This is a genomic window from Streptomyces sp. HD (assembly GCF_028369295.1).
In the GTDB taxonomy this organism is placed as follows: domain Bacteria; phylum Actinomycetota; class Actinomycetes; order Streptomycetales; family Streptomycetaceae; genus Streptomyces.
Genome location: NZ_JAQMYP010000023.1, coordinates 1 through 57,671, shown reverse-complemented (window position 1 = coordinate 57,671; position 57,671 = coordinate 1). Strand labels below are relative to the sequence as shown.

Annotated in this window: 51 protein-coding genes (1 of these 51 running past the window's edge); 10 read left to right on the top strand and 41 right to left on the bottom strand. The window is 70.2% G+C overall.

From position 1 onward, the window contains the following. Positions 1–208, bottom strand: partial view of an ABC transporter permease gene (locus tag POF73_RS22775; RefSeq protein WP_272118375.1) — the 5' end (the start) only. Its footprint begins 725 nt before the window's first position; the window shows 208 of its 933 coding nt (coding positions 1–208); its start codon is at positions 206–208; its stop codon lies beyond the left edge, outside the window. Further along, complete coding sequence (locus POF73_RS22770; protein WP_272118374.1) at positions 205–1,377, bottom strand: ABC transporter substrate-binding protein; 1,173 nt, start codon at positions 1,375–1,377, stop codon at positions 205–207. The genes POF73_RS22775 and POF73_RS22770 overlap by 4 nt, the downstream gene beginning before the upstream one ends. Positions 1,378–1,604: 227 nt before the next feature. On the opposite strand from POF73_RS22770, the gene POF73_RS22765 reads away from it, so the two are divergent. Together POF73_RS22765 and POF73_RS22760 are read left to right on the top strand one after the other, a co-directional pair. Further along, a complete protein-coding gene (locus tag POF73_RS22765) occupies positions 1,605–2,345 on the top strand; it encodes a GntR family transcriptional regulator (protein WP_272118372.1) in 741 nt (246 codons plus the stop codon). Between the two features lie 77 nt (positions 2,346–2,422). Then, positions 2,423–2,830: a hypothetical protein gene (locus POF73_RS22760; RefSeq protein WP_272118370.1), complete on the top strand. Its 408-nt coding sequence runs from the start codon at positions 2,423–2,425 to the stop codon at positions 2,828–2,830. Positions 2,831–2,850: 20 nt separating this feature from the next. On the opposite strand, the gene POF73_RS22755 is transcribed toward POF73_RS22760, so the two are convergent. The 7 genes from POF73_RS22755 to rpe all read right to left on the bottom strand — a co-directional run bounded on the left by POF73_RS22755 (position 2,851) and on the right by rpe (position 9,424). Next, positions 2,851–3,303: an Lrp/AsnC family transcriptional regulator gene (locus POF73_RS22755; RefSeq protein ID WP_030947984.1), complete on the bottom strand. Its 453-nt coding sequence runs from the start codon at positions 3,301–3,303 to the stop codon at positions 2,851–2,853. Positions 3,304–3,313: 10 nt separating this feature from the next. After that, on the bottom strand, positions 3,314–4,786 hold the full coding sequence (locus tag POF73_RS22750) for an amino acid permease (protein ID WP_272118366.1): 1,473 nt from the start codon (positions 4,784–4,786) through the stop codon (positions 3,314–3,316). Between the two features lie 232 nt (positions 4,787–5,018). Beyond that, the gene (locus POF73_RS22745; RefSeq protein WP_272118364.1) at positions 5,019–5,513 is read right to left on the bottom strand and encodes a GNAT family N-acetyltransferase; all 495 of its coding nucleotides are present in this window, start codon (positions 5,511–5,513) and stop codon (positions 5,019–5,021) included. 88 nt (positions 5,514–5,601) lie between these two features. Further along, positions 5,602–7,044 carry a GuaB1 family IMP dehydrogenase-related protein gene (locus tag POF73_RS22740; RefSeq protein ID WP_272118552.1) on the bottom strand — a complete coding sequence of 481 codons (1,443 nt, stop codon included), beginning with the start codon at positions 7,042–7,044 and terminating at the stop codon, positions 5,602–5,604. 128 nt (positions 7,045–7,172) lie between these two features. Next, the gene (locus POF73_RS22735) at positions 7,173–7,490 is read right to left on the bottom strand and encodes a barstar family protein (RefSeq protein WP_272118362.1); all 318 of its coding nucleotides are present in this window, start codon (positions 7,488–7,490) and stop codon (positions 7,173–7,175) included. A gap of 125 nt (positions 7,491–7,615) precedes the next feature. Continuing rightward, complete coding sequence (locus POF73_RS22730) at positions 7,616–8,659, bottom strand: sugar-binding transcriptional regulator (RefSeq protein ID WP_272118360.1); 1,044 nt, start codon at positions 8,657–8,659, stop codon at positions 7,616–7,618. A gap of 78 nt (positions 8,660–8,737) precedes the next feature. Beyond that, positions 8,738–9,424: a ribulose-phosphate 3-epimerase gene (rpe, locus tag POF73_RS22725; protein ID WP_272118358.1), complete on the bottom strand. Its 687-nt coding sequence runs from the start codon at positions 9,422–9,424 to the stop codon at positions 8,738–8,740. Positions 9,425–9,558: 134 nt separating this feature from the next. On the opposite strand from rpe, the gene POF73_RS22720 reads away from it, so the two are divergent. Then, complete coding sequence (locus tag POF73_RS22720) at positions 9,559–11,760, top strand: MMPL family transporter (RefSeq protein WP_272118356.1); 2,202 nt, start codon at positions 9,559–9,561, stop codon at positions 11,758–11,760. 7 nt (positions 11,761–11,767) lie between these two features. On the opposite strand, the gene POF73_RS22715 is transcribed toward POF73_RS22720, so the two are convergent. Together POF73_RS22715 and fmt are read right to left on the bottom strand one after the other, a co-directional pair. Then, positions 11,768–13,186, bottom strand: a complete 1,419-nt coding sequence (locus POF73_RS22715) for an RsmB/NOP family class I SAM-dependent RNA methyltransferase (protein WP_272118354.1) — start codon at positions 13,184–13,186, stop codon at positions 11,768–11,770. 75 nt (positions 13,187–13,261) lie between these two features. Beyond that, positions 13,262–14,194 (bottom strand): methionyl-tRNA formyltransferase, encoded by a 933-nt coding sequence (gene fmt / locus POF73_RS22710; RefSeq protein ID WP_272118352.1) that lies wholly within the window; start codon positions 14,192–14,194, stop codon positions 13,262–13,264. Between the two features lie 336 nt (positions 14,195–14,530). On the opposite strand from fmt, the gene POF73_RS22705 reads away from it, so the two are divergent. Then, complete coding sequence (locus POF73_RS22705) at positions 14,531–15,073, top strand: hypothetical protein (protein ID WP_272118350.1); 543 nt, start codon at positions 14,531–14,533, stop codon at positions 15,071–15,073. Positions 15,074–15,638: 565 nt separating this feature from the next. Here the strand turns inward: POF73_RS22705 and POF73_RS22700 are convergent. Further along, the gene (locus POF73_RS22700) at positions 15,639–17,846 is read right to left on the bottom strand and encodes a primosomal protein N' (RefSeq protein WP_272118348.1); all 2,208 of its coding nucleotides are present in this window, start codon (positions 17,844–17,846) and stop codon (positions 15,639–15,641) included. A gap of 286 nt (positions 17,847–18,132) precedes the next feature. Between POF73_RS22700 and POF73_RS22695 the strand changes: the two genes are divergently transcribed. Genes POF73_RS22695 through POF73_RS22680 form a run of 4 tightly spaced genes read left to right on the top strand, consistent with a single transcriptional unit; the run spans position 18,133 to position 23,234 of the window. Next, a complete protein-coding gene (locus POF73_RS22695) occupies positions 18,133–19,431 on the top strand; it encodes a helix-turn-helix domain-containing protein (protein ID WP_272118345.1) in 1,299 nt (432 codons plus the stop codon). Positions 19,432–19,471: 40 nt separating this feature from the next. Continuing rightward, positions 19,472–20,179 carry a toll/interleukin-1 receptor domain-containing protein gene (locus tag POF73_RS22690; protein WP_272118343.1) on the top strand — a complete coding sequence of 236 codons (708 nt, stop codon included), beginning with the start codon at positions 19,472–19,474 and terminating at the stop codon, positions 20,177–20,179. Continuing rightward, positions 20,179–22,143 (top strand): hypothetical protein, encoded by a 1,965-nt coding sequence (locus POF73_RS22685; protein ID WP_272118341.1) that lies wholly within the window; start codon positions 20,179–20,181, stop codon positions 22,141–22,143. The genes POF73_RS22690 and POF73_RS22685 overlap by 1 nt, the downstream gene beginning before the upstream one ends. After that, a complete protein-coding gene (locus POF73_RS22680) occupies positions 22,140–23,234 on the top strand; it encodes a hypothetical protein (protein ID WP_272118338.1) in 1,095 nt (364 codons plus the stop codon). Before POF73_RS22685 ends, POF73_RS22680 begins: the two co-directional genes overlap by 4 nt. 72 nt (positions 23,235–23,306) lie before the next feature. On the opposite strand, the gene metK is transcribed toward POF73_RS22680, so the two are convergent. From metK to pyrR, 13 genes are all read right to left on the bottom strand, one after another. Then, entirely contained in the window at positions 23,307–24,530 is a 1,224-nt protein-coding gene (gene metK, locus POF73_RS22675) for a methionine adenosyltransferase (protein WP_272118336.1), read from the bottom strand. 239 nt (positions 24,531–24,769) lie between these two features. Further along, positions 24,770–25,972 carry a bifunctional phosphopantothenoylcysteine decarboxylase/phosphopantothenate--cysteine ligase CoaBC gene (gene coaBC / locus POF73_RS22670; protein WP_272118334.1) on the bottom strand — a complete coding sequence of 401 codons (1,203 nt, stop codon included), beginning with the start codon at positions 25,970–25,972 and terminating at the stop codon, positions 24,770–24,772. Between the two features lie 138 nt (positions 25,973–26,110). Beyond that, a complete protein-coding gene (rpoZ, locus tag POF73_RS22665) occupies positions 26,111–26,383 on the bottom strand; it encodes a DNA-directed RNA polymerase subunit omega (protein ID WP_003988945.1) in 273 nt (90 codons plus the stop codon). A gap of 67 nt (positions 26,384–26,450) precedes the next feature. After that, positions 26,451–27,008, bottom strand: coding sequence for a guanylate kinase (gmk, locus tag POF73_RS22660; RefSeq protein WP_272118330.1), 558 nt, complete (start codon positions 27,006–27,008; stop codon positions 26,451–26,453). 59 nt (positions 27,009–27,067) lie between these two features. Further along, positions 27,068–27,391, bottom strand: a complete 324-nt coding sequence (locus POF73_RS22655; protein ID WP_003977346.1) for an integration host factor — start codon at positions 27,389–27,391, stop codon at positions 27,068–27,070. 288 nt (positions 27,392–27,679) lie between these two features. Further along, positions 27,680–28,525: an orotidine-5'-phosphate decarboxylase gene (gene pyrF / locus POF73_RS22650; RefSeq protein ID WP_272118299.1), complete on the bottom strand. Its 846-nt coding sequence runs from the start codon at positions 28,523–28,525 to the stop codon at positions 27,680–27,682. Then, on the bottom strand, positions 28,522–29,637 hold the full coding sequence (locus tag POF73_RS22645; protein ID WP_272118298.1) for a quinone-dependent dihydroorotate dehydrogenase: 1,116 nt from the start codon (positions 29,635–29,637) through the stop codon (positions 28,522–28,524). Before POF73_RS22645 ends, pyrF begins: the two co-directional genes overlap by 4 nt. A 77-nt stretch (positions 29,638–29,714) precedes the next feature. Beyond that, positions 29,715–33,023 (bottom strand): carbamoyl-phosphate synthase large subunit, encoded by a 3,309-nt coding sequence (carB, locus tag POF73_RS22640; RefSeq protein ID WP_272118296.1) that lies wholly within the window; start codon positions 33,021–33,023, stop codon positions 29,715–29,717. Beyond that, positions 33,016–34,158, bottom strand: coding sequence for a glutamine-hydrolyzing carbamoyl-phosphate synthase small subunit (gene carA / locus POF73_RS22635; RefSeq protein ID WP_272118293.1), 1,143 nt, complete (start codon positions 34,156–34,158; stop codon positions 33,016–33,018). The genes carB and carA overlap by 8 nt, the downstream gene beginning before the upstream one ends. Next, entirely contained in the window at positions 34,155–34,757 is a 603-nt protein-coding gene (locus tag POF73_RS22630; protein ID WP_272118291.1) for a PH-like domain-containing protein, read from the bottom strand. The genes carA and POF73_RS22630 overlap by 4 nt, the downstream gene beginning before the upstream one ends. Beyond that, positions 34,754–36,040: a dihydroorotase gene (locus tag POF73_RS22625; protein ID WP_272118289.1), complete on the bottom strand. Its 1,287-nt coding sequence runs from the start codon at positions 36,038–36,040 to the stop codon at positions 34,754–34,756. The genes POF73_RS22630 and POF73_RS22625 overlap by 4 nt, the downstream gene beginning before the upstream one ends. A 5-nt stretch (positions 36,041–36,045) precedes the next feature. After that, the gene (locus POF73_RS22620; protein WP_272118287.1) at positions 36,046–37,023 is read right to left on the bottom strand and encodes an aspartate carbamoyltransferase catalytic subunit; all 978 of its coding nucleotides are present in this window, start codon (positions 37,021–37,023) and stop codon (positions 36,046–36,048) included. Positions 37,024–37,134: 111 nt separating this feature from the next. Further along, positions 37,135–37,707 carry a bifunctional pyr operon transcriptional regulator/uracil phosphoribosyltransferase PyrR gene (gene pyrR, locus POF73_RS22615; RefSeq protein WP_272118285.1) on the bottom strand — a complete coding sequence of 191 codons (573 nt, stop codon included), beginning with the start codon at positions 37,705–37,707 and terminating at the stop codon, positions 37,135–37,137. 253 nt (positions 37,708–37,960) lie between these two features. Here pyrR and bldD point away from each other — a divergent pair, with 253 nt between their 5' ends. Then, positions 37,961–38,464, top strand: a complete 504-nt coding sequence (bldD, locus tag POF73_RS22610; protein WP_004002691.1) for a transcriptional regulator BldD — start codon at positions 37,961–37,963, stop codon at positions 38,462–38,464. Positions 38,465–38,649: 185 nt separating this feature from the next. Here the strand turns inward: bldD and nusB are convergent, their stop codons facing one another. The 13 genes from nusB to POF73_RS22545 form a co-directional block, all read right to left on the bottom strand. Further along, a complete protein-coding gene (nusB, locus tag POF73_RS22605; protein WP_272118280.1) occupies positions 38,650–39,084 on the bottom strand; it encodes a transcription antitermination factor NusB in 435 nt (144 codons plus the stop codon). Between the two features lie 2 nt (positions 39,085–39,086). Beyond that, complete coding sequence (efp, locus tag POF73_RS22600) at positions 39,087–39,653, bottom strand: elongation factor P (protein ID WP_272118278.1); 567 nt, start codon at positions 39,651–39,653, stop codon at positions 39,087–39,089. 59 nt (positions 39,654–39,712) lie between these two features. Then, positions 39,713–40,819 (bottom strand): aminopeptidase P family protein, encoded by a 1,107-nt coding sequence (locus POF73_RS22595; protein ID WP_272118276.1) that lies wholly within the window; start codon positions 40,817–40,819, stop codon positions 39,713–39,715. Between the two features lie 414 nt (positions 40,820–41,233). Then, positions 41,234–42,190 (bottom strand): AAA family ATPase, encoded by a 957-nt coding sequence (locus POF73_RS22590; RefSeq protein WP_272118274.1) that lies wholly within the window; start codon positions 42,188–42,190, stop codon positions 41,234–41,236. A gap of 200 nt (positions 42,191–42,390) precedes the next feature. Further along, complete coding sequence (aroB, locus tag POF73_RS22585) at positions 42,391–43,482, bottom strand: 3-dehydroquinate synthase (protein ID WP_272118272.1); 1,092 nt, start codon at positions 43,480–43,482, stop codon at positions 42,391–42,393. Next, positions 43,479–43,997, bottom strand: a complete 519-nt coding sequence (locus POF73_RS22580; protein ID WP_272118270.1) for a shikimate kinase — start codon at positions 43,995–43,997, stop codon at positions 43,479–43,481. Before POF73_RS22580 ends, aroB begins: the two co-directional genes overlap by 4 nt. Then, entirely contained in the window at positions 43,994–45,178 is a 1,185-nt protein-coding gene (gene aroC / locus POF73_RS22575) for a chorismate synthase (RefSeq protein ID WP_272118268.1), read from the bottom strand. The genes POF73_RS22580 and aroC overlap by 4 nt, the downstream gene beginning before the upstream one ends. A gap of 354 nt (positions 45,179–45,532) precedes the next feature. Then, the gene (locus POF73_RS22570; RefSeq protein ID WP_272118266.1) at positions 45,533–46,372 is read right to left on the bottom strand and encodes a shikimate dehydrogenase; all 840 of its coding nucleotides are present in this window, start codon (positions 46,370–46,372) and stop codon (positions 45,533–45,535) included. Then, positions 46,353–48,041, bottom strand: a complete 1,689-nt coding sequence (gene mltG, locus POF73_RS22565) for an endolytic transglycosylase MltG (RefSeq protein WP_272118263.1) — start codon at positions 48,039–48,041, stop codon at positions 46,353–46,355. The genes POF73_RS22570 and mltG overlap by 20 nt, the downstream gene beginning before the upstream one ends. A 124-nt stretch (positions 48,042–48,165) precedes the next feature. After that, positions 48,166–48,630: a Holliday junction resolvase RuvX gene (ruvX, locus tag POF73_RS22560; protein ID WP_272118550.1), complete on the bottom strand. Its 465-nt coding sequence runs from the start codon at positions 48,628–48,630 to the stop codon at positions 48,166–48,168. A gap of 35 nt (positions 48,631–48,665) precedes the next feature. After that, complete coding sequence (gene alaS / locus POF73_RS22555; protein ID WP_272118261.1) at positions 48,666–51,338, bottom strand: alanine--tRNA ligase; 2,673 nt, start codon at positions 51,336–51,338, stop codon at positions 48,666–48,668. Then, positions 51,338–51,682 carry a hypothetical protein gene (locus tag POF73_RS22550; protein ID WP_272118259.1) on the bottom strand — a complete coding sequence of 115 codons (345 nt, stop codon included), beginning with the start codon at positions 51,680–51,682 and terminating at the stop codon, positions 51,338–51,340. The genes alaS and POF73_RS22550 overlap by 1 nt, the downstream gene beginning before the upstream one ends. A gap of 16 nt (positions 51,683–51,698) precedes the next feature. Continuing rightward, positions 51,699–52,136, bottom strand: coding sequence for a DUF948 domain-containing protein (locus POF73_RS22545; protein ID WP_272118256.1), 438 nt, complete (start codon positions 52,134–52,136; stop codon positions 51,699–51,701). A 163-nt stretch (positions 52,137–52,299) separates the two neighbouring features. Between POF73_RS22545 and POF73_RS22540 the strand changes: the two genes are divergently transcribed. Then, positions 52,300–54,456, top strand: a complete 2,157-nt coding sequence (locus POF73_RS22540) for an ATP-binding protein (protein ID WP_272118254.1) — start codon at positions 52,300–52,302, stop codon at positions 54,454–54,456. A 29-nt stretch (positions 54,457–54,485) separates the two neighbouring features. Here the strand turns inward: POF73_RS22540 and rpsD are convergent, their stop codons facing one another. From rpsD to POF73_RS22525, 3 genes are all read right to left on the bottom strand, one after another. Then, on the bottom strand, positions 54,486–55,100 hold the full coding sequence (gene rpsD / locus POF73_RS22535; RefSeq protein ID WP_067025601.1) for a 30S ribosomal protein S4: 615 nt from the start codon (positions 55,098–55,100) through the stop codon (positions 54,486–54,488). A 308-nt stretch (positions 55,101–55,408) separates the two neighbouring features. Then, positions 55,409–56,764, bottom strand: coding sequence for a replication-associated recombination protein A (locus tag POF73_RS22530; RefSeq protein ID WP_272118247.1), 1,356 nt, complete (start codon positions 56,762–56,764; stop codon positions 55,409–55,411). A gap of 45 nt (positions 56,765–56,809) precedes the next feature. Then, positions 56,810–57,472 (bottom strand): vitamin K epoxide reductase family protein, encoded by a 663-nt coding sequence (locus tag POF73_RS22525; protein WP_272118244.1) that lies wholly within the window; start codon positions 57,470–57,472, stop codon positions 56,810–56,812. Positions 57,473–57,671 lie beyond the last annotated feature (199 nt).

Below are 57,671 nucleotides of genomic sequence, written 5' to 3'. Positions count from 1 at the left end.
TGACCGGGTCCTTGACGGTGAAGGCGCCGTCCAGCATGGCCAGGGCGGGTATCCCGAAGGCGAGCGCCACGAAGGCGAGCAGCGGGACGACGGCGAGCCCGCCCCCGACGCGGCGCCGCCGCCCGGAGGGGGCGGCGGGCGCGGCGGCGTCGGGACCCGGGTGCGCCGGAGCGGCGGGGGCGACGGTCGCGTCGGTCTCGGTCGTCATCCGGAGACAGCCTTGCCCCAGCCCGCACCGAGGACTTCCTTGGCCTTGCTCTGCTGGGCCTCGGTCGGGAAGGCCGCCGTGCCCGAGACCTCGGGCAGCTTGGCCGCGGCGGTCTTGTCAAGCGTGCCGGCCTTCTCCATCGCGGGCATGAGGGCCGGGCGGGCGTACCCCTTGAGCCAGAGGTTCTGGCCCTCGACGCTGTAGAGGTACTCCTGCCAGAGCCGGGCGGCCGCCGGGTGCGGGGCGTCCTTGTTGATGGCCTGTGAGTAGTACTGGGAGAACTTGCCGTCGGTCGGGACGGCGACCTTCCAGTCCAGCCCCTTGGACCGGAACTCGTCGGCGTATCCGGCGTTCAGGTAGTCCCAGTCGATGCTGATGGGCGTCTCGCCCTTCTCCACCGTGGCCGGGGTCGACTCGACCGGCGTGTAGTTGCCGTTCTTCTTCAGCTTGGCGAAGAAGTCGATTCCGGGCTGCAGGTCGTCGAACGAGCCGCCGTTGGCCAGGGCGGCCGCCCAGACCCCGGCGAAGGCCGAACCCGACTTGGTGGGGTTGCCGTTGAGGGCGACCTGGCCCTTGTACTGGGGCTTCAGCAGGTCCTTGAAGGTGGTCGGGCACTGCTTGACGCGCTTCGCGTCGCAGCCGATGGAGATGTAGCCGCCGTAGTCGTTGTACCACCGGGCCTGCGCGTCCTTCTGCGCCGCCGGAATGCCGTCGAACGACGCCACCTTGTAGGAGGCGAACAGGCCCTGCTGGGCCCCGCTCAGCGCGAACGACTGTCCCAGGTCCAGCACGTCGGGTGCCCGGTCCTGGCCCTTCAGCGTGGTGACCGCGCTGATCTCCTCCTGGCTGGCCCCGTCCGGATTGTCGACCTCGACCTTGATGCCGTACTTCTTCTGGAAGCCGTCGATGAGGGCGCCGTAGTTGGCCCAGTCACGCGGCAGGGCGATCGCGTTGAGCTTGCCCTCCTTCTTGGCCGCCTTCACCAGCGCGTCCATGCCGCCGAGGTCGGCGGCGGAGGTGGCCGTGGCAACGCTCTTGCCGTCGGCGGTGGTGGACGCGTTGTCGGGGGCGGCGCCACAGGCGCTCAGGGCGAGTGCGGCGACGACGGCGAGGGCGCCGCCGAGGGCGGGGGTTCTCGACAGGGCTGTGCTCGGCAAAAACGTGGACACGGTTGCTCCAGGGGACGCGCGAGGGTGCAGGAGGTTTCTTGCCCAGGAAAGACATCGAACTTGTCTGAACAAGTTGGCCCCAGTAGGCCCGCCGATGGTGACACGTTCGTGAACACTGGCGAAAGCCTCCACCCCGAATTTGTGCACACTCCTCACCGACACAGATCACCGAACGATCTCGATTAGGCTGGTCACGCTGTGCACAGCAACCGACTCAGAGGGGAAGCATGGCGGCGCGACACGAGGAGATCGCCGACGAACTGCGCCGGGCGATCGACCGCGAGGAGTACACGGTCGGCAGTCTGCTGCCCGCCGAGACGGACCTCGCGGGCCAGTACGGCGTCTCACGCGGCACGGTCCGGCAGGCCGTCGCCGCGCTGACCGCCGAGGGCCTCATCGGCTCACGCCAGGGCGCCCGTCGAGTGGTGCTGGCCAGCCGCCGCAGCCAGAGCTTCGCCGAGCTGCGCAGCTTCGCCCAGTGGGCGCGGGCGATGGGCCGGGAGGCGACCGGCCAGGTGGTGGAGCAGGAGTACCGCCCGGCGACGAAGGAGGACGCCGTACGCCTCCAACTGAGCGCCGGTACCCCGGTGTTGCACGTCCTGCGGGTGCGCGGCCTGGACGGCGAACCGGTGCTGCTGGAGCGCACGGTCTACGCCGACTGGATCTCCCCCGCCGTGGAGGCCATCGAGCCCGACTCCCCGTCCGTCACCCAACGCCTGTACGACGACACGGGGCTGGTCTTCGCCTACGGCGAGCATGTCATCGACGCGGTGGCGGCCGGCGCCCAGGACGCCGAACTGCTCGGCATCCGCCGCACGAGCCCCCTCCTGCGGGTACGACGCGTGACGACGACCCGTGAGGGCCGCCCCGTGGAGTGGTCGGACGACCGCTACCGCTCGGACGCGGTCAGCTTCAGCGTCCACAACTCGATCGACAACAACGCCCTGGCCCGCAAGACGGCCGACTGACGCCCTCCCCCGAACGGCTATACGCCTCCGCCTGCCGGAGGAGGCCACCGCGTGGGCAGGAGGGCGAGACTTCCCCCATGGACGCCACCGACATCCCCGCCCTGCCGTTCGTGGACGAACAGACGACGCTCGTCGAGGCGGACACCGACGCCGTCTGGCAAGAGCTGGCCGCCCTGATGGACGGCTCCCGCGGATTCAAGGTGGCGGTGTCGACCCCGGGCCACGAGCTGGCCTACGTCGGCCGCCACCCGTTCTCGACGTACGCCCTCATCTTCCACCTGGACGAGACGGACGCGGGGCACACCCGCTTGCGGGCCGAGACGAGGGCCGACTTCCCCGGCCGCGCGGGCGCCCTCTACCGACGGCTGGTCATAGGCACGGGTGCCCACGCACTGGTCATACGGCGCATGCTGACGAAGGTCCGCAGAAACGCCGCTCAGGGGCGCGGGGAACTGCGCGACAAGCCCCCACCGGCCCGCAGATAACTCGGCTCTCCCGCGGAGCGCTACGTAGGCGACCCGGAAGAAAACCGCCGCAACAAGGGCGACAGCACGAGCACGGACTTGGTCCGCTCCACGAACGGCTCCCCGGCGATCCGCTCAAGCACCCGCTCGAAATGCCGCATGTCAGAGGCGAAGACCTGCACCACCGCATCCGCCTCACCGGTCACGGTCGACGCGGCCACCACCTCCTGGTACCGCTCCAGCCCCCGCCGGATCGTCTCCGGCGAGGTGTTGTGCCGGCAGTAGATCTCGACGAACCCCTCGGTCTCCCAGCCAAGCGCCGACGGATCCACCCGTACGGTGAATCCGGTGATGGCCCCGGTGGCGCGCAGCCGGTCCACGCGCCGTTTCACGGCGGGCGCGGACAGGCCGACCAGTTGCCCGATGTCCGCGTAGGAGCGGCGGGCGTCCTCGGCGAGGGCGTGCACGATGCGTTCGTCGAGATCGTTCAGCACTGCTGGTGGTTCACTTCACTTCTGACACGGCAAGACGGGAACGGCGATAGCCGTACAGGAAGTAGAACACGAGACCGGCCGCCATCCAGCACCCGAAGACCACCCAGGTCACGGTGTCCAGGCTGAACATGTTGTACGCGCAGAAACCGAAGCCCAGAATCGGCAGCACCGGCCCGAAGGGCACCTTGAACGTCCGCTCCAGCTCGGGCCGCCGGTAGCGCAGCACGATCACCGCGATGTTGACCAGCGCGAAGGCGAACAGCGTGCCGATGCTGGTGGCGTCGACGAGCTTGCCCAGCGGGATGAGGGCGGCGAGGGCACCGCAGAAGAGGGACACGATGACCGTGTTGAGGCGGGGTGCGCCGGTCTTCGCGTGGACCTTGCCGAGCGCCTTGGGCACCAGGCCGTCACGGGACATCGCGAAGAGGATGCGGGTCTGGCCGTAGAGCACGGTGAGGACGACGCTCGCGATGGAGATGACGGCGCCGAGGGCGAGCAGGGTGCCCCAGAAGGTCTGGCCGCTGACGTCGTTCATGATCGCGGCGAGGGAGGCCTCGGAGCCCTCGAACTTGGTCCAGTTCCAGGCGCCGACGGCGACACCCGCGACGAGGACGTACAGCACGGTCACGATGATCAGCGAGAGCATGATCGCGCGCGGCAGGTCCTTCTTGGGGTCCTTGGCCTCCTCACCGGCGGTGGAGGCGGCGTCGAAGCCGATGTAGGAGAAGAAGAGGGTGGCACCCGCGGCGCTCACACCGGCCATGCCGAGCGGCATGAAGTCCTCGTAGTTGCCGGACTTGAAGCCCATGAAGCCGACGGCGCAGAACAGCACCAGCGCGACGATCTTGACGGCGACCATGATCGTGTTGGCCCGGGCGGACTCGCGGACGCCGCCGAGCAGGAACACCATCGCCAGCATGACGACGATCAGCGCCGGCAGGTTGATGATCCCGCCCTCGCCGGGCGCCGAGGACACCACGGACGGGATGGTGACACCTATGGTCCCGTCGAGCAGCTCGTTGAGGTACTCGCCCCAGCCGACGGCGACGGCGGCCACGGACACGCCGTACTCCAGCACCAGACACCAGCCGCAGACCCAGGCGACCAGCTCGCCCATCGTTGCGTACGCATACGAGTACGAGGAGCCCGCGACCGGGATGCTGCCCGCCAGCTCGGCGTAGGACAGGGCCGAGAAGAGCGCCGTGAGGCCGGCGATCACGAAGGCCAGGGTGACGGCCGGGCCGGCCTCGGGGACGGCGTCGCCGAGGACGACGAAGATGCCGGTGCCGAGGGTGGCACCGATGCTGATCATGGTGAGCTGCCACATGCCCAGGGAGCGTCGCAGGGACCCTCCCTCGCCCTGGCCACCCTCGGCGACCAGGTGTTCCACGGGCTTGCGACGCAACAGGCGCGCGCCGACGCCCGGGGACGCGGAGGCGGCGGTCTGGCTCTGGTTCTGCGGTGGTGCGCCTTGGTCGAGCACGCGTGGGCTCCTTTTCGCTGCCAATCAGGGCGGCGGGAACCGACGGCACCCCCACGAGCAGGGACCCACCGAGCGGGGTTCCCGCCACGCCACGTACGAGGCGACAGCCTATGAGGAGCGGCGTTGCTGGTGAAATGCAGCAACCTTGCGCATGCCCGCAAGATCATTGCGTTCCTGGGGGCTGGGTGGGTGTTCGTTGCGCGGCGGCTTTCGACCGTTGCGCAGGGCCCCTTCAGAGGGCCTTGACCAGGAACACGCAGGGATCGGCCTGCTCATGGCGTACGCCGTCGGCGTCCAGGTACGCCCAGCGGTCCAGGTAGGCCACCGTGGGCAGATATCCGAGCCGCGCGTACAGCGCCGCCGCACCCGGGTTGTCGTCGCCGACACCGAGGCCCATGACGCCGATCCCGCGCTCGCGGGCCAGCCGCTCGGCGGTGTGCACCAGCGCGGTACCGATGCCCTGGGAACGCAGCGACTCCGGCCACACGAAAAGGCCGTTGAACTCCGGGCACCCGGGCTGCGCCGCCCGCACCTCCGGCGCCTCGCACCCGGTCCAGCGGACCTCACCGTGGCCCACGGGCCGGCCGTCGAGCCACGGAATCAGGTACGTGCCGCGCCCCGCCTCCTGCCGGGCGAAGCGGGCGGCGTGATCGCCGTCAACGCTGTGCGACGGCATGAAGCGGTCCAGCACCTCGATGTCCTCGGCCCTGCAAGCGGTGATCTCCATGCTCCGACGGTAGAGGCCGGACCCGCGAAACGGCCCCCGATTTTCCCGGCGAACGGGAGAACGGGGGCCGTGGGCAAGGGAGTTGGCGTCAGCTCCAGCTGGCGTGCAGCGGCTTGCCCTCCGCGTAGCCGGCGGCGCTCTGGATGCCGACGACGGCCTTGTCGGCGAACTCCTCCAGGGAGCCGGCGCCCGCGTAGGTGCAGGACGACCGGACACCCGCGATGATCGAGTCGATCAGGTCCTCCACGCCGGGGCGGTCCGGGTCGAGGAACATACGGGAGGTGGAGATGCCCTCCTCGAAGAGCGCCTTGCGGGCGCGATCGTACGACGACTCGTCCGACGTACGGTTGGCCACGGCCCGCGCGGACGCCATGCCGAACGACTCCTTGTACAGCCGCCCGCTGGAATCCTGCTGCAGGTCACCCGGCGACTCGTAGGTGCCCGCGAACCACGAGCCGACCATCACGTTGGACGCACCGGCCGCGAGCGCCATCGCGACGTCGCGCGGGTGCCGGACACCGCCGTCGGCCCACACGTGCTTGCCGTACTTCTTCGCCTCGGCGGCGCACTCCAGCACCGCCGAGAACTGCGGCCGTCCGACACCGGTCATCATGCGGGTCGTGCACATGGCACCCGGCCCGACGCCGACCTTGATGATGTCGGCACCGGCCTCGATCAGATCCCGCACACCCTCGGCGGCGACGATGTTGCCCGCGGCGATCGGCACCTGCGGGTCGAGCGCCCGCACGGTCCGGATCGCGGCGATCATCGACTCCTGGTGGCCGTGCGCCGTGTCGATGACCAGCGTGTCCACGCCCGCGTCGAGCAGCTGCTTGGCCTTGCCCGCCACGTCGCCGTTGATGCCGACGGCGGCCGCTATGCGCAGCTTGCCGTTGGCGTCCACGGCCGGCGTGTACAGGGTGGCGCGCAGGGCGCCCTTGCGGGTGAGGATGCCGACGAGGCGGCCGTCCTTGTCGACGGCGGGGGCGTAGCGCCGGTTGTGGTGGTCGAGGGTGTTGAAGGCCTCGCGCGGGTCGAGGTCCGCGTCGATGATCAGCAGATCCCGGGACATGACCACTTCGAGCTGCGTGAAGCGGTCCACGCCGGACAGGTCGGAGTCGGTGACGACACCGATCGGCTTGTGGTCCTCGTCGACGACCACACCGGCGTTGTGCGCCCGCTTGGGCAGCAGGGCCAGCGCGTCGGCGACGGTCTGGTGCGGGGCCAGCACGATCGGGGTGTCGAGGACGTGGTGGCGGCTCTTCACCCAGCTGATGACGTCGGTCACGACCTCGATCGGGATGTCCTGCGGGATGACCACGAGGCCGCCGCGCCGGGCCATCGTCTCGGCCATACGGCGGCCCGCGATGGCGGTCATGTTGGCGACGACCAGCGGGATCGTGGTGCCCGTGCCGTCCGGGGAGCTGAGGTCCACGCCCTGCCGCGAGCCGACGGCGCTGCGGCTCGGGACCATGAAGACGTCGTCGTACGTCAGGTCGTACGGGGGCTGGATGTCGTTGAGGAAACGCACGTGCTGCACATCCCAGTCGATCAGAGGTGGCCCCCGGACAGGTCAGCCAGGGGGAAGAGCACGTACTTCATTGTCCCATGCTGACCGGAATGCGATGCACGGTCACATCGTCCAAGCAGGTCAGAGGCTCACTGGGAGGATCCTCCAAGAGCGAGCAGCACGGAGAGCGCCGACGTGCGGTCCACCGCCTCGGAGAACACCTCCTGGGCGGTCTCCCACTCGTCGGGCCGCGCCTTCGCGTACGGCCGCCAGTTCCGTACGACGACCCGCAGCCCCTGCTCGACGGCGTCTTCCGGCCACACCGTGCGGTCGGAGAGGGAGTCGGCCAGCGCGTCCCAGTTCCGCCCGAACCAGTCGGGCAGCCGCAGGTCGCGGGCGCAGCGGTCCATCAGGCCCGCCTTGTCCGTGACCCCGTCGAGGTCGAGCGTGACCACGAGCTCCGTCATAGCTGTTCCGCCCCGTCGTAGTGATCGTCGATGAAGAAGGTCGTTCAAGAAAGTCGTTGAAGACGGTCTCTGAAGAAGCTCTCCGAAGAAGGGGGTGGCCGCGGCCACCCCCTTCTGAAGCTCCGTCAGTTCCCGTCCGGATCGGACCTGTTGAGCGCCGGCTTCGGTGTCGCCCCCGCCGCCAACAGCACGTCGGCCGCCGAGGTGTCCGTCACCAGGCTGGTGACGAGCCCCGACCGCAGCACCGCGTCGATCGCGGCCGCCTTGCGCGCGCCGCCCGCGATCGCGACGACCTCCGGGATACGGCGCAGCTGGTCGGCCTTGACCGTGATGCACCGTTCCCCGAGGTCCCGTCCGACCCGGCGCCCCTCGGCGTCGAAGAGGTGCGCGGACATCTCGGCGGCGACGCCGAGCGAGGCGTAGTGGGCCCGCTCCTCGTCGCTGAGCATGTCGTGCACCGTCGAGATGCCGGGCTCCCAGGAGCCGATGGAGACGCAGGCGACGGTGACCTTGTCGAAGTACTCGAAGGCCCGGGCGATCCCCGTCTGGTGGCGCAGCGCCGCCGCGGTGGCCGCGTCCGGCAGCAGCATCGGCGCGTAGATGGGGTGCGCGTCGCCGCCGGAGACCTGCGCGGCCCGTCGTACGGCCTCCACCGAACCGCGCTCGGCGGTCCCGGCGTCGTACACACCCGTCAGCTGGACCACGGTGCACGGCGGCAGCCGGTCCAGGGCCGCCGCCATGTGGATGGTGGACCGGCCCCACGCCAGTCCCAGCACATCTCCCTCGTTCACCAGCTCGCCGAGCAGGTCGGCGGCCACTTCTCCCAGGTTCTCGGGGTCGGGCGTCTCCTCGGCCTCGGCCGGCGACTCGACCACGACGGCATGCCTGAGGCCGTACCGGGCGCGCAGGGCGTCCGAGCGATCGGCGTCCAGCTCGGCCGGGACACGGATCTCGATGCGCACGAGATCCCGTTCAAGAGCGGTCTCCAGGACCCGGGCCACCTTGAAGCGGCTGACGCCGAACTCCTCGGCGATCTGGATCTTGGATTTGCCCTCAAGGTAGAAGCGGCGGGCCATGGCCGCCGCCTGCACCAGCTCAGCGGGTCCCATCCGCATGGCTGACCGGCCCGCCGACATACCCGACACGGCGATCTCCTCACTGCTGTTCACATTCTGGATTCGCCGTTCATCCTTGCAGATTCGGCGCTCTTGATCCGCCCTGATGGGCGCCGTTCACGTTCCCTTGGCTCAGTGGTCGCATGCCCAGGCGGCGGTCTGCGTGACCGCCTCCGCCTGAGCACGCAGCGCGCGGACCGCTTCGGCCGGGTCCTCGGCCCCGTACACCGCCGAACCGGCGACGAAGACATCGGCGCCCGCCTCGGCGCACTGCTCGATGGTGGAAGCCGCGACGCCGCCGTCCACCTGGAGCCACAGCTGAAGGCCGTGCTTGCTGATCAACTCGCGGGTGCGGCGAATCTTCGGAAGCATGATGTCGAGAAACGCCTGACCACCGAAGCCCGGCTCGACCGTCATGATCAGCAGCATGTCGAGCTCGGGCAGCAGATCCTCGTACGGCTCGATGGGCGTCGCGGGCCTCAGCGCCATGGAGGCGCGGGCACCCTTGGCCCGGATCTCCCGGGCCAGCCGCACGGGTGCGGCGGCGGCCTCGACATGGAAGGTGACGGAGGAGGCCCCCGCTTCCACGTACTGGGGCGCCCACCGATCGGGGGCGTCGATCATCAGATGGCAGTCCAGCGGGGTGTCCGTCGCACGGGCCAGAGACTCTACGACCGGCACGCCGAGCGTGAGGTTCGGGACGAAATGGTTGTCCATGACGTCGACGTGGAGCCAGTCGGCTCCTTCGACCGCCTTCGCCTCGTCAGCGAGGCGGGAGAAGTCGGCGGACAGGATGCTGGGATTGATCTGCGCGGCCATGACCCAAGCCTGCCATGCCGGAGCACGAATGTTCGCGCCGGTACAGACCTAAGACGTTCATCGGATGTTGTGTTCGGGTCGCGCGTGCCATGCTTGGCCGCCGATCGGATCGTTGTGCGGCTGCGGGGGTGGCCATGACGGAGATCCAGGAGAAGAAGCATCAGACGCAGCCGGGACAGCGGGGCATCGCGCATCTGGTCTGCGGGCGACGCGCCAAGTGGGTGGTGCTCGTCCTGTGGCTGGCGGCGCTGTTCCTGACGGCGCCCTTCGCCCAGAAACTCACCGACGCCCAGGACAACGACGCGGCCTCCTGGCTGCCCGGCTCCGCCGAGTCCACCCAAGTCCTGGAGATCTCCGAGAACTTCAGGCCGGAACAGATACCGGCGGTCGTCGTCTACGCCCGTGACGGCGGCCTGACGGCACAGGACCGGGCGGCGATCACCGAGGACGTGGCCCGGCTGAAGCAGCTGACCGACCACGGCGTCCGGGGCGCCGAGACCCGGGGCCCGGTCCTCGACCGGCAGATCGACCCGCGCGCCGCCCAGGTCCAGGTGCCGATCACGATGGACGAGCAGGGCTGGGAGCGCATCGCACCCGCCGTCGACTCCATCAGGGACATCGTCGGCACGGGCGGCGCCGGGCTCGCCGTGCACATCACGGGCCCGGGCGGCACGTCCGCCGACTTCTCCGAGGCCTTCGAGGGCATCGACTCCACCCTTCTCGTCTCGGCGATGGCGGTCGTCATCGTCATGCTCCTGATCACCTACCGAAGCCCGACCCTGCTCCTGGTCCCGCTCGTGTCCGTGATCGCCGCCCTCTTCACCGCGCAGGCCATCATCTACTTCCTGGCGCAGCACGCGGGCCTCACCGTCAACGGCCAGAGCGCCGGCATCCTCACGGTCCTGGTCTTCGGCGCGGGCACGGACTACGCACTCCTTCTCGTGGCCCGCTACCGGGAGGAACTACGCCGTCACGAGGACCGCCACGAGGCGATGGCCCTCGCCCTGCACCGCGCCGGCCCGGCGGTGATCGCCTCCGGCCTGACCGTCGTCCTGAGCATGCTGGTGCTGCTGGCGGCGGAGATGAACTCGACGCGCGGCCTGGGCCCGGTCGCCGCGATCGGCGTGGCGGTCGCCCTGATCGCCATGATCACCCTCTTCCCCGCCCTTCTCGTCATCTTCGGCCGCTGGATCTTCTGGCCGGTGATCCCGCACCTGGGCACGGAGAACCCGGAGAGGCGAGGCATCTGGGCCCGCATGGGCCGCCGTATCTCCCACCGCCCCCGCATGGTCTGGGTGGTCACCGCCATCGCCCTGGCGGTCTGCTCCCTCGGTCTGATCCAGCTGCGCGCCGAGGGCCTGAGCAACGCCGACGCGTTCACCGACAAGCCGGACTCGATCACCGGCCAGGAGGTCTCCGCGCGCTACTTCCCGGCGGGCAGCGGCGACCCGCTGGTCATCGTCAGCAACCAGGCGCAGGCCGTGCAGGTGGGCCGCGCGGTGGCCGGGACCGAGGGCGTCGTCCCCGAATCCCTCGGCCTCCCACCGGGCACGAAGCCCTCCTACGACGGCAAGGTGCTCTTCGAGGCGACGATGACCGCTCCCGCCGACAGCGAGTCCGCGAAACAGACCGTCGACCGCGTACGGGACGCCGTGCACGCGGTGCCGGACGCCGACGCCCAGGTGGGCGGCGGTACGGCGGCCCTCCTGGACATGGACAGGGCGACCACGCACGACAACATACTGATCATCCCGTTGGTCCTGCTGGTCGTGCTCCTGATCCTCTGCGCGCTGCTCCGCGCCCTGATCGCCCCGCTCCTGCTGATCGGCACGGTGATCCTGTCGTTCACGGCCGCCCTCGGCATCAGCGCGCTGGCCTTCCGCCACCTCTTCGACTACGCGGGCGAGACGACCGACTTCCCGCTCTTCGTCTTCGTCTTCCTGGTGGCTCTGGGCATCGACTACAACATCTTCCTCACGACCCGCATCCGCGAGGAGGCAGCCCACCAGGGCACCCGCCCCGGCGTGGTCACCGGCCTGGCCGCCACGGGCGCGGTCATCACCTCCGCCGGCCTGGTCCTGGCCGGCACCTTCGCCGCCCTGGGCACCCTCCCCATGGTCGCCTTCGCCGAGATCGGCTTCACGGTCGCCCTGGGCGTACTCCTGGACACGTTCATCGTCCGCTCGGTACTGGTGACGTCGCTGTTCCTGGACGTGGGCCCGAAGGTGTGGTGGCCGCACCGGCTGGCGCGGGAGGACGGAGGCGGGGCGACGGCACGAGAGCTGCCCCCGGAGAGCGCCACACAACGGGGCGAGCAACCGGGCCTCGGCGGCTGACCGGGCCTCAGCGCACCTTCCGCATCAGCGCCAGGTACATCGCATCAGTCCCGTGCAAGTGGGGCCACAACTGCACATCAGGCCCCTCCCCGAGATCCGGCACCCCGGGCAGCAACGGCCGAGCATCGATCAGCTCGAACTCGGACCGCTGCTTGAGAACGTCGTCCACGACCGCCCGGGTCTCGGCAAGATGCGGCGAACAGGTGGCGTACCCCACGACACCCCCGACCCGTACCGAGTCGAGCGCATTGCGCAACAACTCCCGCTGCAGCGGCCCAAACCCTTCCAGGTCCTCCGGCCGCCGCCGCCAACGTGCCTCGGGCCGCCGTCGCAACGCCCCGAGCCCGGTGCACGGCACATCCACCAGCGCCCGGTCGAAACTCCCGGCCCGCCAAGGCGGCCGCGTCCCGTCAGCGGCGATCACCTGATACGGCCCGGGATTGCCGTGCAAAGCCTTGGCCACCAGCCCCGCCCGATGCGGCTGCTTCTCGGACGCGAGGAGCATGGCCCCCCGCTCGGCGGCGAGCGCACCGAGCAGCGCCGCCTTGCCTCCGGGCCCGGCACACCCGTCCAGCCACCTGGCGTCGGCCCCGTCGAGCGGAGCGTTGGCGAGAGCAAGGGCAACCAACTGGCTCCCCTCGTCCTGCACACCCGCACGCCCCTCCCGTACGGCCTCGATGGCTCCCGGCTCGCCTCCCTCGCTGAGCCGCACGGCATACGGTGACCAGCGCCCCGCCACCGCGGCGTCCTCCGCGAGCAGTTCCTCGGTGGTCGCCCGGCCCGGCCGCGCGACCAGCGTCACCTCGGGCCGTTCGTTGTCGGCCTCCAGCAGGGCCTCGATCCCGGCCCGACCGCCGCCCAGCGAGTCCCACAGCGCACCGACGACCCAGCGCGGATGCGAGTGCACGACGGCGAGATGGTCCTCGGGATCCTCGTCGTAGGGCGGAGCGACCCGCTGGATCCACCCGTCGAGATCGTCCTGGGCGACCTTCCGCAGCACGGCGTTGACGAACTTGGCCCGCCCGTCGCCGAGCACGACCCGGGCGAGCTCGACGGACGCGGACACGGCGGCATGCGAGGGAATCCGCGTCCCCAGCAGCTGATGCACACCAAGGCTCAGCACATCGAGCACCGGCGGGTCGACCTCCCGCAACGGCCGGTCCACACACGCGCCGATGACGGCGTCGTAGGTCCCCTGCCGCCGCAGCGTCCCGTACACCAGCTCGGTCGCGAGCGCGGCGTCCCGCCCGTCGAAGTCGCCCTTCTCCCGCGCCTTCCTCAACAGCGGCGGCAGCACGAGGTTGGCGTACGCGTCCCGCTCGTCCACGGCGCGCAGCGCCTCGAAGGCGAGGAGACGGACGGGGTCCTTCTTGGGCCGTCGGTAGGGCTTGCCGGGCCGACCGGGCCGACGGGTGGTGTCGCTCACGAAAAAGGTGCTCCGGATTGCTGGATGAGATGTACGACCAGCCTACGTCGCAGCTCCGGCCCGGCGTACGGCCGGTTACGCCCCGAGCCGCTCGTCGTCGCCGATCCGCACGCCCCGCGCCCAGTCCGCGGCCCGCATCGGCTTCTTGCCCTGCGCCTGTACCCACAGCAGCTCGACGGCGTACGACCCGGTTCCGACGTACACGTTGTTCTTCCCGACGGACAGCTCACCGGGCGCGAGATCGTCCCGCCCCGGCACCGGCTGCACCTGGATCAGCTTGAGCCGCTCACCGCGGAAGACGGTCCAGGCACCCGGCGCGGGGGTGCACCCGCGTACGACACGGTCGACGCGCAGTGAGGGCGCGCTCCAGTCGATGTGGGCATCCTCGACGTTGACCTTGGGCGCGAGGGTGATGCCGTCGGACGGCTGCGGTACGGCCTTGAGCGTGCCGTCCTCGATCCCGTCCATGGTCGCGGCGAGCAGCCCGGCGCCCGCGAAGGCGAGCCGGGTCAGCAGGTCGCCGCTGGTGTCGGTGGTCCGGACCGCCTCGGTGACGGTGCCGTAGACGGGCCCCGAGTCGAGCCCCTCCTCGATGAGGAAGGTGGAGGCCCCGGTGATCTCGTCCCCGGCCATGATGGAGTGCTGCACGGGAGCGGCCCCGCGCCAGGCGGGCAGCAGCGAGAAGTGCAGATTGACCCAGCCGTGGGCCGGGATGTCGAGGGCGACGCGCGGCAGCAGGGCACCATACGCGACAACGGGGCAGCAGTCGGGCGCGATCTCCCTGAGCCGCTCCAGGAACTCGGGGTCCCGGGGCTTGGCGGGCTTGAGCACCTCGATCCCGGCCTCCTCGGCCCGCTCGGCCACCGGACTCGCCACCAGCCTGCGCCCACGCCCGGCCGGCGCGTCGGGCCGCGTGACGACGGCGGCCACGTCGTGCCGCCCGGAGGCGATCAGGGCGTCCAGAGCGGGAACGGCGACCTCGGGGGTACCGGCGAAGACAAGCTTCATGGGTGGGCACGGGCCTCTCGGACGGGGTTGGCTGGGGCAACGCACAAGTCTATGTCCGCACTGCGCAGGGGCTCATCCAGCCTCTCGGCCAACTGGAAACGGCTGGGAACGGGGAGCGCGGGACGTGCGCGGGTGGTGCGCGGGCGGTCAGCGGGCCGAGGCCGAAGGCGTCGAGGCGCGCACCCCCACCCAGGGGCGTAGGCATATGCCCACACGCCCCCATTGCGTGACCCGCGGACCACTCCCGCGTTGGTCAAGAAAGAGTTGACCACAACGGGCCGCACGCGCCGTACCCGCGGCCCTCTCCTTTTCAACGCCGGTTCGAGAGGCTTGTTCATGGCCGACCACGCAACCCACGACGCCCAGGCTCGGGCCAGCCTGCACTTGCTGGTGCGGGACATCGAGCGGGTCCGCCGGCAGGTGGACGCACTGCGCACGCTCACCGCGCAACTGGGCAACGTCTACCGCCCGCGCCGCTCCGGTCCCTCCACGGGCTTCGTCGTCTACGGACGCGCCCCCGCCCCGACGGTCCGTCTCGCCCAGGAGCTGCGGGACAGTGTCGAGACCCTGGTCACGGCGGCCGTGGACTTCGACCGCTCACTCGGCTTCTCCTGGGACGCGGTGGGTTCCGCCCTCGGCGTCACCAAGCAGGCGGTCCACCGCCGCTACGGCGCGCGCCGCGCCGCCACCCAGGCGGCAGCCGAGGCCGAGCGCACGACCGATCCCACGGGAACCCGCACGGTCAACGTCACCACCGCCCTTCCCACGGTGCCGACGGTCCCCGCGGCGCGCTCCATGCCGACGCAGCCCACGGCAGGCAGCCCCGGCCTCCGCGACGAGGCCAGGCCCACGGCCTTCCCCGGCCCTCGCAACGGCTGACGCCGCCCCTCTCTCTGCCCTCCCGGAGCGCACCCGGGAGGGCAGAGCCATGCCGGGCGACAGAAACACGGGGCGGGGGCCGGGTTGGCGGAACCCGAGGAGACGGAAAGCGGGAGGAGGGGAGGCGGTGGACGAGAGAGGGCCGGGAGGTGGGGAGGCAGGAGAGGGAGGGGGCCGGAGGGCCGGGAGGCGGTAGGCGGTAGGCGGTAGGCGAGAGGGCGGCCGGGAGGCGGGGAGCCGGAGAGGCGAGAGGGAGCCGGAGAGTGGAGGCGGCAGGCCGAGAGGCGGTAGGCGAGAGGTGGTAGGCGAGAGGGGGGCCGGGAGGCGGCGAGCCGGAGAGGCAAGCGGGAACCGGAGAGTGGAGGCGGTAGACCGAGAGGCGGTAGGCCGGAAAGCAGGAGCCGGGACGCGCTCAACACCTGGCACCAACCCGGCGCCCGCCACCCAGCACCCCGCACTTAGCAACCGGCAACCGGCAACCGGCAACCGGCAACCGGCAACCGGCTACCGGCTACCGACCAGCGTCCGGCGACCAGCGACCAGCGACCAGCGACCAGCGACCAGCTCACCCAATATCAGGCGGATCGATCCGGATCCGAACCCGCACCACAGCCTCCCCACCCCCGCTTGCACCGCCGCCACCGCTTCCACCGCCGCCACCGCTCCCGCCCCCACGGGCCATCCGCGCAGCCTGCGCGACCTTCAACGCGGACGCCAGCGCAGCGCCCCGCCCCGGCGGCACCCGGATCAGCACCCGGTCCCACTGCTCCCCGGGCGGCGGCGCTCCCACCCGGCGCGGTCGCCCCACCGGCGTGACAGGCACCGGCACGGGCCCCAACAGCTCGGCCTCCGGCGGCAGTTCGGCCGTACGGAGGAACTCGGCGACCGCCTCCCCCGGCCCGGCCACGGAGGCCATCCGGGACACCGGTGGGAACCCCAGCTCGGCCCGCTCGGCAAGCTCCCGCACCGCGTGCCCGACGGGATCCCACCGCACCAGCGCCTGCACGGGCCGCAGCGTGGGCTCGGCGACGACCACCACCGTGCCGCCGGCGCCCTGTGGCCGTACCAGCGAGGCGGCCCCGATCCAGCGCCGTAGCGCGTCCTCCCCCGCCCGCAGATCGGGCCGCCCGAGCATGGCCCAGCCGTCCAGCAGCAGGGCGGCCGCATACCCGCCCTCGGCGACGGGCTCGGCCCCCGGCGTGCTGACGACCAGCGAGGGCGTCCCCGGCACGGTGTCCAGCACATGCTCACGTCCGGAGGTCCGCACCGGAACGGCGGGAAAGGCCCGCCCCAGCTCCTCTGCGGTCCGCCGCGCACCCACCACCTGAGCCCGCAGCCGAAACCCACCGCAGTCCGGACAGTGCCAGGCGCCCTCGTCACGCCCGCACCACCCGCACCGCAGATCGGCCCCGGAGCCCTGCGCCTCCAGGGGCCCGGAACAGTGCCGGCACCGAGCGGGCGCCCGGCAGTTGGCACAGGCCATCCGCGGCACGTATCCCCGCCGGGGCACCTGCACGAGCACCGGCCCGTGCCGCAGCCCTTCCCGCACCGCCTGCCAGGCAAGGCTGGGCAACCGGGCGGCCCGAGCGGCCTCGTCCCGCGCGAGATCGCCGTCCCCCACGGTCCGTACGAGCGGAGCCGCGCCCCGCACCTGTTCCCGCCCGGCGACGAGCGGCCGGGCCCAACCGCTCTCCACGAGCTGGGCGGCCTCGACGGTGCAGCTCCAACTCCCCAGCAGAAAGCCGCACTTGTCCTGGGCGGCCCGCAGCAACAGCACTTCGCGCGCGTGGGGCTGCGGGGCGTGCTGCTCGCTGTGGCTGTCGTCGCCGTCGTCCCAGAGGGCGACCAGGCCGAGGTCCCGTACGGGCGCGAACATGGCGGCCCGAGTCCCCACGACCGCCCGCACACTCCCCCGCCGCACCGCGAGCCACTCCCGATACCGCTTCTCGGGCCCGGCGTCGGCGGTCAGCACCGCATGCCGCCCCTTGCCCATCAGCGAGGTCAGGGCGGCGTCGACCCGCGCGACAGCCCGTCCGTCCGGCAGCACGACGAGCGCTCCCCGCCCGGAGGCCAGCGTCGCGACGACGGCCCGGGCCAGCTCCTCACTCCACTCGGGCCCGGGCAACGCATTCCACACGGCACGCGGCGCGCCCCCGGAGGCGAGCGCCTCCAGGAACCCGGCCCCCCGCTCGTACCGTCCCCAGGACCCCACCTCGGGCCGACCGGGCGCCGAAAGCGGCTCCGGCGAAGGCTTCTGCTCGGCCCGCGCGCTGCGCGGGGGCACGGCCAGCTGCAGCACATCGGCAAGCCCACCGGCGTACCGATCGGCGACGGCCCGAGCCAGCCCCAACAGCTCATCGCTCAACACCTGCTCGGGCGAGACAACTTGTGCAAGGGCCGCCAAGGGCCCGGAGTACTCGGACTCGGCAACCCGCTCGACGAGGAACCCGTCGATCAGCCCTCCGCCCTCACGCCGCCCCTCCCGCACCCGGTGCCGTCCGGCCCCGAACCGCACCCGCACCCGCACCCCGGGCTGCGCGTCCGCGTCCAGCTCCTCGGGCACGGCATAGTCGAAGTACCGATCAAGATGCAGCACACCCTTGTCGACCAGTACCCGCGCCACGGGCAGCTCCTTGGCCAGCGCGGCCCCCCGCCAGGTCCGCGGCTTGGCCCTCGGCACATCGGCCTTCCGCACGCTCTCCCGAATGAGCGCAAGCTGCTCGGGCGGCGCCCCCTCGGCCCCACCACCCGACTGCCCGTTCTCGCTGCTCACGCTTGCATTCTTACCAAACCCCACTGACAACCGGCGTCCGCCGGAGATCAGCTCGGCCGCCGGTCACATACGCCCGCACGAACCCACAAGCCCGCCCTGCCGGCCATTTCCGATCACCGATTCGGCCCGAAACGATCATCGAGGCTTGAATCCGCCCTCCACCGGTATCAGAACTGGAAACAGGAAACTCCGCCGACCGCCTTGCCGGAGCGTCGCGCTCGGCCGACGCTGAATCGCGACGCCGGACGCCCAGCACAGTGGCCGCGTCGGCATGAAGGGGGATCACATGCTGGAGCAGCCACCTGTGTTCGGTGCCGAACTGCGCCGCTTACGGATGTCGGCCGGGTTCACGCTGACGCAGTTCGCCTCCTCGGTGCACTACAGCAAGGGGCAGATCAGCAAGATCGAGACGGGGCAGCAGCGAGCGACACCCGAGTTCGCCCGGCTGTGCGACGTGGTGCTGGACACCGGCGGCACGCTGGAGGCCCTCGCCCCCAAGCGCACCCGTCGTCGTCCCGGTCAGTTCCCCGTCCCCGACCAGGCAGGAGTCATGCGCGAGATACCACCCGAGCGTCCGGGCGACGCTCCTTCGCCGCCGCCTTCCCGACGGCAGCTGATGGCCGCCGGCGCCATGTCCGTCTTCGGTATCGGACCCACCGCGCCCCCGCCCCCTGCGCCCTCCGACCGGCCGCTGCTCGACGCCTATCGCACTCTGTTCGACCAGTACCGGCGCATCGGCCAGATGTCGTCACCGAGGGCCCTGCTGCCGACGCTGGCCGAGCAGACGAGCGCGCTGCGGGGGTTGGCCGCACGAACCAGTGGCCGTACGGCAGCGGGCCTGCTGAACCTGGCGGCGCGCTTCGCGGAGTACACGGGCTGGATGGCGCAGGAGGCAGGCGACGAAGCGGAAGCCGCACGCTGGACCAGCCATGCCGTGGACCTCGCCGAATCGGCGGGCGACCGTCAGTTGGCGTCGTACGCCCTGGTCCGGCACGCACTGATCACCTACTACCGAGGGGAGTCGACCGACACCATCGACCTGGCCGAAGGGGCGCTGAGCAGCGGCCTTCCGCCTCGTATCCGCGCCCTGGCGGCGCAGCGCGTCGGCCAGGGGCACGCCCTGGGCGGCGACCACGACGCCTGCATGCGCCGTCTCGACCAGGCCCGTGACCTCTTCGGTCGGGCCGCCGCCGAGACATCCGAGTCCGGCGCCCCCGTTCTGGGTCCGACGCACCTGAGCGACCCGGTGTCCCTGGTGAGGGGCTGGTGTCTGGTGGATCTCGGCCGGCCTCGGCAGGCGGCCGAGATCCTCGATGTCGAGTGCGCCCGTCTTCCGGCGCACGCCCTGCGGAACCAGGCACGCTACGGCGCCCGGCGTGCCCTCGCCCACTCCTTGGCCGGAGAGATCGATCACGCCTGCGAGCTGACCGGTCACCTGCTGCGGAACACGGCCTGCGTGGGCTCCGAGACCATCGCGACCGACCTGCGCCGTCTCTCCCGCGTCCTGGCCCGGCACCCCCGCCGTCCCGCCTACCAAGCGGTCGCGGCCCCGCTCACCGCCGCCCTCACCCCGCCGGAACTCTGACCGGCACCCTCCCGTCCCCAGACAGAGAGGTCATTCCGTCATGCCCGAAATCTTCATCAACTACCGCACCGGCGACGGCGAACAGGCCGCGGCGACCCTGGACAACGCACTCCGTGCGCGCTTCGGCGACGGCCACGTCTACCGCGCCAGCCGCTCGATCGCGCCCGGCGACGCGTTCGACCACGACCTGGTCAACAACGTACGCCGCAGCTCCGTCCTGCTCGCCCTCATAGGCAACCACTGGCTGGACAAGCCCACGCTCGGCCATGACGACGACTGGGTCACCAAGGAGATCCTGGAGGCGTTCCGCCACGACATCCGGATCATCCCCGTACTGATCGGCCGACGCACCGAACGGCCGGCCAAGCGCGACCTGCCCGACGCTCTTCTGTGGCTCACCGACTGCCAGACCCTCCGCTACGACCACCAGACCGACGAACGCGACCTGAAGCACATCGGCGACCAACTCGCCGAACTCGTCCCCACGCTCGCCGACGCCGACCGCACGGCAACCGAGCCGGAAGCGCCGGCCGCGGCCAGCAACAGCACGGGTGATCTGACCAACTCGTGGGCGACGCAGATGGGTCCGGTCACGGGCAGCACCGTCCGCATCGGCCCCGACGAATCGCGACACAGCCACCACACCGTCCACCAGACGGGAACCGGCTCGAACTACGTAGCGGGAGACAATCGCGGCGGCATCCGCCAGGGCTTCGGCACCACGCCTCCGGCCGAGGGCGGCGAGTGATGACCGATGTCCCCGGTCCATCGGGCGACGAACCGGCACAGCCGGGAACGACGAACCAGTTTCGCGACCAGTACAACATCCGCATCGACCAGGCCATCCCGCCGACGTCCGCCCCGCCCCGCCAGGTGGCCGAACAGCAACTGCGCCGCCTCCAACAGCGGTTCGTCCGCCCCCGTGACATCAACGACGCCTACGACACGCTGGAACGGCACAACATCGTCTTTCTCGACGGCACACGGGGAAACGGCAGGACCACGGCGGCCCGCGTCCTCCTGCGGGAACTGCCGCGCGGCACGGGGGTCTACCACGAGATCGCCACCGTCAAGGAGGGAAGATCACCGGAGATCCTCTCCCCCGGACTCGTCGGGGAGGGGGACCGCATGCTGCTGGACCTGTCGACGGCGGCCGAACCCCTGTGGAAGCAGTACCACGACAGTCTTCTCGGCTTCCACAAGATCCTCGTGGACAAGCGGGCATACCTGGCCGTCGTGCTCCCGCATTCGTACGCGGACCAGCTGAGTCCGGACTTCACCGGTTACGGCAAACCGGTCAACCGTCCCGACGAGTTGGACGTGGTGGCCGCCCACCTGCGCGCGCACGGTGTCACCATCAACCGTCCCCGTACGTTTCCGCCCGCGCTGCACGACTATCTGGCCGGCCGCCCACCCATGCGCGAGCTGGCTCGGCTGGCTGATCTCATTCTGGAGGCGCGCAGGGCGACGCCTCCGGGCAGCTCCTTCACGGACTGGTGCAACCTGGCCGTCGCGGCGAAGACCGCCCGGGCCATGGAGGTCGACTCCTTCGTCCCCGGACTACGGAAAGGTTCCCAGCGGGCGCTGCTGCTGACCGTCGCCATGCTGCACGGCGCGCCCGCCGACGTCGTCCACCGGGCCACGGCGCTCCTGCAGGAACGCCTCGGCATCCCGCAGGACGACCGACCGCTCCTCGAACACAAAGGGCTCACGGAGCGCCTGCGCAAGGTCGGCGCGACCCGCGACGACACGGCCTGTGTGCGCTTCGAGAAGCTGCGCTACGACCATGCCGTGCGCCGCCACTTCTGGCGGAACATGCCGGACCTGCGCGAGCCGCTGCGGGAGTGGGTGGACCAGGTGCTCGGCCTGCCGCAGCTCCCCGACATCGACCACAGCCGGTTGGTCATCCGTTTCGCGGAGCTGTGTCTGGAGACGGACCGGGACGACGTGTTCCGTACCGCCGCGGCCTGGGCGGAGAAACGGGACAGCAAAGCGACGTACCCACTCGCCGCTGCGAAGTTGCTCAGCTGGGGTGTCCAGAACGAGGACACCAGCCAGGGCTTCCGCACGAAGATCTACGACTGGTCGAAGTCCTCGGTCACGGCCGGACTGCGCCAGGTCCTGATCGCGGTGTGCGCCCGGGTCATGTCGATCCGCCACCCGGAACAGGCCGTTGTCCGCCTGCACCACCTGGCCCGCCGGGAACCGCACCCCGGCCACAAGGCCCGTGACACCTTGCTGGAATACGTCGCACAGGACCTACGGCTCCAGCGCTATCTCCTCTACCGCCTCTTCGTCCTCCCCCCGGCCAACCCCAGGCACAGAGACTTCGACGCCCTGCTGTTCCTCGACCTCGTCGCCGTTCCGACCCGGCCCCCGCACTCGTTCCTGCGCAACCCTGTGACCCGCGAGTGGCTCACGGGGTGCTGGACGGACGTGTTGCGGCGCGTCGGCAGCGCGATCTGGTTGCCGTGTGTCCGGCAATGGATCACGTCCGCGAGCGGCTCCGACGACCCCACGCTCATCCGCCATGCCCTGAACGTGCTGGCCGACGCCGCCGCCGACCATTACAGCGCCCTCCGCCAGATCTACGCCACGGCCCGCACCTCCCTCTCCGCCGAAGCGGCCGGCCTCCTCCTGTCCAGGATCCATGAGGCGCAGCGAGCAGGCCTGTCACGGCGGTCCAAGTCGCAGGAGGATCCCCAGCCATGAGTTCCGGTCAGAAGACCGTGTCCGTCTTTCTGATGCTGATCAGCTCGATGCTCGTACTGATCCTCGGTCTGTACGTGTCCTGGCCGATCTGGGCCTGGCCCGTCGCCGTCGTCCTCCTGGGAGCGTCCTGGGCAGGGGCCACGGTCGCGGCGTCGCGGGCGAACCGGGGGAAGCCGGTCTCCGACACCGTGACGGCACCGCCGGTGCCGGACGTGGAGCGGCGCGAGCTGTCCGTGCGGGACGTCGCGCTGCCGAGTTCGCTGGAAGACTACGACTTCCTCCTGTCCGCGACCGTCCGCTGGTGGCCCGAGAAGCCCTACGCGCAGGAGACCGGCACCCACCACGGTGGGCTCGCGGTGGAAGCCATCCTCGCCCGGGCCCGGGACATCACCGCCGGCCGCGATCCCTTCCGCAGCTCCCTCGTTCAGCACGAACTGAGCGGTGCGCTGGCCGAGATGCAGCCCGACCGGAGCGGGCACGTCCGGTCCATGGCCCTGGACGTCGTACTCCGGCTCTCGGAGGAGGACCAGACCCGGCTGGACCGTCTCGCTGCCATCCGCAAGGACGAGGAGCTGTGGGAGCACGAGCGCAAATGGGAGCAGAGTCGTCGTGCCTATCTGGGCGACGACGTCCTGCGGGACACGGGACGTGCCGTGGTCTGGTGGCTGGCCAAGAACGACGACCAGGTGGCGAAGACCGTCGGGGACATCGGGCTGCTCGCCCAGCTGACGTCAGCGGCCAACAACGAGCAGGTCGCCGAGCCCTTCCGGCATCTCGTGCCGGACGCCTTCACCGAGGCTCCCGCCGCCGAGACGCCGCATGGTCCGGCCGATCTGTTCACCGACTTCATGCAGGGGCTGGGCTTCAAGCCCGGTGCCGACGACTGCATGATGGTCGCCGATCAGGTGGCGATGGCGATCAAGGAGAAGAACCCGGAGGCGGCGGAGGAGATCCGCAAGCGGTTCGCCCCGCCGGACGAGGGGGCACACGGCGACAAGGACCGGGACGGCGAGGGGGATGGGAAGGGGGATGGAGACGGGGACGATCCGGACGAATCATCGACGGACATCGGACCTGTCACCGAGGAGTAGACCGCGCACGGAAACACGAACGAGGCCCGGTTCCCGTAGGAACCGGACCTCGCACAAGCCTGGGATCAGGTCTTACAGCCCCACGGCGTTCCGCAGCGCCTCCACCCGGTCCGTCCGCTCCCACGTGAACTCCGGCAGCTCACGGCCGAAGTGGCCGTAGGCCGCCGTCTGGGCGTAGATCGGGCGGAGCAGGTCCAGGTCGCGGATGATCGCGGCCGGGCGGAGGTCGAAGACCTCGTCGATGGCCTTCTCGATCTTCTCGGTGTCGACCTTGGCCGTGCCGAAGGTCTCCACGAACAGACCGACCGGCTCGGCCTTGCCGATCGCGTACGCCACCTGCACCTCGCAGCGCGAGGCCAGGCCGGCCGCGACGACGTTCTTGGCGACCCAGCGCATCGCGTACGCCGCCGAACGGTCCACCTTGGACGGGTCCTTGCCGGAGAAGGCGCCACCGCCATGGCGGGCCATGCCGCCGTAGGTGTCGATGATGATCTTCCGGCCGGTCAGACCCGCGTCACCCATCGGACCGCCGATCTCGAAGCGGCCGGTGGGGTTGACCAGCAGGCGGTAGCCGTCGGTGTCCAGCTTGATGCCGTCGTCGAGGAGCGCCTTCAGCTCCGGCTCGACCACGAACTCCCGGATGTCGGGCGCGAGGAGCGACTCCAGGTCGATGTCGCTCGCGTGCTGCGAGGAGACGACCACGGTGTCCAGGCGGACCGCCTTGTCGCCGTCGTATTCGATCGTGACCTGCGTCTTGCCGTCCGGGCGCAGGTAGGGGATCGTGCCGTTCTTGCGGACCTCGGAGAGGCGCTTGGACAGGCGGTGCGCCAGGAAGATCGGCAGCGGCATCAGCGTCGGCGTCTCGTCCGTCGCGTAGCCGAACATCAGGCCCTGGTCACCGGCGCCCTGACGGTCCAGCTCGTCGAGTTCTCCATCTGCGGCGGCACCCTCGACCCGGGACTCGTACGCCGTGTCGACGCCCTGCGCGATGTCCGGCGACTGCGCGCCGATCGAGACGGAGACGCCGCAGGAGGCGCCGTCGAAGCCCTTCTTCGAGGAGTCGTAGCCGATCTCAAGGACCTTGTTGCGGACCAGCGTCGCGATATCCGCGTACGTCTTGGTCGTGACCTCGCCGGCCACGTGCACCAGGCCGGTCGTGATGAGGGTTTCGACGGCGACCCGGGAAGTCGGGTCCTCACGCAGAAGCGCGTCGAGAATGGTGTCGCTGATCTGGTCAGCGATCTTGTCGGGGTGACCTTCGGTCACGGACTCCGAGGTGAACAGGCGACGGGACACAACGCTCCCTGGGGTTGCAGCGGCTGCTGGCTGATCATTGGCGGACGGGACGGGGGCTGCGCCCGGCGTCGTCCGAGGACAGTTTATCCGTCCTGCTCGGTCACGGACCCCCTGTCTCGCCTCTCGGGAGCGCTGTGACCTGCGGCACGGGCATTCTGCCCAATGTCACGCGCCCTTGGCCAGGGGCGCCACACCCGAATCGAGCGACGGTCGAGGGAGGACCGGAGCGCATCAAACATTCACCCGAGTCGCCCCGTCACCAGGTCCCATACGATTTCGGCCAGGGCTTCCTTGGGCCCGTGCGGTACGGGTGTCTCGCTGCCGTCGGCGCCCAGGACGACCGCCTCGTTCTCCTCGGAGCCGAAGGTCTTGCGCTCGCCCACCTCGTTCACCACGAGGAGGTCGCACCCCTTGCGCTCCAGCTTTCTGCGGCCGTTCGCCAGGACGTCATCCGTCTCGGCGGCGAAGCCGACGACGACCTGGCCGGTGCGGGAGCGGTCGGTCGAGATCTCCGCGAGGATGTCCGGATTCCGTACCAGGACGACGGGCTCCGGGTCCTCGCCGTCCTTCTTCTTGATCTTTCCGGCGGCGTAGGCGGCCGGGCGGAAGTCCGCGACGGCGGCCGCCATCACCACCGCGTCGGCGTCCGCGGCCGCCTTCAGGACCGCCTCCCGCAGTTGCACGGCGGTGCCGACCTGCACGACGTCCACGCCAGCCGGGTCGGGCAGCCCGGTGTTGGCCGCGATCAGCGTGACCCGGGCGCCCCGGGCGGCGGCGGTGCGGGCGAGGGCGTAGCCCTGCTTGCCGGAGGAGCGGTTGCCGAGGAAGCGGACCGGGTCGAGAGGCTCGCGCGTGCCGCCGGCGCTGACGACGACGTGCCGCCCCTTGAGGTCCGGCTCGGTCACGCCCCGGGCCAGCACCCGGCGGCAGACCTCGAATATCTCGGCGGGCTCGGGCAGCCGGCCCTTGCCGGTGTCGACGCCGGTGAGGCGGCCGACGGCGGGCTCGATGACGACCGCGCCGCGTCGGCGCAGCGTCGCCACGTTCTCCTGGGTGGCCGGGTGCTCCCACATCTCGGTGTGCATGGCGGGGGCGAAGACCACCGGACAGCGGGCGGTGAGCAGGGTGTTGGTCAGCAGGTCGTCGGCGAGGCCGTGGGCCGCCTTGGCGAGGGTGTCGGCGGTCGCCGGGGCGACGACCACCAGGTCGGCCTGTTGGCCGATACGGACGTGCGGGACCTCGTGGACGTCGTCCCAGACCTCGGTCGAGACGGGGTGGCCGGACAGGGCGGACCAGGTAGCGGCGCCGACGAAGTGCAGAGCGGAGGCGGTGGGCACGACCCGGACGTCATGGCCGGACTCCGTCAGTCTGCGCAGCAGCTCACAGGCCTTGTACGCGGCGATGCCACCGCTGACCCCCAGAACGACCTTCGGCTTGCCCACCGGGCCTCCCACTCGTTGAACCCACGACTCCATGCTGCATCACAGCGGGAGACTTCCCTGCACCCCCGAGCAGACCACAGGCCCGACAGTCGCGCTGCCGGGCCTGTGGAAAAGCCAGCTCAAAGCTGTAAATACGACTTACTGCGCCGGGCCCTCTACGGCCTCGGACGTCAGCAGACCCGCGTTGATCTCGCGCAGGGCGATCGAGAGCGGCTTCTCGTGCACGTGGGTGTCGACCAGCGGACCGACGTACTCAAGGAGGCCCTCGCCGAGCTGCGAGTAGTACGCGTTGATCTGGCGGGCCCGCTTGGCCGCGTAGATCACGAGGCTGTACTTCGAGTCCGTGGCCTCAAGAAGCTCGTCGATCGGCGGGTTGATGATGCCCTCGGGCGCGGAGATGGAAGAGGACACGCTCTACCTTCCGATGGATGGGAAAGAATCGGGGTGAATGATCAAGCCTCGAAACGATCAGGCACGATCACACAACGTCCACCAAGGCTAGCAGCTCGCGCGCCACGTCCTCGACGGAGGTGTTGACCAAGGTCATATCGAACTCGGGCTCGGCCGCCAGCTCGACCTTCGCCGCGTCCAGGCGGCGTTCGATCACTTCGGGCGGCTCGGTGCCACGTCCGGTGAGTCTGCGCACGAGCTCCTCCCAGGAGGGAGGAGCCAGGAACACCAGCTGAGCCTCGGCCATGGACTCGCGGACCTGCCGCGCACCCTGGAGGTCGATCTCCAGGAGGACGGGCTCACCCGCCTCCAGCCGCTCGATCACGGCAGCACGCGGCGTGCCGTAGCGGTTGCCGGCGAACTCCGCCCACTCCAGCAGCTCGCCGTTGGCGATCAGCTTGTCCATCTCCTCGTCGGTGACGAAGAAGTAGTGGACTCCGTGCTTCTCGCCGGGGCGGGGCTTGCGGGTCGTCGCCGACACCGAGAGCCAGACCTCGGGGTGTTCCTTGCGCATATGGGCGACGACCGTGCTCTTGCCGACCCCGGAGGGGCCGGAGAGCACGGTCAGCCGCGGACGTTCACTCATGCAGCGATTATTCCAGCAATCCCGGAGTGCCCGGGACTCCCGGTCCGGAGTACCCGGACTCAGGAGCCGGTGCTGCCGAACTCACGCTCCAGGGAGGCGATCTGGTTCGAGCCGAGACCGCGCACGCGGCGGCTCTCGGAGATGCCGAGTCGCTCCATGATCTGCTTGGCGCGGACCTTGCCCACGCCCGGCAGGGACTCAAGCAGGGCGGAGACCTTCATCTTGCCGATGACGTCGTTCTCCTGGCCCTGCTTGATGACCTCATGCAGGGAGGCGCCGGAGTGCTTGAGTCGATTCTTGACCTCGGCCCGCTCCCGGCGAGCCGCGGCGGCCTTTTCGAGCGCGGCTGCGCGCTGTTCAGGGGTAAGGGGCGGAAGAGCCACGCCTACGTCACCTCGGATGTCGAACTGTCGGATACGGACCGGTGAGGAACCTAGTCGCCCCACACCTGGGGAGCCACGAACAACACGCTTGCCCGTTGACTCTCGTCGGAGACTAGCGGGCAAGTCCGCCAGAGTCAGCGAGAACAGCGGAAAAGTCCTGGTCAGCCTCCGTCAGGCCGGACATTTAGGACATAATGCCCTGGATTTGAGGATGTATTCAGACTCAAGCCGACCCGGAGTCACTCATCGGAGGACTCGTCCGACCGCCTCGAACACCCCTGACGGCGGTCAGACGCCCGACACGGCGACCCGGACCTCGTCGGCGAAGCGTGACGCGGCCTCACGCAGCGCGACGACGTCGGGTCCGTGCCGCAGCACCCCCCGGCTGACATTCGGCACGACATTGCGCACCGCGGTGCCGAAGACACGCGGAAGATCGGCCGGCGTGGCGCCCTGCGCCCCGATGCCGGGCGCGAGGAGCGGACCGTTGATGTCGAGGTCGTAGGTGGACAGGTCGCCGAGCGTGGCGCCGACGACCGCCCCGAAGGACCCCATGGGCTCCTCGCCGGTGTTCTCGGCCGCCAGATGCGCCAGCATCGTCGCGCCGACGTTGCGGCCGTCCGCGCGGATCGCATGCTGGACCTCACCGCCCTCCGGGTTGGAGGTCAGCGCGAGCACGAACAGGCCGGTGCCGCTCTCGCGGGCGAGCGCGACGGCCGGTGAGAGCGAGCCGTAGCCCAGGTACGGCGAGACGGTCAGCGCGTCCGAGAACAGCGGGGAGTCCTTGCGGAGGAAGGACTCGGCGTACGCGGCCATGGTCGAGCCGATGTCGCCGCGCTTGGCGTCCATCACGACCAGCGCCCCGGCCGCCCGCGCCTCCTCGACCGACTTCTCCAGGACCGCGACGCCGCGCGAGCCGAAGCGCTCGAAGAACGCGCTCTGCGGCTTGAGCACGGCGACCCGGTCGGCCATCGCCTCGACGACCGTGCGGCTGAACCGCTCCAGGCCGGCCACGTCGTCGTTCAGGTCCCACTCGGCGAGCAGGGAGGCGTGCGGGTCGATGCCGACGCACAGCGGGCCGCGCTCGTCCATGACCCGGCGCAGTCGTGCGCCAAAGGGTTCCAGAGCACTCATACGGTCTTCCTTGCCTTCCTGACGTCGGCGCCGACCGCGTCGGCGAGGGTGGCGTACGGGCTGGTGCGCAGGCGGGCCGCGAGCCCCTTGTGGATGGCGCGGCCCCAGAAGGGGCCCTCGTAGATGAAGGCGCTGTATCCCTGGACCAGCGTGGCGCCCGCCAGGATGCGCTGCCAGGCGTCCTCGGCGTTCTCGATGCCGCCGACGCCCACCAGGGTGATCCGGTCGCCCACACGCGCGTACAGGCGCCGCAGCACCTCCAGGGAGCGTGCCTTCAGGGGTGCGCCGGAGAGACCGCCGGTCTCCTTGACCAGAGTGGGTTCGGATTTCAGACCGAGCCCCTCGCGCGCGATGGTGGTGTTCGTGGCGATGATCCCGTCCAGCCCCAGCTCGACGGCCAGGTCGGCGACCGCGTCGACGTCCTCGTCGGCGAGGTCGGGCGCGATCTTCACCAGGAGCGGGACGCGACGGTTCGCGACCGTACGGTCGGCGGCCTCGCGCACGGCGCTCAGCAGCGGGCGCAGCGCCTCGGTGGCCTGCAGGTTGCGCAGGCCGGGCGTGTTGGGCGAGGAGACGTTCACGACCAGGTAGTCGGCGTACGGCGCCAGCCGCTCGGTCGACTTCACGTAGTCGCCGACGGCCTCCGCCTCCGGGACGAGCTTGGTCTTGCCGATGTTGACGCCCACGACGGTCCTGAAGACCGGCGTACGGGACGCCAGGCGGGCCGCCACGGCCAGCGACCCCTCGTTGTTGAAGCCCATGCGGTTGATCAGCGCCCGGTCCTTCACGAGCCGGAACAGCCGCTTCTTGGGGTTGCCGGGCTGGGCCTCCCCGGTGACGGTGCCGATCTCGACGTGGTCGAAACCGAGCATCGACATCCCGTCGATGGCGACGGCGTTCTTGTCGAAGCCGGCGGCGAGCCCGAAGGGACCGTGCATGCGCAGCCCGAAGGCCTCGGTGCGCAGTTCCTCGTACCGGGGCGCGAGGGCGGCGGCGACGAACGTGCGCAGCACGGGGATGCGGACGGCGAGGCGGATCCAGCGGAAGGCCAGGTAGTGCGCCTGCTCAGGGTCCATCCGTTGGAAAACCAGACGGAAGAAAAGCTTGTACATGTCTCAGTGTCCTCTTGAAGCCTCAGGTGAGCCTCATGAAGAGGGGGACACCGTTTCCGGTGTCCCCCTCAGGGCTGCTAGTCGCGGGCCGCGGTCAGGTGTTCCGCGTGTTCCTGGAGCGAACGGACGCCCACGTCACCGTGGTTGAGGGCGTCGATGCCCTGGACGGCGGCGGCGAGCGCCTGGACCGTCGTCAGGCACGGGACCGACCGCGCCACCGCCGCCGTACGGATGTCGTAGCCGTCGAGGCGGCCGCCGGTGCCGTACGGGGTGTTGACGATGAGGTCGACCTCGCCGTCGTGGATGAGCTGGACGATGGTCTTCTCGCCGTTCGGGCCCTCGCCCTCGGACTGCTTGCGCACGACCGTGGCGTTGATGCCGTTGCGCTTGAGCACCTCGGCCGTGCCGGACGTGGCGAGCAACTCGAAGCCGTGGGCGACCAGTTCACGCGCGGGGAAGATCATCGAGCGCTTGTCGCGGTTGGCGACCGAGATGAAGGCGCGGCCCTTGGTGGGCAGCGGGCCGTAGGCGCCCGCCTGCGACTTCGCGTATGCCGTGCCGAAGACGGAGTCGATGCCCATGACCTCGCCGGTGGAGCGCATCTCCGGGCCGAGGACCGTGTCGACGCCGCGGCCGTGGATGTCACGGAAGCGCGACCACGGCATGACGGCCTCCTTGACGGAGATCGGCGCGTCGAGCGGCAGTTCGCCGCCGTCGCCTGTGGTCGGAAGGAGCCCCTCCGCGCGCAGTTCGGCGATGGTCGCGCCCAGCGAGATCCGGGCGGCGGCCTTCGCCAGCGGCACCGCGGTCGCCTTCGAGGTGAAGGGGACGGTGCGCGACGCGCGCGGGTTGGCCTCCAGGACGTACAGGATGTCGCCGGCCATCGCGAACTGGATGTTGATCAGGCCGCGTACGCCGACGCCCTTGGCGATGGCCTCCGTGGAGGCCCGCAGGCGCTTGATGTCGAAGCCGCCGAGCGTGATCGGGGGCAGCGCGCACGCCGAGTCGCCGGAGTGGATGCCGGCCTCCTCGATGTGCTCCATGACGCCACCGAGGTAGAGCTCGGTGCCGTCGTAGAGCGCGTCGACGTCGATCTCGATCGCGTCGTCCAGGAAGCGGTCGACGAGGACCGGCCGCGAGGGGCTGATCTCGGTCGACTCGGCGATGTAGGACTCCAGCCGGGTCTCGTCGTAGACGATCTCCATGCCGCGCCCGCCAAGGACGTACGAGGGCCGTACGAGGACCGGGTAGCCGATCTCGTCCGCGATGGCCTTGGCGCCCGCGAAGGTGGTCGCGGTGCCGTGCTTGGGGGCGGGCAGGCCCGCCTCGGCGAGGACGCGTCCGAAGGCGCCCCGGTCCTCGGCCGCGTGGATCGCCTCCGGCGAAGTGCCCACGATCGGCACGCCGTTGTCCTTCAGCGCCTGCGACAGACCCAGCGGGGTCTGGCCGCCGAGCTGCACGACGACGCCCGCCACCGGACCGGCCTGCTGCTCCGCGTGGACGATCTCCAGCACGTCTTCCAGCGTCAGCGGCTCGAAGTACAGGCGGTCGGAGGTGTCGTAGTCCGTGGAGACGGTCTCCGGGTTGCAGTTGACCATCACGGTCTCGTACCCGGCGTCGCTCAGCGCGAAGGAGGCGTGGACGCAGGAGTAGTCGAACTCGATGCCCTGGCCGATGCGGTTGGGACCGGAGCCCAGGATGATGACGGCCGGCTTCGCACGCGAGGCGACCTCGGTCTCCTCGTCGTAGGAGGAGTAGAAGTACGGCGTCCGCGCGGCGAACTCGGCGGCGCAGGTGTCGACCGTCTTGTAGACGGGGCGGATGCCGAGGGCGTGCCGCACCTCGCGGACGACGTCCTCGCGCAGCCCGCGGATCTCGCCGATCTGCTGGTCGGAGAAGCCGTGCCGCTTGGCCTCGGCCAGCAGCTCGGGGGTGAGCTTCGGGGCCTCGGCGAGCTCGTCGGCGATCTCCTTGATGAGGAAGAGCTGGTCGACGAACCAGGGGTCGATCTTCGTGTACTCGAAGACCTCCTCCGGGGTGGCGCCCGCGCGGATGGCCTGCATGACGGCGTTGATCCGGCCGTCGGTCGGGCGGACCGCCTCTTCGAGCAGCGCGGTCTTGTCGCCGGGCTCGCCGACGAACGTGAACTGGCTGCCCTTCTTCTCCAGCGAGCGCAGCGCCTTCTGGAAGGCCTCGGTGAAGTTGCGCCCGATGGCCATGGCCTCGCCGACCGACTTCATGGTGGTCGTGAGGGTGGAGTCGGCGCTCGGGAACTTCTCGAAGGCGAACCGCGGGGCCTTCACGACCACGTAGTCGAGCGTCGGCTCGAAGGAGGCCGGAGTCTCCTGCGTGATGTCGTTCGGGATCTCGTCGAGGCTGTAGCCGACGGCCAGCTTGGCGGCGATCTTGGCGATCGGGAAGCCGGTCGCCTTGGAGGCGAGCGCCGAGGACCGCGACACGCGCGGGTTCATCTCGATGACGATCACGCGACCGTCCTCGGGGTTCACCGCGAACTGGATGTTGCAGCCACCGGTGTCGACGCCGACCTCGCGGATCACGGCGATGCCGATGTCACGCAGGATCTGGTACTCGCGGTCGGTGAGCGTCATCGCGGGCGCGACGGTGATCGAGTCACCGGTGTGCACGCCCATCGGGTCGAAGTTCTCGATGGAGCAGACGACCACGACGTTGTCGTGCTTGTCGCGCATCAGCTCCAGCTCGTACTCCTTCCAGCCGAGGATGGACTCCTCCAGGAGCACCTCGGTGGTGGGCGAGAGGGTGAGGCCCTGGCCGGCGATGCGGCGCAGCTCCTCCTCGTTGTGCGCGAAGCCGGAGCCGGCGCCGCCCATGGTGAAGGACGGGCGGACGACGACCGGGTAGCCGCCGAGCGTCTCGACGCCCTTGAGGACGTCGTCCATGGAGTGGCAGATGACCGAGCGGGCGGACTCGCCGTGGCCGATCTTGGTGTGGACCGCGTCGACGACCAGCTTGAACTGGTCGCGGTCCTCGCCCTTGTGGATGGCCTCGACGTTGGCGCCGATCAGCTCGACGCCGTACTTCGCCAGCACGCCGTTCTCATGCAGGGAGATCGCCGTGTTGAGGGCCGTCTGGCCGCCCAGGGTGGGCAGCAGCGCGTCCGGCCGCTCCTTGGCGATGATCTTCTCGACGAACTCCGGGGTGATCGGCTCGACATAGGTGGCGTCGGCGATCTCCGGGTCGGTCATGATCGTCGCCGGGTTGGAGTTCACGAGGATGACGCGCAGACCCTCGGACTTCAGGACGCGGCACGCCTGCGTGCCGGAGTAGTCGAACTCGGCGGCCTGGCCGATGACGATCGGGCCGGAGCCGATGACCAGGACGGACTGGATATCGGTGCGCTTAGGCACGCTGGCCCTCCATCAGGGATACGAAGCGGTCGAACAGGTAGGCGGCGTCGTGCGGGCCCGCCGCCGCTTCGGGGTGGTACTGGACGCTGAAGGCCGGCTTGTCGAGGAGGTGGAGTCCCTCCACCACGTTGTCGTTGAGGCAGACGTGGGAGACCTCGGCGCGGCCGTAGGGGGTCTCGGAGACCTTGTCGGTCGGGGCGTCCACGGCGAAGCCGTGGTTGTGCGCGGTGACCTCGACCTTGCCCGTCGTACGGTCCTGCACGGGCTGGTTGATGCCGCGGTGGCCGTACTTCAGCTTGTAGGTGCCGAAGCCGAGGGCGCGGCCCAGGATCTGGTTGCCGAAGCAGATCCCGAAGAGCGGGGTGCCGCGCTCCAGGACCGCCTGCATGACGGAGACCGGGTGGTCGGCGGTGGCCGGGTCGCCGGGGCCGTTGGAGAAGAACACGCCGTCGGGGTTCACGGCGTACACGTCCTCGGCGGTCGCCGTGGCCGGCAGCACGTGCACCTCGATGCCGCGCTCGGCCATGCGGTGCGGGGTCATGCCCTTGATGCCGAGGTCGACGGCGGCGACGGTGAACTTCTTCGTACCGATCGCGGGGACGACGTACGCCTCCTTGGTGGCGACCTCGGCGGAGAGGTCGGCGCCCTTCATCTCGGGGGCCTGGCGGACCTCGGCGAGCATGGTGCCCTCGTCGGGCAGCGCGTTGCCGGAGAAGATGCCGACGCGCATGGCGCCGCGCTCACGCAGATGGCGGGTCAGCGCGCGCGTGTCGATGTTGGAGATCCCGACGACGCCCTGGTGGCGCAGCTCGTCGTCCAGTGAGCGCTTGGCGCGCCAGTTGGACGGCACGCGCGCGGGGTCGCGCACGACGTAGCCGGCGACCCAGATCTGCTTGCTCTCCGGGTCCTCGTCGTTGACGCCGGTGTTGCCGACGTGCGGGGCGGTCATCACGACGACCTGGCGGTGGTACGACGGGTCGGTGAGGGTCTCCTGGTAGCCGGTCATGCCGGTGGAGAACACGGCCTCGCCGAAGGTCACCCCCACGGCCCCGTAGGCACGGCCGCGGAAGATCCGGCCGTCCTCCAGGACGAGTACCGCGGGAACCTTCGTGGCTCCCCTAGTGGAGGTCGTCATCGTTCGGCGCCTTCCGTGCTGTTGTTGTCGATCATGGAGTTGTCGATCATGGAGTTAATGACGTCGACCCACTCGTTGTGCTCCGCCGCGTGGTCCGAGCGGAACCCTGAGTCGATCAGCCGTTCGCCGTGCGCCCAGGTCACGACGAGCAGCCCGCCCTCGGTGAGGACCTTGCCGGCGATGCCCTTGTCGAGCCGGGCCTCGCGCAGCTGTGCGGCTGGGACGAAGAAGTCGGCCGCGCCGGGGCGTACGACGTCCAGTCCCGTGTCCGTCAGCGTGAGCTCGACCCGGCTGCGGGTGCCGAGGCCGTGCGCCACGATGCGGTCCAGCCACTGACCGGCGGTGGTGGAGCCGTGGTAGCGGCCGCTCATGCTCAGTCTGGCCGGGCCGGGGTCGTCCGGCGCGCTGGGCAGCTCGGGCAGGTCGCCCTGGAGCGTGCCGCGCCACTTCCAGCCCTCGCGCATCAGCCAGTAGACGAGCGCGACGAAGAGGGCGAGTCCGACGACCCAGCCGATGCGGGCGGCCCAGTCGGTCACTTCGGCCGACTTCTGTCCGGCCGCGAGCCCGGTTCCGGCTGCGAGCAGTGTTGCAGGTGTCACGTGAGCTTCCCGTCGACGAGCGTGGCCTTGCCCCGCAGCCACGTGTGCGTCACACGGCCCGGCAGCTCACGCCCCTCGTACGGGGTGTTGCGGCTGCGCGAGGCGAAGCCCGCGGGGTCCACGGACCCACGGTATTCCGTGTCGACGAGCGTGAGGTTGGCGGGCTCACCAGCCGAGACGGGACGGCCGTGGCCCTTCGCCTGCCCGATCTGCGCGGGCTTGAAGGACATGCGCTCGGCAACCCCGGCCCAGGTGAGGAGCCCGGTGTCCACCATGGTCTCCTGCACGACCGACAACGCGGTCTCCAGGCCGACCATGCCCATGGCGGCCGCGGCCCACTCGCAGTCCTTGTCCTCGTGCGGGTGCGGGGCGTGGTCGGTGGCCACGATGTCGATCGTGCCGTCGGCGAGCGCCTCGCGCAGCGCCATCACGTCACGCTCGGTGCGCAGCGGCGGGTTCACTTTGTAGACCGGGTTGTAGCTGCGCACCAGCTCGTCGGTGAGGAGCAGGTGGTGCGGGGTGACCTCGGCGGTGACGTCGATGCCGCGGGACTTGGCCCAGCGGACGATCTCGACCGAGCCCGCGGTCGAGAGGTGGCAGATGTGCACGCGGGAGCCGACGTGCTCGGCGAGCAGGACATCCCGGGCGATGATCGATTCCTCGGCCACCGCGGGCCAGCCGCCGAGGCCCAGCTCGGCGGAGACGACACCCTCGTTCATCTGGGCGCCCTCGGTCAGCCGCGGCTCCTGCGCGTGCTGGGCGACGACTCCACCGAAGGCCTTCACGTACTCCAGGGCGCGGCGCATGATCACGGCGTCGTCGACGCACTTGCCGTCGTCGGAGAAGACGGTGACGCCCGCGGCCGACTCGTGCATGGCGCCCAGCTCGGCGAGCTTCTTGCCCTCCAGGCCGACGGTGACGGCGCCGATCGGCTGGACGTCGCAGTAGCCGTGTTCCTGGCCGAGCCGGTAGACCTGCTCGACGACGCCGGCGGTGTCGGCGACCGGGAAGGTGTTGGCCATGGCGAACACGGCCGTGTAGCCGCCGGAGGCCGCCGCGCGCGTGCCGGTCAGCACGGTCTCGGAGTCCTCGCGCCCGGGCTCGCGCAGGTGGGTGTGCAGGTCGACCAGACCCGGCATCAGCACCTTGCCCGCCGCCTCGACGACCTGGGCGCCCTCGTCCGAGAGCCCCGTGCCGACGGCCTCGATGACGGCGCCGTCGATCAGCACGTCCTGCTGCTCGCCGCCGAGCACCTTCGCACCACGGATCAGGATCTTGGTCATCGGTCTTACTTCTCCTCGGTACGGGTGTGGGTGACGGCGGGCTCGTTGCCGCCGAGCAGCAGGTACAGAACGGCCATCCGGATGGAGACTCCGTTTGCGACCTGCTCGATGGCGGTGCAGCGCTCCGAGTCGGCGACCTCGGCGGTGATCTCCATGCCGCGGACCATCGGACCGGGGTGCATCACGATCGCGTGCTCGGGCATCCGCGCCATGCGGTCGCCGTTCAGGCCGTAGCGCCGCGAGTACTCGCGCTCGGTCGGGAAGAACGCGGCGTTCATGCGCTCGCGCTGCACGCGCAGCATCATCACCGCGTCGGACTTGGTCAGCGTGGAGTCGAGGTCGTACGACACCTCGCAGGGCCAGGTCTCGACGCCGACCGGCACCAGGGTCGGCGGGGCGACCAGGGTGACCTCGGCGCCGAGGGTGTGCAGCAGGTCGACGTTGGAGCGGGCGACCCGCCCGTGCAGGATGTCGCCGACGATCGTGATCCGCTTGCCGGCGAGGTCCTGGCCGAGCCCGGCGTCCCGGCCGACCAGGCGCCGCCGCATGGTGAAGGCGTCCAACAGGGCCTGCGTCGGGTGCTGGTGGGTGCCGTCGCCGGCGTTGATGACGGCCGCGTCGATCCAGCCGGAGTTGGCCAGCCGGTACGGCGCTCCGGAGGCACCGTGCCGGATGACCACGGCGTCGACGCCCATGGCCTCCAGGGTCTGGGCGGTGTCCTTCAGGGACTCGCCCTTGGAGACGCTCGATCCCTTGGCGGTGAAGTTGATGACGTCCGCGGACAGCCGCTTCTCGGCCGCCTCGAAGGAGATACGCGTGCGCGTGGAGTCCTCGAAGAAGAGGTTCACGACGGTCCGGCCGCGCAGGGTCGGCAACTTCTTGATCGGCCGGTCGGCGACCCGGGCCATCTCCTCGGCGGTGTCGAGGATCAGGACGGCGTCGTCGCGGGTGAGGTCGGCGGCCGAGATGAGATGACGCTGCATCTGTCAGGCTCCGTAAGGCAGTTCGTTCGGGAGAACGGGAGATTTGGGGCAGACGGGTGCGCGCGAGGGCGCGCTGAGCGGGCGTACGGCAGCTGCCGTACGCCGTGGGCGCTACTGGGAGGTCTGCTTGGCGCCGAGCAGCACGGTGTCGCGACCGTCCTCCTCGGCGAGCTGGACCTTGACCGTCTCCCGCAGCGACGTGGGGATGTTCTTGCCGACGTAGTCGGCGCGGATGGGCAGTTCGCGGTGGCCGCGGTCGACGAGGACCGCGAGCTGGACCGCGCGAGGGCGCCCGATGTCGTTCAGCGCGTCGAGGGCGGCGCGGATGGTGCGGCCGGAGAAGAGGACGTCGTCGACGAGGATGACGAGGCGCCCGTCGATGCCGTCACCGGGGATCTCGGTGCGGGCCAGCGCGCGCGGCGGGTGCATGCGCAGGTCGTCGCGGTACATGGTGATGTCGAGCGAGCCGAGCGAGATCTTGCGCTCGGTGATCTCCTCCAGCTTGGCGGCGAGCCGCTGGGCGAGGAAGACGCCTCGGGTGGGAATACCGAGGAGCACCACGTCGTCGGCGCCCTTGGCGCGTTCGACGATCTCGTGGGCGATGCGGGTCAACACCCGCGCGATGTCAGGGCCTTCGAGAACGGGCCTGGCGTCGGACGCCTGAGTGTCCTGCTGCCTGTCCATACGAAAAGGACCTCCTTCTCCGCCTCACGGGACGGACCTTAAAGGACGTCTGGTTTGCGCCATCCACGGTAGCAGGCCACCGACACGCCTCCCGTCACCCCCCTGGCCCAATCGGCCACCGATAGCACGGAAGAGTCGGTGTGGACCATTCGGCTTGACGCGCCAGAGTAACGCTGCGTAACCTCACAGTGAGTTACCAACCGCGCGGCATGGAACCCAAGCCAGTCGCGTCGACCCAGTGCCGGGGAGCTATATGTCCAGCGAATACGCCAAACAGCTCGGGGCCAAGCTCCGGGCCATCCGCACCCAGCAGGGCCTTTCTCTTCACGGTGTCGAGGAGAAGTCCCAGGGACGCTGGAAGGCCGTCGTGGTCGGTTCGTACGAGCGCGGCGACCGCGCCGTGACCGTGCAGCGCCTCGCCGAGCTGGCGGATTTCTACGGCGTTCCGGTGCAGGAGCTGCTGCCGGGGACCACCCCGGGCGGTGCGGCCGAGCCGCCGCCGAAGCTGGTCCTGGACCTGGAGCGGCTGGCCCACGTGCCGGCCGAGAAGGCGGGTCCGCTGCAGCGGTACGCCGCGACGATCCAGTCGCAGCGCGGTGACTACAACGGCAAGGTGCTCTCGATCCGCCAGGACGACCTGCGCACACTCGCCGTCATTTATGACCAGTCCCCCTCGGTCCTCACCGAACAGTTGATCAGCTGGGGTGTGCTGGACGCGGACGCGCGTCGCGCGGTCTCCCACGCCGAGGAGAGCTGAGCACTCCCCCAGGGTTGAGTTCTTTCAGCAGAAACGTGCCGCCGGGGTGGCCGGAACTATGCGGTTCCGGCCACCCCGGCGGCGTTCTGCGGGCCTGAGAGGGTCCGTGAGACGCAAGGGACGCAGGAAACGCCGGAGGGCCCGCAGCAGCGATGCTGCGGGCCCTCCGGCGTGTTCGAAGATCCCTACGCTTCCTCTCGGCGCAGCGAGGACTTCAGGTCCTTGAGCCGGCCGAGGAGGCCGTTCACGAACGAGGGCGACTCGTCCGTGGAGAACTCCTTCGCCAGCTGCACCATCTCGTCGAGCACGACCGCGTCCGGGGTCTCGTCGACCCAGATCAGCTCGTACGCACCGAGGCGCAGGACGTTGCGGTCCACGACCGGCATCCGGTCGAGCGTCCAGCCGACGGAGTACTGCGCGATCAGCTCGTCGATCCGCCTCGCGTGCGCCGCGTAGCCCTCGACCAGCTGCATCGTGTACTCGCTCACCGGCGGCTGCCGGGTGTCGTCCCGGGAGAGCCGGATCCAGTCCGCGAGGACCGTCAGGACATCGGCGTCGCGCTGGTCGCCCTCGAAGAGGATCTGGAAGGCACGCTTGCGGGCCGTGTTGCGGGCAGCCACGGTTAGCTGTTCACCCGGCCGAGGTAGTCGCTCGTGCGGGTGTCGACCTTGATCTTCTCACCGGTGGTGATGAAGAGCGGGACGTTGATCTGGTGACCGGTCTCCAGGATGGCGGGCTTGGTGCCGCCGGTGGAGCGGTCGCCCTGGACGCCCGGCTCGGTCTCCTTGATGACGAGCTCGACGGCGGCCGGCAGCTCGACGAAGAGCACCTCGCCCTCGTGCTGCGCGACGGTGGCGGTGAAGCCCTCGATGAGGAAGTTGGCGGCGTCGCCCACGGCCTTGCGGTCGACCATGAGCTGGTCGTAGGTCTCCATGTCCATGAAGACGAAGTACTCGCCGTCCATGTACGAGAACTGCATGTCGCGCTTGTCGACAGTGGCCGTCTCGACCTTGACGCCGGCGTTGAAGGTCTTGTCGACCACCTTGCCGGACAGCACGTTCTTGAGCTTGGTGCGCACGAAGGCCGGGCCCTTGCCGGGCTTGACGTGCTGGAACTCGACGACGGACCACAGCTGGCCGCCATCGAGCTTGAGCACCATGCCGTTCTTGAGGTCGTTCGTGGAAGCCACGGTTGCGGAATCTCCTGGACTGACGTGGACGACCCCGGCGCACGCGCGTAGCCGATGAGCTAGAGCGCGAGCAGCTCCTTGGTCGTGATGGTGAGTAGCTCGGGTCCGCCGTCCGCCTCGGGGCGAACGACGAGCGTGTCATCGATCCGGACACCGCCCCGGCCCGGGAGGTGGACCCCCGGTTCGACGGTGACCGGCACGCAAGCGTCCAGTTTACCCATGGCCGCAGGAGCCAACTGCGGGTCCTCGTCGATTTCGAGTCCGACACCGTGGCCGGTGAGGGCTGGCAGGCCCTCGTGGTACCCGGCGGAGTCCAGCACCTGACGTGCGGCACGGTCCACGTCACGGTACGCGGCGCCGGGCGCCAGGGCCTCCCGTCCGGCGCGCTGAGCGGCGAAGACGAGGTCGTACAACTCGATCTGCCAGTCGGCGGGGGACGTACCGATCACGAAGGTCCGGCCGATCTCACACCGGTAGCCGCGGTACGTGGCCCCGAGGCAGACGGAGAGGAAGTCGCCCTCCTCGACACGGCGGTCGGTGGGCCGATGGGCGCGTCGCCCGGCGTTCGGGCCGGTGGCGACGGAGGTGGGGAAGGCGGGGCCGTCGGCGCCGTGATCGACCAGGCGCCGTTCGAGTTCGAGGGCGAGGTGACGCTCGGTGCGGCCGACGAGGATCGATTCGAGGAGCTCGCCGAGGGCCTGGTCGGCGATCTCGGCGCCGATCCGGAGGCAGGAGATCTCCTCCTCGTCCTTCACCACCCTGAGCTGCTCCACGGCTCCGCCCAGGTCGGCGAGGCGCAGCCGCGGGACGACCGAGCGGATGGCTCTGTGCCGGGCCACGGTGAGGTGATGTTCCTCCACGGCGAGGGAGTCCCCGCCCTGCGCCGACGCGAGGTCGGCCGCGGCGACGGCGGGGTCGCCCCCGGGGCCGGGGAGGGTGTGGATCGGCAGTGCCTCGTCGGGGCGGCCCTGCGTCGACTGGTCCTCGGGTGGTCCCGCGCAGACCAGCAGGTCCTGGGTTCTGCCCAGCAGCAGTACGGCGCCGTGCGGGGCGGCACCCGCGAGGTAGCGCACGTTGGCGGGGCGGGAGACGAGTGCTGCCGCGCTGCCGGCCGCGCTGCACTGCTCCCGTAGCCGTGATCGGCGGGCCGCGTAGACCTCTGACATGACCCGAGCGTATGGGCTCCGCCGGGTTGGTGCCGGTTGGGGACGTCCGAGTGGGCGGTGCCCGGAATGTGCGGGTTGAGGGAGTGCAGGCCGGGAGACGAGGTGCGCGTGGGGTTGTGTGCCGTCTGCGGGTGAGTGGGGGTTTCTCGCGCAGTTCCCCGCGCCCCTTCTAGGGGGTGTTGTGAAAGTCCCGTGCGGTGCCCGCGCCCGCCGCGGCAGCGGCTGGTGTCACAGCCGGTGCGTGCCCTCGGCGTGCCGGACGAAGGCCCTCGTAGCGGAGCTACTTGGGCCTTTGGCCGGTGCGGCGAGTGGGGGCACCTCCCACGCCCTTAAGGCAGTGGGGGAGCGTGCCGGGCGCCGTGGGTGCTGTGCGGGACTTTCACAACACCCCCTCGGGGCGTCCAGTCACCTTGCCTACCACTTCGGGGGGCTTGCTATTGATCTTGCCAGCACGTCGTCCAGGACCTGGGCCGTCTGTGGGACGTCCAGCTGGGAGTTGTCGATGATCGGCAGGCCCGAGCCGTACCAGCCCGCCATGCGGCCGTGGATCCGCGCGACCTCCTCGTCGGTGAGGCGGCGGTTGCCCGAGCGCTCGGCGTTGCGCTCCAGGACTATCTCCAGGCCCGGGAGCAGGACGACCGGCAGCAGCCCGGGGCCGACATGGCGCTTCCAGCCGCCGAGGCCGACCACGGGGCGGTCCGGGAAGACCGCGTCGTCGAGGATGCACGAGATGCCGTTGGCCAGGAAGTTCCGCGCGGCGAAGCCGCAGGTGCGGCGGGCCAGGCGGTACTGGGCCTCGGAGTGGTCGTTCCACCCGGACTGGGGGTCGGCGAAGCCCGAGCGGACCCATTCACGTACGTCGTCGAGGCTTATGTGGGCCGTGGGGACCCTTCGGTGGTCGGCCCAGAACTTGGCGACGCTCGTCTTGCCCGCCCCGGCCGGCCCGATGAGCAGCACCGCGAGGGTCGTGGTCGTCGGGTCGGGCGCCGCGGTGGCGGGCGGGGCCGGCGGCATGGCGACGGGGCCGCCGGGCGGCAGCTGGACATGACCCGTGGTCTCCGGCGTCGGCGGCGCCTGGATGTGGTGCGGCGTGGGCGGGACCGGGCCGGGGGCGGTGAAGCCCGGTGCCGGAGGCGGCGGGGGTACCGGGGCGGAGCCCTGGTGCGAGGCCGGTCCCGGATGGGAGGCAGGTCCCGGGTGCGGGACGGATCCGGGGTGCGGGGCAGGTCCCTGGTGCGGTGCGGGTCCCTGGTGCGGTGCGGGTCCCTGGGGTGTGCCCGGGTGGTGCGAACCCGGGTGTTGTCCGGCCGGGGACCAGCCGTGCCCCGACTGGTGGGGCGGCGGCAGCGGAGAACCCACTGCGTGCTGCATCCGGTGCCACTCCGTCTCGTCTTCCATGGCCATTGGCGCTGGTGGCAGGGCACGAACCCCGCTCTCCCCCACCACCCGAACGGCTTGGTGGGACCCCATCCGAACGGTACCGCCCCCGGCCGCCGTTTGGTGAACGGCCGGGGGCGGTCTGAAGTGCCCATCGCCACAGGCGAATCGGACGGAAGGTGCCTTCGCCGGACTTACTGGCCGACTTCGCCGTAGGCGGCGAGGAGGACGGCCGGGTCCGGGCCCTCCAGGACGGTCGGCTTGGCCAGCCCGTCCAGAACGATGAAGCGCAGCAGGTTGCCACGGGACTTCTTGTCGACCTTCATCGTCTCCAGCAGCTTGGGCCACTGGTCGTAGCGGTAGTGCAGCGGCAGCCCGACCGACTCCAGGATCGTGCGGTGGCGGTCGGCCGTCGCATCGTCCAACCGGCCCGCCAGCCGCCCCAGTTCGGCGGCGAAGTGCATGCCCACCGCGACCGCGGCGCCATGCCGCCACTTGTACCGCTCGTTCTTCTCGATGGCATGACCGAGCGTGTGGCCGTAGTTGAGGATCTCCCGCAGACCCGACTCCTTCAGGTCGGAGGAGACCACCTCGGCCTTGACCCGGATCGACCGCTCGATCAGCTCCGCGGTGTGCGGGCCGGCCGGGGTCCGCGCGGCCTGCGGGTCGGCCTCGATCAGCTCCAGGATCGCCGGGTCGGCGATGAAACCGGCCTTGATGATCTCCGCGAGCCCGGACACGTAGTCGTTGACCGGCAGCGACTCCAGCGCGGCCAGGTCGCACAGCACACCGGCCGGCGGATGGAAGGCGCCCACCAGGTTCTTGCCCTCGGCGGTGTTGATGCCGGTCTTGCCGCCGACCGCCGCGTCCACCATGGCCAGCACGGTCGTCGGGATCGCGATCCAGCGCACCCCGCGCAGCCAGGTCGCGGCCACGAACCCGGCCAGGTCGGTGGTCGCGCCGCCGCCCACACCGACGACGACGTCGGTGCGGGTGAAGTTGGACTGCCCCAGCGCCTTCCAGCAGTAGGCGGCGACCTCGGCGGTCTTGGCCTCCTCCGCGTTCGGCACCTGGATGGCGATGACCTCGAAGCCCTGCTCGGCGAGGTCCGCGCGCACCGCGTCACCGGTCTCGGCGAGCGCCTCGGGGTGGATCACGGCGACCCTCTTGGCTTTGCCACCGATCAACCCGCCCAGCTCGGCGAGGAGCTGACGACCGATCAGGACCTCGTACGGCTCACTCCCCGCGGTACCGCCGACCTGGACCCGGGTGACTGCCTCGGTCATGCTTCCTTCAACTCCAGTGCGTCCAGGGCGACTTGGGCCACTTCTTCGGGGGTACGGCCGTCGGTGGCGACGACCGCCGTGGCGATCCCCTCGTACAGATGGCGGCGGGCCTCCATCAGCTCGCGCCACTGCTTGCGCGGGTTGACCGCAAGCAGCGGGCGCGCGGCGTTCAGACCGGTGCGCTTGACCGCCTCCTCGACGTCCATCGAGAGGTAGACGACCCTGAGGCCGTCGAGGGACTCGCGCGTCTCGGCGTCGAGGATCGCACCGCCGCCGAGCGCCAGGATCCCGTCGTGCTCGGCCAGCGCGCGGTGCACCGCCTGCTTCTCGATCGCCCGGAACGCGGGCTCGCCCTCGTCCACGAAGATCTCGGCGATGGTGCGGCCCTGCTCGGCCACGATGTCGTCGTCGGTGTCCCGGTAGCCGACCCCGAGCCGCTCGGCCAGCAGCCGCCCGACCGTGGACTTGCCCACGCCCATCGGCCCGACCAGCACCACCACAGGCGCTGCGCTCATCGGATGGCCAGGTTGTCGAGGTACGACTGCACGTTGCGGCGGGTCTCGGTGACGCTGTCGCCGCCGAACTTCTCCGCGACGGCGTCCGCGAGGACCAGCGCCACCATGGCCTCGGCGACGATGCCGGCGGCCGGAACCGCGGACACGTCGGAGCGCTGGTGGTGGGCCTGCGTCGCCTCACCGGTCGTCACGTCCACCGTCTGCAGCGCCCGCGGCACGGTCGCGATCGGCTTCATCGCGGCGCGCACCCGCAGCAGCTCACCGGTGGTCAGGCCGCCCTCGGTACCACCGGAGCGGCCGGAGACCCGGCGGATGCCCTCGGGCGTCTTCACGATCTCGTCGTGCGCCTTGGAGCCGGGGACGCGGGCGAGCTCGAAGCCGTCGCCGAGCTCGACGCCCTTGATGGCCTGGATACCCATGAGCGCGCCGGCGAGGCGGGCGTCGAGCTTGCGGTCCCAGTGGACGTGCGAGCCGAGGCCGACGGGCACGCCGTAGGCCAGGATCTCGACGACACCGCCGAGGGTGTCGCCGTCCTTGTGGGCCTGGTCGACCTCCGCGACCATCGCCTTCGACGCGTCGGCGTCGAGGCAGCGCAGCGGGTCGGCGTCCAGCTTCTCGACGTCGGCCGGCGTCGGGTACACACCCTGCGGGGCCTTCACGGAGCACAGCTCGACGACATGGCTGACGATCTCGATGCCGGCCGTCTCCTTGATGTACGACCGGGCGACAGCGCCGAGGGCGACACGGGCCGCGGTCTCCCGGGCCGAGGCGCGCTCCAGGATCGGCCGGGCCTCGTCGAAGCCGTACTTCTGCATGCCGGCCAGGTCGGCGTGGCCGGGGCGCGGGCGGGTCAGCGGCGCGTTACGGGCGAGACCGGCGAGGATCTCGGGGTCGATGGGGTCGGCCGCCATGACCTGCTCCCACTTCGGCCACTCGGTGTTGCCCACCATGATCGCGACCGGGGAACCGAGGGTCAGGCCGTGCCGGACGCCGCCGAGGAAGGTGACCTCGTCGCGCTCGAACTTCATCCGCGCACCGCGTCCATAGCCGAGCCGGCGCCGGGCCAGGTGGTCCGCCACCATCTCCGTGGTGATCGGCACGCCGGCGGGAAGGCCCTCCAGCGTCGCGACGAGTGCGGGGCCGTGTGACTCCCCCGCGGTCAGCCAGCGCAACCTGCTCAACGGTGCTCCTCGGTACTCGCGCCCTGGTACTGCCCTGCGTACGCGCGTCCTCGCGTACGGCGACGGCGCGACCAGCTGCGCGGTTCCGGCCCGCCACCTCCGATCCTCCCACGTCCGGGCCCCGTACCCGGCCGCCGGTCCATCAGACGGACGGGCGATGGACGGTGCCGGGCACTGGAAGGGATCAGGCGGGGCGTTGCCCGGGCACTGCTGAGGGGCGTACGCGCCGAGACGGCCGGCGCCGCTCCCCTGCCCGGTGAGCGCCGCCGCGAGGACGGCGCCTCCCTGACGGACGCGCGCCGGATCCGCACCCAGTCCGGCATGAACTGCTGGAGGATCTCGAACCCAGGGATCCTAGCGGGCCGCCAGGGCGCGCTCCCCCGCCTTTCGCATGGCGTCCAGAGGTGCCGGAACACGGCCGGTCATCTGCTCCACCTGCAGCACGGCCTGGTGCACCAGCAGGTCGAGCCCGCTGACGACGGCGCCGCCGTACATGGACCAGCGGGCCGCGAGAGCTGTCGGCCAGGGGTCGTAGAGCACGTCGAACAGGGTGGCGGGGCGCTCAGGTACGGCGGAGGCGAGGGCGTCCGTCGTACCGGCCGGGGTGGTCGCGATCACCAGCGGCGCGTGCAGCGCCCGGTCCGCGTCCGCCCAGTCGGCCGTCCGCACCTCGACGTCGAGCCGCTCGCCCCACTGCCGCATCTCGGCGGCGCGCGCCTCGCTGCGTACGTACGCCACGACCTCGCCGGTGCAGATCCGGGCGAGCGCGGCCAGCGCGGAGGACGCCGTGGCGCCCGCGCCGAGGATGGCCGCCGAGTCGACCTGTTCGATGCCGCGTTCCCGCAGGGCGGCGACCATGCCGGGGATGTCGGTGTTGTCGCCGACCCGGCGGCCGTCCTCGGTGAAGACGACCGTGTTGACCGCCTCGACCGAGGCCGCCGTCTCGCTGATCTCATCGAGCAGCGGAATGACGGCCCGCTTCAGCGGCATGGTCAACGACAAGCCGGCCCACTCGGCCCCGAGTTCCGCGAGGAACCCGGACAGAGCGGCCTCGTCGATCTCGAACCGGTCGTACGACCAGTTCACGAGCCCCAGTTCCTCATAGGCGGTGCGGTGCAGCACCGGGGAGAGAGAATGGGCGATGGGCTTGCCGAGAACGGCGGCCCGGCGGGCGTCAATTGCCCGAGCTCTCATTGAACTTGTCCTTGAGCTTCAGGAATTCAGCGTGGGTCTTGGCGAATTCGGTCTTGTTCACGCCGTCGACAGCGACGAAGTAGTACCAGCCCTGATCGGTCGGATTCAACGCCCCCTTGAGCGCGCCCTCTCCCGGGTTGTCGATCGGACCGGGCGGCAGACCCTTCTGCGTGTACGTGTTGTACGGGTCCTGGTTGCTGTTGATCTCCGACTCGCTGATATTGATGTTGCTCTTGCCCTTCAGGTAATTGAAGGTCGAGTCGAACTGCAGCAGCCCATAGGTCTCGGGGTTCGCGAGATCGAGGCGGTTGTAGACCACCTCCGCCATCTGGCGGTAGTCCGCATCGGTCTTGCCCTCGGCCTCGACCAGGCTCGCGACCGTGATGACCTGCAGCGGACTGTCCAGCTTGAGCGCCTTGGCCTTGGCCTCCAGGCCGAGCGCGTCGTACTTCTTCGCGGCCTGGGACACCATGTCCTTGAGGACCACCTCGGGTTTCATGTCCTTGGCGGCGGCATAGGTGCCCGGGAACAGGAAGCCTTCCAGAGGGTCCTTGATCTTGTCGTTGTCGTTCGCCCAGCTCGGAAGCCCGAGGCTCTTGTATTTCTGCTCGGCGACCTTCTTCGTGGTGCCGGACGACAATTCGAGCTGTTTGTCGATCGCCGAGTAGACAGCCGCGTTGCGCTCACCCGGCCTGACCAGAACGCTGTTCTGGCTCTCGGGATTGAGCATCATCTCGACGGCGCTCGACGCGGACATCTGCTTGTTCAGCAAATAGGCGCCCGCCTGGATGGAGTTCCCCTTGGGGTTGTCCGACTGCGCCGCCACGAAGGCGTCGACACTCTTGACGACACCGGCATCCTTGAGGCGTTGGCCGATCTCGTATCCGCTCGCACCCCTGGGGACCTGCACGGTTACCGTCTGGCTCGTGCCGTCACCCGCGTAATCCGGCGCCGCGCCGAAACGATCCTGGTAAAACTGGTACCCGAAATATCCGACACCGCCGACGCCTCCGGTGAGCACCAGCGCGATCACCAGACAGGCGCATCCGCTGCGCCGCTTCTTGGGCTTGCCGCCCCGGCCCCGCCGGTCGCCGCGTCCGCGGCCTTCACCTGACTCGTCGTCCGAGTCGTCGCCATCGTCGCCACCGGCGAAGAATGCGTGTTCGCCCTGGTCAGGCCCGGGGTCCCAGTCGGTCTGCGGCGGCTCTGCCTGCCGACGGCTCGGCGGCTCCGGCGGGGGGTATGCGTCGGGCGTTCCGTAGTAGTCGGGATGCTCACCGCCGTACGCCGCGGCCTGCTGTCCGTAGGGGTCCGCCGGGTCGGGGTACTGGGCCTGCGAGTGGGAGCCGGTCTGCCAGCCGTTGTTGTCGTAGGGCTGCTGCCCCTGGCCCGGGTAGTGCTGCTGGTCGTACTGCTGGGGGTACTGCTGTGCGTGACCCTGCTGCTGGTACTGCTGCTGCGCCTGACCGTATGCGGCCTGCTGGCCGTTGCCCCAGTCGCCGTAGTGCTGCGGTTGCTGCGGCTGCTGCTCCGGATAGTGCTGCGGCTGGCCGCCGTAGGCAGGCTGTTGGCCCGTGTGAGCCTGCTGCCCTTCCCATCCGCCGTCCCCGAACAACGGGTCCTCGGGATGCCACGGTTCGGAGCCTGGGCTCCGGCCATACTCAGTCATCGATCCCCTAGAGCCGCGAGGCGGCGGTCACGCGGCTGCTGAAGATCCGGTTACCGTCCCGCCTCTCTTTGTGCGTCGGCTGTTCGAACACCGGCGCATCGCGCGGAACGTTACCGTATCGCGATCAGATAACCACTTCGACGCTCTCGCCCGGTGCTTTACCTGACACCCGTTCGGATTCGAGTGCCTGCTGCAAGATGATCACGGCGGCTGCCTGGTCGATAACCGACCGGCCCTTCTTGGACTTCACGCCCGAGGCGCGCAGTCCCTGACTGGCCGTCACGGTCGTCATCCGCTCATCCACGAGCCTGACCGGTACGGGCGCGATCATGCGGGCCAGTTCCTGGGCGAAGCCTCTGACCTTGACCGCGGCCGGGCCCTCGCCCCCCTTGAGGGAACGCGGGAGACCTACGACGACCTCGATCGGCTCGTACTCCTCGACGAGTTGCCCGAGCCGGCGGTGGGCTGCGGGGACGTCCCGGCCGGGGACCGTCTCCACCGGGGTGGCGAGGATCCCGTCGGGGTCGCACGAGGCGACGCCGATACGGGCGTCGCCGACATCGATCGCGAGACGACGGCCGCGGCGCATGCCCCGGCCGTCGCCACTCGCGTGTGTGTCTTCGCTCACTTGGCCGTTTCCGTCACGAGCCGTTCGACGGCGTCGACGGCGTCGCCGATGGCGGCAGGGTTCTGGCCGCCGCCCTGGGCGACGTCCGGCTTGCCGCCACCGCCTCCGCCGAGGGTCTTGGCCGCGGTGCGCACCAGGTCACCGGCCTTGAGACCGCGCTCTCGGGCGGCCTCGTTGGTGGCGATGACCGTCAGCGGCTTGCCGTTGTTGACGGTGAACAGGGCGACCACGGCGGCACGTCCGCCCTGGATACGGCCGCGCACGTCGAGGACCAGCTTGCGCAGGTCGTCCGGCGTGGTGCCGTCCGGGACCTGACCGGTGACGACGGCGATGCCGCGCACGTCCTTGGCGGACTCGGCGAGACCGGCGGCGGCCTGCAGCACCTTCTCGGCGCGGAACTTCTCGATCTCCTTCTCGGCGTCCTTCAGCTTGCCGAGCATGGCGGAGACCTTCTCCGGGAGCTCCTCCGAACGGCCCTTGATCAGCTCCTGGAGCTGGGCGACGACTGTGTGCTCACGGGCCAGGAAGTTGTAGGCGTCGACGCCGACGAGGGCCTCGATACGGCGCACACCCGAGCCGATCGACGACTCGCCGAGCAGCTTCACCAGGCCGAGCTGGGCGGTGTTGTGGACGTGCGTGCCGCCGCACAGCTCCTTGGAGAAGTCGCCGATGGTCACGACACGGACCCGCTCGCCGTACTTCTCGCCGAACTCGGCGATGGCGCCCTGCTTCTTGGCCTCGTCGATGCCCATGACCTCGGCGTGCACATCGAGGTCGCGGGCGAGCACCTCGTTGATCTTCTGCTCGACGTCGGCCATCACGGCCGTGGGAACGGCGGACGGGGAACCGAAGTCGAAGCGGAAGCGACCGGGCTGGTTCTCGGAACCGGCCTGGGCGGCCGTCGGGCCGAGGGCGTCGCGCAGGGCCTGGTGGGTGAGGTGGGTGGCCGAGTGGGCGCGGGCGATGGCCTTGCGGCGGCGGTGGTCGATCGAGGCGTGGGCCTTGGCACCGACCGTCACCTCGCCGACCTGGACGACGCCCTTGTGGACGTAGACCCCGGGCACCGGCTTCTGGCAGTCGCGGATCTCGATGACGGCGCCGGAGTCGACCTTGATCTTGCCGGTGTCGCCGATCTGGCCGCCGCCCTCGGCGTAGAACGGGGTGCGGTCGAGGACGATCTCGACCTCGTCGCCCTCGGTGGCGGCCGGGGAGGAGGCGCCGTCGACGAGGATGCCGACGATGGTGGACTCGCCCTCGGTGTCGCCGTAGCCGATGAAGTCGGTCTCACCGACCTTGTCGGCGATCTCCCGGTAGGCGCCGGCACCGGCGTGGCCGGTCTTCTTGGCCTGGGCGTCGGCCTTGGCGCGCTCCCGCTGCTCCTTCATCAGGCGCCGGAAGCCGTCCTCGTCCACGGAAAGGCCCTGCTCGGCGGCCATCTCCAGGGTGAGGTCGATCGGGAAGCCCCAGGTGTCGTGGAGCAGGAACGCCTTGTCGCCGGCCAGCACGGTGGAGCCCGCGGCCTTGGTGTCGGAGACGGCGGTGTCCAGGATGTTGGTGCCGGCCTTCAGCGTCTTGAGGAAGGCGTTCTCCTCGGCGAGGGCGACCTTCTCGATGCGCTCGCGGTCGGTGATGAGCTCGGGGTACTGCTGGCCCATCATGCCGATGACGACGTCGATGAGGTCCTTGACGACCGGGCCGGTGGCGCCGAGCAGGCGCATGTTGCGGATGGCGCGGCGCATGATGCGGCGCAGGACGTAGCCGCGGCCCTCGTTGCCGGGGGTGACGCCGTCGCCGATGAGCATCACGGACGTACGCATGTGGTCGGTGACCACGCGCAGGGAGACGTCCGAGGCGTGGGCGTCGCCGTAGGCGACACCGGTCAGCTCGGTGGCCTTCTTGATGACGGCCATGGAGGTGTCGATCTCGTACATGTTCTGCACGCCCTGCAGAATCATGGCGAGTCGTTCGAGGCCGAGGCCGGTGTCGATGTTCTTGCTGGGGAGCTCGCCGAGGATCTCGAAGTTGTCCTTGCCGATGCCCGCGCCGCGCTCGTACTGCATGAAGACGAGGTTCCAGATCTCCACGTACCGCTCGTCGTTGACGGCGGGGCCGCCCTCGACGCCGAACTCGGGGCCGCGGTCGTAGTTGATCTCGGAACAGGGGCCGCAGGGGCCGGGGACGCCCATGGACCAGTAGTTGTCCTTCATGCCGAGGCGCTGGATGCGCTCCTTCGGCACCCCGACGACCTCGTGCCAGATGCGCTCGGCCTCGTCGTCGTCCTTGTAGACGGTGATCCAGAGCTTCTCCGGCTCCAGGCCGTAACCACCCTTGTCCTGGGGGCTGGTGAGCAGCTCCCAGGCGTACTTGATGGCGCCTTCCTTGAAGTAGTCGCCGAAGGAGAAGTTGCCGCACATCTGGAAGAAGGTGCCGTGCCGGGTGGTCTTGCCGACCTCTTCGATGTCCGGCGTGCGCACACACTTCTGGACGCTGGTGGCACGGTCGAAGGGCGGCTTGACCTCACCCAGGAAGTAGGGCTTGAAGGGCACCATGCCGGCCGGGACCAGGAGCAGAGTCGGGTCGTCCGCGATGAGCGACGCCGAAGGGACGACGGTGTGCCCGCGCTCCTCGAAGAAGCTCAGCCAGCGGCGGCGAATCTCGGCCGACTCCATCAGTGGTCCTCATTCCGGTTGTACGAGTACGTCGGGTCGACGTACTTCGGGTTGCTGCGGTTGTTCTCGATGGCGGGGTACCGCCGGGGCGCGGGGAGTTCGGGGCTGTCCTGGATGCCGAGCGCGTCCTCCAGCTCGGCCTCCCGCTGGGCCATGCCGTCGCGGACGTCGAGCGCAAAGCCGACCGCGCGGTCCTTCAGCCGCTGCCCCGTCTCCAGGGCCTTGTTCGCCGCGGTGGCGGCGAGGCTCTCCGGGGTCAGCTGCTTGATCTTGCGGTTGACCTTGGTGGTGGCCCACACACCGGCGGCCACGCCCGTGGTGAACCAGAACGTACGACGGAACATCGCTCGGTCTCAGTCCTTACTTCCGCTTGCGCCGTGCGGCGGGGACCGTCCGGCCCACGATCACGTTACGCCGGGGCGACTTCGCGGGCACGTCCTCCTGTTTGCGGCCGCCGAGAGCCCGGCGAACGCCGTAGCCGAAGGCCGCGACCTTGACCAGGGGGCCGCCGAAGGTGGAGGCGACGGTGGTCGACAGGGCGGAGGCGTTCGACGTGACTTCCTGAACGTCGGAGGCGATCGCGTCGACCCGGTCGATCTGGGTCTGCGCGGAGCGCACGGCGGTGGACGCCTCTGCCAGGAGAGGGACGGCCTGGTCGGTCACGTCCGCGACGAGCTTGGTGGTCGCCCTGAGCGTCTGGGCCAGCCTCGCCAGCGCGACGGCGAGGAAGGAGACCAGGATCGCCCAGAAGACCGCCACCAGGATCCCGGCAACCTCTCCACCGGACACTGTGTGCACCCGCTCCCTGAAACGTGCCTCTGCATCGGTCTACATCGAAAAAGTCGTGGGCCGAGCCTATCGCGCCGGGGACGCCGCTCTGCACCGGATTACCGCCCGCGCGGGGCCGGGTCGCGAGAAGCGATTGTACGGACCGAACACGCTTCAGTACGCTCCGTATTCCATGCGGGATCAACGGCGCGCCCCCTACCCCGAGTCCGGCAATCTCCCCCTGGAACTCAGTACGTTCGTGGGCCGTTCGGCCGAACTCGCCGAGCTGGCGGAAGCACTCCGTGCCGCGCGGCTGGTCACCGTGACCGGCGCCGGCGGGGTCGGCAAGTCACGGTTGGCGGCGCGCGCGGCCTCGGGGTGTGCACCCCCGGACGGTGTGTGGCACGTGGACCTGGCGCCGGTGCGCGATCCGGAGTTCGTCGACTACGCCGTCGTGGAGGCGCTGGGCCTGACGGACCACACGACCCGCCTGCCCCACGAGACACTCCTGACACATCTCGCCGAGCGTGAACTCCTGCTGATCCTGGACGGCTTCGAGCATCTGGTGGACGCCGGTGCCGAGCTGGTGACCGGTCTGCTGCGCCGGGTGCCGGGCCTGCGGGTGCTCGCCGTGGGGCGCAGACCACTGGGCGTGACTGGTGAGCGGCTGCTTCCGCTGGCCCCACTGGGCGAGGACGAGGCCGTGGAGCTGTTCGTGGAGCGGGCGGCACAGCGCGGGGTGACCGTGCGGGACGACACGGACGTACGGGAGTTGTGCCGACGTCTGGACGGGATCCCGCTGGCGGTCGAGCTGGCCGCGGGGCGGCTGCGGATGCTGTCGCCGGGGCAGTTGCTGGAGCGGCTCGACGACCGGTTCCGGCTGCTGACCGGCGGCGGGCGGGACGGGCTGCCGCGCCATCGGACGCTGCGTACGGCCGTCGGCTGGAGCCATGAACTGTGCGCGCCCGAGGAACGGTTGCTGTGGGCCCGGCTGTCGGTGTTCGCGGGCCGGTTCGACCTGGACGCGGCCGAATACGTGTGCGGCGGCCAGGGGCTGCACTCCGACGACGTCCTCGACGTGCTCTCGGAACTGCTCGCGCAGTCCGTGGTCACGCGCGAGGAGACCGAGGCCGGGGTGCGCTACCGCATGCTGGACACGATCCGGGACTACGGCGCCGAGTGGCTGGCGGCGGCCGGGGACGCGGCCCGGCTGCGGCGCCGGCACCGCGACTGGTGTCTGGGCCTGACGACCTGGTGCGAGCTGGAGTGGTTCTCGCCGCGGCAGGACGAGGTGGCCGCCCGCGTCGAGGCGGAGCTGCCGAATCTGCGCTACGCCCTGGAGTACTGCCTGAGCGAGCCGGACGAGGCGCGGCTGGGCCAGTACCTCGCGGGCTCGCTGTGGTTCTACTGGGTCGGCTGCGGTCGGCTGTCGGAGGGGCGGCGCTGGCTGGAGCAGGCCGTGACCCTGGACTCCAGTCATGAGCAGTCCCGGCTGAAGGCGCTGTGGGTGCTCGGCTATGTGGCGATCCTGCAGGGCGACACGGTGCCCGCGCTCGGGGTGCTGCTGGAGTGCCGGGAGGAGGCGGAGCGGGCCGGCGACCCCACGGCGGTGGCGTACGCCGAGCATCGCACCGGCTGTCTGGCCCTGCTCTCGGACGACGTGGAGCGCGCCGAGACGCTGCTGCGCTCGGCGCTGGCCCGCTATCAGGAGCTCGGCGAGCTCAACAGCAATGTGCTGATGGGCCAGATCGAGCTGGCGATGACACGGGCGTTCCAGGGCGATCTGCCGGACGCGGTGCGGTTGTGCGAGGACGTCCGCCGGGTGTGCGAGGACCACGGCGAGCGCTGGGCGCGCTCCTACGCGCTGTACGTCCTGGCGTACGCCGCCTGGGCCGACGGTGACCTTCCTAGCGCCCGCGTACTGCTGACGGACTGCCTGGCCGGCGCCCACGCCTTCCACGACCTGCTCGGCTCGGTGCTGGCGGTGGAGCTGCTGGCCCTGGTCACGGAGGCGGAGGGCGATCCGGCGGAGGCGGCGGTGCTGCAGGGAGCGGCGGCCGGGTTGTGGCCGTCGGTGGGGCTGCCGCTGTTCGGCTCGGCCTGCTTCAACGCACCGCACGAGCTGTGCGAGACGGCGGCCCGGGAGCGGCTCGGCGACGAGCGCTACGAGGAGTGCGTACGGCAGGGAGCGGCGCTCGGCCGGGAGCCTGCGGTGCGCCGGGCGCTGGGCCGGCCGACCGCGGACGCGCCGCCACCGCCACGAGACCCGGTACGGCAGGCCGAGGCACCCCTGAGCATGCGGAAGCCCGCCGCCTCCCCCACCCGGAAGGGCGGGGAGACGACGGGCTGAGGCGCAGGTGTCCTACGACCGCTGAAGGATCAACGGGCGTAGTACTCGACGACGAGCTGCTCGTCGCAGATCACCGGGATCTCCTTGCGGTTCGGCTCGCGGTCCAGGCGGAACGCCAGGGCCTTGAGGTTCACCTGGAGGTAGCGCGGGGTCTCACCCTCGGGGGCGAAGCCGCCCTCACGGGAGATGGAGAAGAGGGTCTTCTCACGGCTGCGCTCGCGGACCATCACGACGTCGTCGGGCTTGACGCGGAAGGACGGCTTGTCGACCTTCTGGCCGTTGACCTCGATGTGGCCGTGAACGACCATCTGACGGGCCTGGTAGATGGTGCGGGCGATGCCCGAACGCAGGACCAGGGCGTCGAGACGGCGCTCAAGCTCGATGATCAGGGCCTCACCGGTCTTGCCCTGAACCTTGGAGGCACGCTCGTAGGCGCGGACGAGCTGGCGCTCGGACACGTCGTACTGCGCACGCAGACGCTGCTTCTCCAGCAGACGGACCTTGTAGTCCGAGTTCTGCTTGCGGCCACGGCCGTGCTCACCCGGCGGGTAGGGACGGGCCTCGAAGTACTTGACGGCCTTCGGGGTCAGCGCGATGCCGAGGGCACGCGACTTCTTGACCTTGGGGCGGGACTGGTTCGCCACAATCTCTCATTTCTCAGTGTTCGGCTCGTCAGGGTTGAGGGAGGTCGCATCCGCAGCCGGGGAAACCCTTCGGGTCCGTGGACCTGCCGGGCAGCCGCTCCCCTGGTCTGGGCACATACGTGCAGCACGCGAGTGGCCCACCGACCGTTCCCGTCGTACGACGAGTGGTGGTGGGCTGCCCGCGACACCGATCGACGGTGCGCGACGCTCCTGGAGCCGATCCGGGGACTGGGTCCTGGACTGGCTCCGGCTGACCGTCCCGTTCTGACTGCACGGGACACAGCACTTCGGGGAAGTTTACAGGGTGCTCAGGACCGCTTGCGACCGAGGTGCTTCCTGGTCCACTCCACGGCGTCCGCGTACCGCGCCTCGGCGCCGTGCCGGGTCGGGGTGTAGTACTCGCGGTCCTTGAGGGCATCGGGGGCGTACTGCTGCTCGGCGATGCCCTCGGCCAGGTCGTGCGGATACACGTACCCCTGCGCGTGGCCGAGCTTGGCGGCGCCCTTGTAGTGCCCGTCGCGCAGGTGCGGCGGCACGGGGCCCGCCAGCCCCTTGCGAACGTCGTCCATGGCGGCGCCGATCGCGGTCGTCGCGGCGTTCGACTTGGGGGCCAGCGCGAGCGCGATGGTGGCGTGGCTGAGGGTGAGGGCCGCCTCGGGGAAGCCGATCATGGCGACGGCCTGGGCGGCGGCGACCGCGATCGGCAGGGCGTTCGGGTCGGCGAGGCCGATGTCCTCGCTGGCGGAGATCATCAGCCGACGGGCGATGAAGCGGGGGTCCTCGCCGGCCTCGATCATCCGGGCCAGGTAGTGCAGGGCGGCGTCGACGTCGGAGCCGCGGATGGACTTGATGAGGGCGCTGGCGACGTCGTAGTGCTGGTCGCCGTCGCGGTCGTACTTCACCGCCGCCCGGTCGACGGTCTGCTCCAGCGTCTGGAGGCTGATCTCGGTCTCGCCCTGGTCCAGGGCGGCGCCCGCTGCGGCTTCCAGGGCCGTCAGGGCGCGGCGGGCGTCGCCGCCGGCGATCCGCAGCAGGTGCTCCTCGGTGTCCTCGGGAAGGGCGACGGCGTCCTTCAGGCCGCGTTCGTCGCTCAGCGCGCGCTTCAGCAGGCCCCGGACGTCGTCGTCGGTGAGGGGTTCGAGGGTGAGCAGGAGGGAGCGGGACAGCAGGGGGGAGATGACCGAGAAGTACGGGTTCTCGGTGGTCGCCGCGATCAGGGTCACCCAGCGGTTCTCGACGGCCGGGAGAAGGGAGTCCTGCTGGGCCTTGCTGAAGCGGTGGATCTCGTCGAGGAAGAGGACGGTCTCCTTGCCGAAGCCACCGGTGGCGCGGCGGGCGCCGTCGATGACCGCGCGGACCTCCTTGACCCCGGCGGTGATCGCGGAGAGCTCGACGAAGCGCTTGTTGGTGGCCTTGGAGACGACGTAGGCCAGGGTGGTCTTGCCCGTGCCGGGCGGGCCCCAGAGGATCACCGAGGACGGTCCGGCGGGGCCGCCGCCGGACTCGCCGACGAGCCTGCGCAGCGGCGAGCCCGGTTTCAGCAGGTGCTGCTGGCCCACGACCTCGTCCAGGGTGCGTGGGCGCATGCGCACCGCCAAGGGACTCCCCGCGGGGTCCTTCTCCTGGCGTTCTTCTGCGGCGGCGGTGAACAGGTCGGGCTCCACGCTGAAAACCCTAAATCACCGCACTGACAACGAGGCCGGAGCGGGTCAGGAGGGCGCCCAGAGCTGGCTGCCCCAGCGGGTCAGGATCAACATCACGATGACGCCGCAGTGCGTCACCGGGAGCACCCAGGTGAACTCGGAGAGGAAGTTCTTCAGCGGGCGCGGGGCGGGCAGGAAGCCGTTGCGGATGTTGAAGGAGGTCACGTACCAGAACATGGTGATCGTCGCGGCCCAGGCCAGCGAGCACCACAGGCACAGCGCATTGATGTTGTACAGCGACTGGTACATGAGCCAGGTGCAGAAGACGACGCCGAACAGGGTGCCGAAGTTGAAGGTCAGCCAGTACCAGCGCGGGAAGCGGGCGCGGGCGAGCAGACTCATGCCGACGCAGATGACGATGCCGTAGCAGACCAGGCCGAGCATGGGGTTGGGGAACCCGAAGACGGACGCCTGCTTGCTCTGCATGACGCTGCCGCAGGACACGATCGGGTTGAGGCTGCACCCGGGCTTGAAGCTCTTCCCCGCGATCTCGGCCTCAAGAATCTTGAACTTGTCGATCGTGATGACCCACGCGGCAAGCAATCCCGCCGCGCCGGTGACGGCCAGCATCAGGGCGAACGCACGGCTGCCGCCGACCGATTGCGGCGCCGACTCGGCACGCTGCGGCTCGGGCTCGGTGGAGACGTCTTTGACTGTCGTCTTGCTCATCACGCCGATTCCGTCACTTGAGAGTTGGACCTTCTCCGGACAGGCCACATTGTGCCGTACCCACACGCGTGCGCGCCGTTCACGGGACATAAGGAGAGGCGCGCGACGGTGCGGAGGCATTCGGTTCAGGACACCGGCGGAACAGCGTGGGGGGGGGGGGGGGGGGGGGGGGGCGCCCCCCCCCCCGCCCCCCCCCCCC

Coding starts and splice junctions, on each gene's coding strand:
- POF73_RS22765 (WP_272118372.1), top strand. CDS start 1,605: ATGGCGGCGCGACACGAGGAGATCGCCGACGAACTGCGCCGGGCGATC.
- POF73_RS22760 (WP_272118370.1), top strand. CDS start 2,423: ATGGACGCCACCGACATCCCCGCCCTGCCGTTCGTGGACGAACAGACG.
- POF73_RS22745 (WP_272118364.1), bottom strand. CDS start 5,513: ATGGAGATCACCGCTTGCAGGGCCGAGGACATCGAGGTGCTGGACCGC.
- POF73_RS22735 (WP_272118362.1), bottom strand. CDS start 7,490: ATGACGGAGCTCGTGGTCACGCTCGACCTCGACGGGGTCACGGACAAG.
- rpe (WP_272118358.1), bottom strand. CDS start 9,424: ATGGCCGCGCAGATCAATCCCAGCATCCTGTCCGCCGACTTCTCCCGC.
- POF73_RS22720 (WP_272118356.1), top strand. CDS start 9,559: ATGACGGAGATCCAGGAGAAGAAGCATCAGACGCAGCCGGGACAGCGG.
- fmt (WP_272118352.1), bottom strand. CDS start 14,194: ATGAAGCTTGTCTTCGCCGGTACCCCCGAGGTCGCCGTTCCCGCTCTG.
- POF73_RS22705 (WP_272118350.1), top strand. CDS start 14,531: ATGGCCGACCACGCAACCCACGACGCCCAGGCTCGGGCCAGCCTGCAC.
- POF73_RS22695 (WP_272118345.1), top strand. CDS start 18,133: ATGCTGGAGCAGCCACCTGTGTTCGGTGCCGAACTGCGCCGCTTACGG.
- POF73_RS22690 (WP_272118343.1), top strand. CDS start 19,472: ATGCCCGAAATCTTCATCAACTACCGCACCGGCGACGGCGAACAGGCC.
- POF73_RS22685 (WP_272118341.1), top strand. CDS start 20,179: ATGACCGATGTCCCCGGTCCATCGGGCGACGAACCGGCACAGCCGGGA.
- POF73_RS22680 (WP_272118338.1), top strand. CDS start 22,140: ATGAGTTCCGGTCAGAAGACCGTGTCCGTCTTTCTGATGCTGATCAGC.
- gmk (WP_272118330.1), bottom strand. CDS start 27,008: ATGAGTGAACGTCCGCGGCTGACCGTGCTCTCCGGCCCCTCCGGGGTC.
- pyrF (WP_272118299.1), bottom strand. CDS start 28,525: ATGAGTGCTCTGGAACCCTTTGGCGCACGACTGCGCCGGGTCATGGAC.
- POF73_RS22645 (WP_272118298.1), bottom strand. CDS start 29,637: ATGTACAAGCTTTTCTTCCGTCTGGTTTTCCAACGGATGGACCCTGAG.
- carA (WP_272118293.1), bottom strand. CDS start 34,158: ATGACGACCTCCACTAGGGGAGCCACGAAGGTTCCCGCGGTACTCGTC.
- POF73_RS22625 (WP_272118289.1), bottom strand. CDS start 36,040: ATGACCAAGATCCTGATCCGTGGTGCGAAGGTGCTCGGCGGCGAGCAG.
- POF73_RS22620 (WP_272118287.1), bottom strand. CDS start 37,023: ATGCAGCGTCATCTCATCTCGGCCGCCGACCTCACCCGCGACGACGCC.
- pyrR (WP_272118285.1), bottom strand. CDS start 37,707: ATGGACAGGCAGCAGGACACTCAGGCGTCCGACGCCAGGCCCGTTCTC.
- bldD (WP_004002691.1), top strand. CDS start 37,961: ATGTCCAGCGAATACGCCAAACAGCTCGGGGCCAAGCTCCGGGCCATC.
- POF73_RS22595 (WP_272118276.1), bottom strand. CDS start 40,819: ATGTCAGAGGTCTACGCGGCCCGCCGATCACGGCTACGGGAGCAGTGC.
- POF73_RS22590 (WP_272118274.1), bottom strand. CDS start 42,190: ATGCAGCACGCAGTGGGTTCTCCGCTGCCGCCGCCCCACCAGTCGGGG.
- aroB (WP_272118272.1), bottom strand. CDS start 43,482: ATGACCGAGGCAGTCACCCGGGTCCAGGTCGGCGGTACCGCGGGGAGT.
- POF73_RS22580 (WP_272118270.1), bottom strand. CDS start 43,997: ATGAGCGCAGCGCCTGTGGTGGTGCTGGTCGGGCCGATGGGCGTGGGC.
- POF73_RS22570 (WP_272118266.1), bottom strand. CDS start 46,372: ATGAGAGCTCGGGCAATTGACGCCCGCCGGGCCGCCGTTCTCGGCAAG.
- mltG (WP_272118263.1), bottom strand. CDS start 48,041: ATGACTGAGTATGGCCGGAGCCCAGGCTCCGAACCGTGGCATCCCGAG.
- ruvX (WP_272118550.1), bottom strand. CDS start 48,630: ATGCGCCGCGGCCGTCGTCTCGCGATCGATGTCGGCGACGCCCGTATC.
- alaS (WP_272118261.1), bottom strand. CDS start 51,338: ATGGAGTCGGCCGAGATTCGCCGCCGCTGGCTGAGCTTCTTCGAGGAG.
- POF73_RS22550 (WP_272118259.1), bottom strand. CDS start 51,682: ATGTTCCGTCGTACGTTCTGGTTCACCACGGGCGTGGCCGCCGGTGTG.
- POF73_RS22540 (WP_272118254.1), top strand. CDS start 52,300: ATGCGGGATCAACGGCGCGCCCCCTACCCCGAGTCCGGCAATCTCCCC.
- POF73_RS22525 (WP_272118244.1), bottom strand. CDS start 57,472: ATGAGCAAGACGACAGTCAAAGACGTCTCCACCGAGCCCGAGCCGCAG.